This window comes from Bradyrhizobium sp. Kon56 (assembly GCF_055807635.1).
Window position 1 is genome coordinate 57672 of sequence record NZ_JBVVOU010000001.1, and the last position, 57429, is coordinate 115100.

Below are 57429 nucleotides of genomic sequence, written 5' to 3' on the forward strand. Positions count from 1 at the left end.
GGCGATAAGGAGTTATTAACCGAGCGATTGCGGCAAAGCTGCGGTCTCGTCGGTTCCCACGGTGTTACTACGGTGTTCCCGCCGGAAACTCTTTGCTCCGCGAATTTGCGGGGGCGTTGGCGAATGGGGACGAGCGAGATGATGCGGTGGATGCTTGGCGCGGTGATTTCGCTGGCGGCGATCTCTTCGGCGCTTGCGGGCAATCTCGATGCGGCAGCGGTAAACGATGCTGCGCGTCCCGCAAAGCAACCTGCTAGCGACAAGCTCAACGCCGCGATCGTGAAGCTTCAGATTCTGCTCGACCGTGCGCGGTTCTCGCCCGGGGAGATCGACGGCAAGCTCGGAGAGAACGCGCAGAAGGCACTGAAAGCATTCGCCGAGCAGAACGGCGTTGCATCGGATAAAACGATCGCGCCCGAGCTTTGGGACAAGTTGAACGCCGCGAGCGAAGGCGCCGTCCTCGTCGAATACAAGATCACGGACGCGGATGTGAAGGGCCCGTTTCTGAAGGAGCTGCCCGGCAAGCTTGATGACATGAAGCCGCTGAAGGCGCTGAGCTACACCAGCCCGCTCGAAGGGCTTGCCGAGAAATTCCACATGAGCGCCGATCTGCTCAAGGCGCTCAACCCGGCCTTCGACAAGGTGGGAGCGACCATCGTCGTTGCAAACGTTCCGGCGCGGCGAGAGCTTCCGAACATCGCGCGGCTCGACGTCGACAAAAGGAACGGGACGCTGAAAGCATTCGACCAGGGCGCCACCCTGATCGCGTTCTATCCCGCGTCAATCGGAAGTCCGGATCGTCCGACGCCGAGCGGTACGCTCAAGGTCACCAGCACCCACGAGAATCCGGTTTATCACTACAACCCTGACTACAAGTTCAGAAGCGTCAAATCGAAACAGCCGTTCGATGTTCAGCCGGGCCCGAACAATCCGGTGGGAGCATACTGGATCGGCTTGTCCGCACAGGGGTACGGCATCCACGGAACGGCGGAGCCCGACAGGGTCAGCAAGTCCGCGTCGCATGGCTGCGTCAGGTTGACCAATTGGGACGTGCGCGCGCTGGGCGAGCACGTCAAGCGCGGCACACCGGTGGTCTTTCTGGATGCGCCGACGGACTCCTCGTCCGAGCAGCGGCGGAAGTCCGGCGGTAGGCGCGCCTCGAACTAGTCTTTGGGAAAGTCCTTGCGCATCGCGATTTCGGCGGCATCACCGGGCGACAGCACGGTCTGGTCGAACGCTGCTTGCCCTCGTCATGATATCGTAGAGCGAGATGCCCTTGATGGCTTGCCCATGAGCTCGCGGACGCAGTCGGCGAGCGTGCCGTTGTAGACGGGATAGGGCGGACCTCGATCCTTTTGCCTCTGGCCCTTCAGCGACGGTCACTTCTTCAGTTCGGCCGGCGCGTCATAGGCGACCGGCGATATCTCTTTGAACATGCGCTTGGCCCTGAAGGCGCGGGTAGCCCCGAAGCCTGGGGCCGCCCTGTAGACGCTCGTTGAAGAATTAGTTCAAATCAGCCGGCAACAAAGGCGAGCAGGGTGCCGTTCGCCTTGGCCGGCGGCACGCAGATCGCAGGTCCGCTGCGCACGGCTGCCGAACCAAGCGCCTTGTCGGTGGCAGCGAGATCGCCGCTGACAAGCACCAGGGCAGCGCCACCGCGTTCGGAAAGACCCGCGAGCGGCACGCCGGGATAACGTTTGCCGAGCTGCTCCAGCGTCAAGTAAACGAATTCGGCACGATCGCCACCGGAGGGCACGGTCACTGCGCCGTCGGCTTCAGCCTTCGGCTCGCGGTCGATCAGCTGTCCCAGATCCGCGGCTTCCTTCGCGGGCTCGGGCGTCGCGATCAATGTCTGCTTGATCCGCTTGGCCGCATTGGCGTGCTTCATCAGCTCGGGAATCCACACCGTCTCTGGCGTCTTGTGCTGGCAGGCAAAAATGCGCACGCCGCCGGGCGCTTCTGCGGTCGGCCACATGAAGGTGCGGAATTTCGCCGCCGAGATCGTGCCATCAGGCAGCGTCACGGGCCGTTCGAAATCGGTCGGGCCGATCGGCTCCAGGCCACGCGCGCGGATTTCCTCCGCGCCGGCGGTGGAATCGACCGCTGTGAAGGCGATGCGCTCGATGCCTTCGCCGCGCTGGTCGAGGAAGGCACGCGCCGGCGCGTTGTGCTCGGTCGCCGCGAGCACGCCGAGCAGCTCCATATAATCCGGGTCGAACATGATCGTGTAGTTGCCGGTGCCCATATGTGCGCTGTGGGTGCCGCGCGGCGAGATGGTGAAGCCGAGCTGCCGGTAGTTTTCGGCGGCTTTGTCGAGGTCCTGCACCATGACCACGGCGTGGTCGATACCGATGACGTTCTTGAGGGCCACTGTTCTTTCCCCGAGTGCAAACTGACTGGACCGCCGTCGGCGGCCGCAAATCCTGTCTACGCCGGATAGGCGGTCAAGTCATTTTCAAATCGGTGGGACATGCGGAAATTTCATTCCGTGAAGCGCGATATCTGACACTTGATGGCGTCAGCGCGCCTGCTCGATATAGGCGGCGAGGATGGCGCGCTCCTCGCTGGTCATTTCGGTGATGTTGCCCGGCGGCATTGCATTGGACCAGGCGGCGACGCGGCCGATCAGGCGGATGTTGCGATGGATGTGCTCGGGCGCGTCCAGCAATATGCCCTTCGGCGCGGTGACGATGCCGGCCCAGACCGGTTCGGCGGCGTGGCACATGCTGCAGCGGGACATCACGATCTCCTCGACATTGGCAAGCGTCGGCTGCGCCGACAGCGCGCTTGTCTTGACCTCGCGCGGGCCGGCCGCCGAGAGGAACAGGATCGCGATCACGCCGACCGCTGCGACGCCCCACACCCACCACGGCGATTTGCGCCCGGCGTGCCGCTCGTTGAAGAAATGGCGGATCACGGGGCCGAGCGCCAGGATGATTGCGACGATGATCCAGTTGAAGCGGGTGGCATAGAGCAGGGGATAGTGGTTGCTGATCATCAACACGACGACAGGCAGCGTCAGATAGTTGTTGTGGACCGAGCGCTCCTTGCTGGTCTTGCCGAGCTTCGGATCGGGCGCCTGCCCTGCGAGAAGGGCGGCTACGATCTTCTTCTGGTTCGGGATGATCAGCGCGAAGACGTTGGCAACCATGATGGTGCCGATGATCGCCCCGATCTGGTTGAAGGCACCGCGCCCGCTCAGCACGTGGGTGAAAGCATAGGTCAACGCGACCAGGAACAGATAGCCGCCGATCGCGAAGGGCAGCTCGCGCTGCGCCAGCCCGGTACGGCAGGCGCCTTCATAGAGCAGCCACGCCAGCGCGAGGCTGCAGAGGCTGAACAGGCCGGCCTGGAATGGCGTGAGATCGAGGATCGACTTGTCGACCAGGAACAAATCGGCCTCGAGATAATACACCACCACCATCAGCGCGAAGCCGGACAGCCAAGTGGTGTAGGCCTCCCATTTGAACCAGGTCAGCTCGTCCGGCATCTGCGCGGGCGCGACCAGATATTTCATGATCCGGTAGAAGCCGCCGCCATGGACCTGCCAGGCCTCGCCCTGGACGCCCTCCGGCAGCTTGCTGTCAGGCCTGAGGCTGAGGTCGAGGGCGATGAAATAGAAGGAACTGCCGATCCAGGCAATCGCGGCGACCACGTGCAGCCAGCGGAGCAGCAGGCTCGCCCATTCCGATATGATGGATCCCCACATGATCACCCCAACGGATGCGACTCCAATGCCGCAGCTTCATGACCGCTACCGGCGGTGCCGCCCTTACAATGTGTCGCACCGATCAGCCGCATTTTCCAGTACGATGGGCTGCGGCTGATGCACATCGTGCGGGCATGAGCTGACGTGGGATTCGGCAGGCATTTGACCTGTCGCAGAACGTTTGCGCGTCGATCGGCGTTGATGCGCAATACGTGAAGGCCGGGAGGAAACGATTTGAAGAACAGGATTTCATTCGCGGCGATGTCCGCGGGATGGCTGGCCGCGGTCGCGACCTGCGCACAGGCTGAGGCGGTGCTGCAAGGCAAGGACGCCTACGGCGATTGGCAGGCCGACAAGCCCGGCACGGTCAGGTTGATCCGGCCGCAGGATCTGGTCAGGCCCGGCGCCACGCGGTCGGTTGCGAGTTCGTCGCGCGTGGTGCCGCGCCCGTCGGAGGGGGCGCTTCAGGTACCGGCCGGCTTCAAGATCGAGCTGTTCGCCGAGGGCCTGCGCGCCCCGCGCATCGTGCGCGTGGCGCCGAACGGCGATGTCTTCGTCGCCGAGACGCGCGCGGGCAACATCCGCGTGTTGCGCGCCGGCGATGGCGGCAAGGCCGCGACCAACGAGGTCTTCGCTGCCGGAATGAGGCAGCCGTTCGGCATCGCCTTCTTCCCGAACGGCGACAATCCGCAATGGGTCTACGTCGCCAACACCGACAGCGTCGTCCGCTTTCCCTATCAGGCCGGCGATCTCAAGGCGCGCGGCAAGGCGGAGACGATCGTGGCAAGCCTGCCCCATGACGGCGGTCATTCCACCCGCGACATCGTCTTTACGCCCGACAACAAGCGCATGCTGGTGTCGGTCGGCTCGCTCAGCAACGTCGCCGAGGGCATGGGCACGCCGCCAGGTGGCCTGGAAGCCTGGTCGAAGGCGCAACCGCTCGGCGCAGCCTGGGCGAGCGAAACCGAGCGCGCGACCGTGCTCGCCTTTACCCCCGAGGGCAAGGAGCGGAAGATCTACGCCACCGGCATCCGCAACTGTGTCGGTCTTGCGATCCAGCCGCAGACCGGGCTGCCCTGGTGCTCGACCAACGAGCGCGACGGGCTTGGCGACGATCTCGTGCCTGACTATGTGACGAGCGTGAAGGAGGGCGCGTTCTACGGCTGGCCGTGGTTCTATATCGGCGGCAACGAAGACCCGCGTCACGCCGGAGCGCGGCCGGACCTCAAGGACAAGGTGACGGTACCCGATGTGCTGGTGCAGCCGCACTCGGCCTCGCTCGGCATGACCTTCTATCAGGGCGCGCAGTTTCCGTCCGAATACCAGGGCGATGCTTTCGCGGCCGAGCACGGCTCCTGGAACCGGTCGAAGCGCACCGGCTACAAGGTGATCCGCATCCGGATGAAGGACGGCAAGCCGACCGGCGAGTACGAAGATTTCGTCACGGGGTTTGTGGTGAGCGATACCGAGGTGTGGGGGCGGCCGGTCGGAGTTGCCGTGGCGAAGGACGGATCGCTGCTGGTGTCGGAGGACGGCAACGGGACGATCTGGCGGGTGACAAGCGTGCCGCGATGAAGGTGTACCCTCGCCCCTTGCGGGAGAGGGTGGCTCGCCGCGCAGCGGCGGGACGAGTGAGGTTCTATCGGCGAACTCCTCTGCGTGTGCGGAGAGAAACCCCTCATCCGGCGCCTCGCGCCACCTTCTCCCGCAAGGGGAGAAGGAAGAGCAGCGTGCTTAGGATGTCTACCCCCGTCTCACACTCGCTCCGCCATCCACCGGCAACGTCACACCGGTGATGAAATTCGCCTCGTCCGAGGCCAGGAACAGCGCGGCATTCGCGACGTCCCACCCCGTGCCCATCTTCTTGCGCAGCGGCACCTTGCTGTCGCGCTCGGCTTCGACTTCGGCGCGGGTCTTGTGCCATTCGCGGGCCCGGGTGTCGACGGCCATCGGCGTGTTCATCAGGCCCGGCAGGATGACGTTGGCGCGGATGCCGTATTCCGCATTCTGGTAGGCGAGCTGTTCGGTGAAGGCGATCATCGCCGATTTCGTCGCCTTGTAGGCGACGTAAGGGTAGGTGGTGATCGCCGCCATCGAGGAGATGTTGATGATCACGCCGCTTCCTTGCGCGCGCATGATCGGGATCACCTCTTTCGCCGCCAGAATGCAGCTCTTCAGATTGATCGCGACGACGCGGTCGAACGCCTCCTCGGTGATTTGCAGCAGCTCGGCGTCGCCGCCGGACAGGCTGACGCCCACATTGTTGTGCAGCACGTCGATCCGGCCCCAGCGCGCCTGTGCCTCCGCGACCATTGCCTTGATGTCGGCAGACTTTGTGACGTCGGCCCTGAACGCCGCTGCCGTGCCATGCTGCGCGGCGATCATGGCGGCGGTTTCCTGCGCTGATTCCAGATGATGATCGACGCACAACACCTTGGCGCCCTCGCGCGCGAAGGTCAGCGCCGTGGCGCGGCCGTTGCCCATGCCTTCGCCCGGGCTCTGCCCGGCGCCCACAACGACCGCAACCTTGTCCTTCAAGCGCATGTTAGTTCACTCCCGGAATCGGGTACTGCTGGAGTACCTCTTTGTAATATGGCTCGTTGTCGATCTTCATGGTGGCGAGCACGCGCACCACGCCGCAATAGAAGGCGATGGTCAGCACGAGGTCGACCATATGTTCGTCCGAGAGGTGCTGCTTGATCTCTGCAAAGGTCCCGTCCGAGATCGCGAGTTCGCGTACCATCTCGCGGGCACCTTTCAGGATCGCCTTGGCCTGTGGCTCGAGCGTCGAGGGCTTGCTCTCGGTCTCAGCCATCAGGCCGGCGATGTCATCATCGGTGACGCCGAACTCCCTGCCGATCTTCACGTGATGAGTGAACTCGTATTCCGACTTCTCCATCCAGCCGACCTGGAGGATCGCAAGCTCCCGCAGGCGCGGATCGAGCTTGCTCTTGAAGCGGATGTAGCCGCCGATGCCGTTGAAGGCGCGCGCCATATCCGGCGAATTGATCAGCAGCTTGTGCAGATTGGTGTTGCGCTTGAGCATGTCGCGATATTCGGGCGCGACCTGGTCGGCCTCGAGATAGGGCAGGCGAGCCATCCCTGATGTTCCTTTCAGTGTTCTTGTGATTCACGTTCGGGGGCTTGTAGCGTCACGCCGCCGTCGACCACCAGCACCTGGCCGGTGATGTAGCGCGCAAAATTGCTGAGCAGGAATTTGACGGCATGGCCGACGTCCCAGCCGGTGCCTTCCGTTTTCAGCAAGGATGCCTTTTCCCGCTGGACGCGAGCCTGCTCACTCATGCCGCGGGCATAGACCATCGGCGTGTACATCGGCCCGGGACAGATGCAGTTGACGCGGATGTTCTCGCGGCCGTGATCGACCGCCATCGCGCGGGTGAGACCGATGATGGCGGCCTTCGAGGTCGTATAGCTCGTGAGCCCGCGTGGCCGCAGCGCCGAGATCGAGGAGATGTTGACGATCGCACCGCCCTGCGCGGTCCGGATCATCGCAGGGATCGCGTGCTTGGAGAGCAGGAACATGCTCTCGACATTGACCTGCATGACGCGGCGATATTGCTCGGGCGCTTCGTCGACCACGCTGCCGCGGCTCCCGATGCCGACATTGTTGTCGAGGAAATCGAGCCGGCCCCAGCGGTCGAGCGCGGCTTCGACCAGTGTCTTGCAATCGCTCTCCCTGGTGACGTCACCGCCATGCGCCGCGGCCGTGCCGCCTTCGGCTGCGATCATCTCCACGGTGCGTTCGGCGAGCTTGAGATCGCGATCGGCCACCAGCACTTTGGCGCCGGCGCGAGCCAGTAGAATTGCGGCGGCGCGGCCGTTGCCTATGCCGTCGCCCGCAGCGCCCCCGCCGCTGACCAGCGCCACCTTGCCGGCGAGACCGGGATCGTCCTCGGGCCCCTGCATGTCGTTTCATCCCAAATATTTTCGTGCAGTCTAGCAATCGCGCGGAGCGGCGAGAAGGGCCGGCTCCCGCTTTCATGTCATTGACATCGCATGGAATTGCATGCCGCCGCGCGAGAAGGGCGAACGATCGACCCGCGCCGTTAGGAACCGACCTCACGCAATCGCGTTTGTTGCGGAGCCTTTCCCGCGCTAGGCTCTGTCCCGGGGCTTCCCAAACGCCAGTGGCTTGCCGATGAATCTGCTCGATCCACAAGGGCCTGTGGCTGCGGCCAACAGCACCATCCTGGTCGATTCCGTCTTCATCATGCTCGCGATCGTGGTGCCGACCATTTTCGCGATTTTGGCCTTTGCGTTCTGGTTTCGCGCCTCGAATCCCAAAGCAAAGTTTCAGCCCGACTTCGTCTATTCCGGGCGCGTCGAGATGGTGGTGTGGGCGATCCCCGCGCTCACCGTGATCCTGCTCGGCGGCGTCGCCTGGATCGGCTCGCACCAGCTCGATCCCGCGGCACCCGTGCCCGGCACCGGCAGCCCGGTTCGCATCCAGGCCGTCTCGCTCGATTGGAAATGGCTCTTCATCTATCCGGACCAGCGCATCGCCACCGTCAATACGCTGACGGTGCCGGCAGGCGCCGAGCTGAATTTCCAGCTGACGTCCTCGAGCGTGATGAACACCTTCTTCATCCCGCAGCTCGGCAGCATGATCTACACCATGAACGGCATGGTGACGAAGCTGAACCTACGCGCCGACAACGAAGGCAAGCTGCAGGGACTGTCGGCGCATTTTTCCGGCGACGGATTTCCGGACATGATGTTCGACGTCAACGTGGTCTCGCCGCTCGCCTTTCCGGACTGGGTCGCGACCACGGCGAAGAGCGATGCCGTCCTCAATGAGGACAGCTACAAGAAGTTGATGCAGCAGGGCATCGAAAAAGGCAGGCCAAGCTACAGGCTCGACGATCCCCGACTGTTCGACCTGATCGCGACCCAGCACATTCCGCCAGGACCCGGTCCGGAGCTCGCATCCGAAGCAGGCCGGTCGCACAGTGGAGGCCATGATGCTCGGTAAGCTCGATTGGTCGGCCATTCCGTTCGATCAGCCGATACCGCTGATCGCAGGCGCCGTGGTGTTGGTCGGGATTCTCGGCGTGCTGGCCTGGGTCGTGGTGAAGGGGCATCTGCCCTATCTCTGGCACGAGTGGATCACCAGCGTCGACCACAAGCGGATCGGCGTGATGTACATCCTGCTGGCCTCGGTGATGCTGCTGCGCGGCGGCAGCGACGCCATCATGATGCGGATTCAGCAGGCGGTCGCCTACCAGTCGCAAGGCTATCTGCCGCCGGAGCACTACAACCAGATATTCTCCGCGCACGGCACCATCATGATCTTTTTCGTGGCGATGCCGTTCGTGATCGGACTGATGAATCTCATCGTGCCGCTCCAGCTTGGCGTACGAGATGTCGCTTTCCCGACGCTCAATTCGGTCGGCTTCTGGCTGACCGCGACCGGTGCGCTGCTGGTCAATCTCTCGCTCGTGATCGGCGAGTTCGCCCGCACCGGCTGGCTCGCCTTTCCGCCGCTGTCGGAACTGTCCTACTCGCCGGGCGTCGGCGTCGATTATTACGCATGGTCGCTGCAGATCTCCGGCGTCGGCACGTTGGTGGCCGGCATCAATCTCGTGACGACGGTGCTGAAGCTGCGCACCAAAGGCATGAACTATCTGCGCATGCCGATGTTCTGCTGGACCACACTGGCCTCGAACCTCCTGATCGTCGCGGCTTTCCCGATTTTGACCGCCACCCTCGCGATGCTGCTGCTCGACCGCTATCTCGGCTTCCACTTCTTTACCAATGAGGCCGGCGGGAATGTCATGATGTTCATGAACCTGATCTGGGCCTGGGGGCATCCCGAGGTCTACATCCTAGTTCTGCCGGCCTTCGGCATCTTCTCCGAGGTGGTCTCGACCTTCTCCGGCAAGGCGCTGTTTGGCTATCGCTCGATGGTGCTGGCGACCATGGCGATCTGCGTCATCTCCTTCATGGTCTGGCTGCATCACTTCTTCACGATGGGAGCGGGTCCCGACGTCAACGCTATCTTCGGCATTGCCAGCATGATCATCGCGATACCGACGGGAGTGAAGATCTACAACTGGCTGTTCACGATGTATGGCGGACGCATCCGCTTCGAGACGCCGATGCTGTGGTCGATAGGCTTCATGGTCACCTTCATCATCGGCGGATTGACGGGCGTGCTGGTCGCGGTGCCGCCGGCCGATTTCATTCTCCACAACAGCATGTTTCTGGTCGCGCACTTCCACAACGTCATCATCGGCGGCGTGCTGTTCGGCGCCTTCGCCGGCTTCGAGTACTGGTTCCCGAAGGCGTTCGGCTTTCGCCTCAACGACCGCTGGGGCAAGCTCGCATTCTGGTTCACTTTCCTCGGCTTCTACGTCACCTTCATCCCGCTCTACGTCGCCGGCATGCTGGGCATGACGCGGCGCATGCAGCACTATGACGTCGCGGCGTGGCGGCCATGGATGCTGGTTGCAGCGGTCGGCATGGCCGTGCTGACGATCGGCGTGATCTGCCAGATCGTGCAGCTCGTGGTCAGCATCCGCAACCGCGAGGCCCTGCGCGACCGCACTGGCGATCCCTGGGACGGCCGCTCGCTGGAATGGGCGACGTCGTCGCCGCCACCCGTTTTCAACTTCGCTTTCAATCCCGATGTGCGCGGCGAGGATGCCTATTGGGACATGAAGGCTCATGCCAAGCAGCAATCGCTCGATCATGATGCGCCCGAGTATCATGACATCGAGATGCCCAGGAACTCGCCGACCGGGTTCGTCTGCGCGTTCTTCGCCACCGTCATGGGCTTTGCGCTGATCTGGCACATCTGGTGGATGGTGATTTTGGGCGGTATCGGTGCGTTCGCGACATTCGTCGTGTTCGCCTGGCGCGACCATGACGAATACGTCATTCCGGCCGAGGAGGTCGCGGCGATAGACCGCGTCAACCTCGAGGAGCGGCGCAGCCTCGTCAGCATGGCGGGGACAGTCTGATGTCAATGACCGCGACCGCCGGCCGAGCGCACGCCGATCCCCATCACATCGGCCTCGTTATCGAGCATCCCGGGCCGGCGCCGAAGCGCATCGTGACCGCCTATGGCTTCTGGATCTTCCTGCTCTCCGACATCGTGATGTTCTCCTGCTTCTTTGCGGCCTACGCGGTGCTGGCCGACCAGACCGCCGGCGGCCCGAAGGGTTCGGAGATATTCGAGCCGCGAAACGTCGCGATCGAGACGGTCTGCCTGCTGCTGTCAAGCTTCACGTGTGGCATGGCGAGCATCGCGGCCGATGTGCGCAACCGGCTGTGGTTCTATCTCGGGATGGCCGTGACGTGTTTGCTCGGCCTCATCTTTCTGGTCATTGAGTTTCGCGAATTCGCTGATCTCGTTGCCCGCGGCTATGGCCCATCGCGCAGCGCTTTCCTGACCTCGTTCTTCTCCCTCGTCGGCTGCCATGGCCTCCACGTCTCCGCCGGCATATTGTGGCTGCTCACCATGATGGCCCAGGTCTTCGCAAAAGGTTTTCGTGCCGACGTGCTGCGCCGGATGATGTGCTTTGCGCTGTTCTGGCACGCGCTCGACATCGTCTGGGTCGGAGTTTTCTCCGTCGTCTATTTGCTTGGGAGTGGCGTATGAGCGATCAGACGCATATGCCGGCCGGCCATGATCTTGCGCCGGGCGATGAGGAGCAACACAGTGTCGGGACGCGCATCCTCGGCTACGTGGTCGGTCTTGTTCTCGCGTTGCTGCTGACGGCGACGTCGTTCTTCATCGCGGGCACGGATCTGGTCTGGCAGCCTTCGATTCCCGTCGCGCTGATCGTGCTGGCGATCGCGCAAATGGGCGTGCATCTCGTGTTCTTCCTGCACATCACCACCGGCCCCGATAATACCAACAACGTGCTGGCGCTCGCCTTCGGGCTGCTGGTGGTGTTCCTGGTGGTCGGTGGCACCGTCTGGATCATGGCGCATCTGAACGCGAACATGCCGGCCATGGATCAGATCATGCCGATGCGCCGCTAGCGCATTGTGCAAAAAAGAAGAGCCGCTTGTTGTGACAAGCGGCCCAAGTCTAGGGAGGAAACGCCCGAGCAAAGCAATCGGGCCGGAGCCGGATTGCCGCTAAGGAAACGCTCGCGCAAAGCGCTCGCGTACGCTTACAAATGCAGCAACTCCCGATAGAGTTCAATTCCGGATGAATACTGTCTCCGGCTGCCGCTCACGGCTGCGTGATGAGCTTCGCTATTTTGGCCGCCGGCAATTGTAGGCCTTGCGGAAGCCCGCAGCCTGGGCGTCGTCCTCCGAGCAGAACCAGCGGTCCGGCTTGGTGGTCGCGGGGTAGCTCGGGCAGCCCCGTAAATGGTAGATGCCGATATTGCCGGTCACGCGCGCGCGCACCGCAAGCTTGCCCTTGATGCCACAGCTCGGCGGCATCGTCAGATCCTCGGGAAACAACACCGCGCGAATCTCCTTGTCGCGGTCGGCGCGGCAGGCGGCGCCCAGGAGCGCGCCGTCCTTCTTGCCGGTGCGGAATTCTTGCGGTGCAACAAAGCAGCCCTTCCAAATTCCGGCCGAGGTTGATTTCGCATCGGCCGCGGCCGACTTGACGTTCGCCTTGACCGGCTCGCGGGCGATGGCATAGCCCAGCTTGACGAGCTGCTCGTTCAAGCTGGTCTTGTCGCCTTCGGCCGTGCAGATCGCGCGGTGCCGCTTGCCAAAACTCTTTTCCGGTCCGACATCGTCGCAACGCACCGATCGCTTGCCAATCAGCTTGGCGAGCTGGTCGCGGGCCTCGATGCCGCAGGTCCAGGGATCGGCGTGGTCGTCGATGCAGACCTGGTCCAGCTCGGGTGCGTCGATGCCCTCGAGGCGGTAGGTGACGTCGCCGAGCTGAACGGCGTTGCCGTCGCGGACCGTCGCGGTGGCCGTCAACGCGGAGCCGGGGCCGGTGGTGCCCAGAAATCCGGACAGGGCGAGAAAGCAAACGAACGCAAAAGCGCGCGCGCTGGCAAAGGATTTTCGGAAGGACATAAGGTCTCGCTATCGATGGCTCGTGCGCCTTGTTCCTAGCATCCGGATGTGGCGATACCAATGGTCTGCGCCCCGCGAAGTGCGACATTCCGGCCCCGCGGCTTTACTCGGCCGCAGCTCTGATCCTATCGTTCGCCGGCCTCGCGGAGCGGAGGCCGAATCGCCCGGGAAGCGGCGAAGGGAGGAAAAATTTGCGATGAATGACCCCGTGGACGTCCTGATCATCGGCGCCGGCGCTTCAGGCGCGGCGGTGGCGTGGTCGCTGGCCGAGACCAAAATGCATATTCTCTGCCTGGAGCAGGGCGGCTGGATGAACCCGGCGGAATATCCCAGCACGGGCCGGGACTGGGAGGCCAAGTTCTACGGCGAGTGGTCGTCAAGCCCCAACGTCCGCGGCCGGCCCGAGGACTATCCGATCAACGACGACAATTCGCCGATCAAGGTCGTCAACTACAATGCGGTCGGTGGCTCGACGGTGATGTACACCGCGCACTGGCCGCGGTTGCATCCCTCCGATTTCAAGGTGAGGACGCTCGACGGCGTCGCCGAAGACTGGCCGATCGAATACGAGGCGCTGACCCCGTTCTTCGAAGAGAACGACCGGATGATGGGCACGTCCGGCCTGTCGGGCGACCCGCTCTCGCCGCTGACGCATCCGCCGATGCCGCCACAGCCGATGGGATTGTCGGGTGCGATCATCGGCAAGACCATGAACAAGCTTGGCTGGCACTGGTGGCCGTCGGATACGACGGTCGCGACCATGGACTACGAGGGCCGCGCGCGCTGCATCAATCTCGGCCATTGCACGCCGGCCTGCGCGCAAGGCGCCAAATCCTCGACCGACATCACCTATTGGCCGCACGCGGTCCGCGCCGGCGTCGAGCTGCGGACTCACTGCCGTGTGCGCGAGATTACCACCGACGAGAGCGGCATGGCCACCGGCGTGGTCTATTACGACAAGGACGGCGTCGAGCAGTTTCAGCCGGCGCATGTCGTTATCATCGCCTGCAACGGAGTCGGCACGCCGCGGCTGCTGCTGAATTCGGCATCGAACCGCTTTCCGAACGGGCTTGCCAATTCGTCCGGCCTCGTCGGCAAGAACCTGATGTTCCATCCCTATGCGCAGATCTACGGCTATGTGAAGGAGCCGACCGATAGCAACCGCGCGCCGCCGACCTGCCTGTGGAGCAAGGAATGGTATGACACGGACCTGTCGCGCGGCTTCGTGCGCGGTTACGGCGTCCAGTTCGTGCGCGGCGCCGGGCCGGTGTTCGAGGCTGTCGTGAGCGAGCAGAAGGGGATCTTGCCGTGGGGCGCCGATCATCACCACGTCTTCCGCAAGCTCAACGGCCACCGGCTCGGCTTTTCCGCGATTTGCGAGGACCTCCCGGAGGAGCATAACCAGGTTACGCTCGATCCGGTCTTGAAGGACGGTCACGGCATTCCCGCGCCGAAGATCAATTACACGATCAGCGAGAACAGCCGGAAGATGATGGAGCATGCGCTGGCGCGGGGCCGGGAGATTCTCGAAACCGCTGGGGCGAGCGACATCTGCGTCAACTCGCCGATCCCCTGGGGCGGCTGGCACCTGCTCGGCACGGCACGCATGGGCACCGACCCTGAACGCTCCGTAGTCAACGAATGGGGCCGCGCGCACGACGTCAAAAACCTCTTCATCGTCGACGGCAGCATCTTCGTTACCTCGGGCGGGGTCAATCCAACGTCCACCATCCAGGCCCTCGCGCTCTACATCGCCGACCAGATGAAGCAGCGCCTCGCCAATCTCTTCGACTGAGGCCATCATGTCCGCAGACAACCAACTGACACGCGCCCAGCGCGACGACCTCCGAGCCATCGCCGCGATGATCGTTCCCGCCAGCGAAGAGTACAAGGTGCCTGGCGCCGACGATCCCGCGATCCAGGCTGACATGCTGGCGACGTTGGGACGGGACAGCAAACTGGTGGTGGCGGCGCTCGACCATCTGGCGCGGCTTGCTGGCCAACCGTTGGCCGAGCTCGATGCTGCCAGGCGCGATGCGGTGGCGCAGGAGTTTCGCAGGCATGGCGGCCCGGCTGCCGCGACGCTCGTCCGTGTGGTGCTGCAATGCTACTACCGCGACGACCGTGTGCTGGGCTCGCTCGGGATCGAGCCGCGCGCACCTTTTCCCAAGGGCCATGTGCTGCCGGATGGCGACTGGTCGCTGCTCGACCCGGTCAAGGCAAGGGCCGGCACGCTGCGACGGGCGCCCTAGCCACCTGGGCAGTCCAGCCTTGCGCCTTGGACGGGTCCCTTGCGCCTCACGGAGCAGGCCACCATCTGTGTGAGCCCCAAGGACTCCTATCATGTTGGATTTTACTTCTGACGCATCGTCATCGCGAACGCCGGCATCTGTCCCGGTCGATGACCGGGCCGTGCTGGATGCCTATTCCAATGCCGTGATCGACGTGACCGACCGTGTCGGTCCGGCCGTCGTGCGCGTCGAGACCGGACCAAAAGTGCCGAACGGCCGCGAGCGCGGCGGGCTCGGCTCGGGCATCGTGATCTCGCCGGATGGGCTCGTGCTCACCAATAGCCACGTGGTCGGCTCGTCAAAGGAGATCCGGCTGCGCGACGTCGAGGGCCATGTCGGCGACGCCCGGGTGCTCGGCGTCGATCCCGACACTGATCTTGCGCTGCTTCGCGCCAATGGCGTGAGGAACTTGCCCTATGCGGCGCTCGGCAACTCCAAGACCTTGCGGCGGGGCCAGCTCGTGATCGCGATCGGCAATCCGCTCGGCTTTGAATCGACCGTCACCGCCGGCGTGGTCTCGGCGCTCGGGCGTTCGATCCGCTCGGTCAGTGGCCGCACCATCGAGGACGTGATCCAGACCGACGCTGCGCTCAACCCCGGCAATTCCGGTGGCCCGCTGGTATCGTCGAATGCCGAGGTGATCGGCATCAACACCGCCATCATTAACGGCGCGCAAGGCATCTGCTTCGCGGTCGCCAGCAACACCGCGCAATTCGTGCTGTCGGAGATCATCCGCCACGGCTATGTCCGTCGCGCCTATATCGGCGTGGCCGGCCAGACCGCGCCGATCCCGCGGCGGCACGCGTTGCTGGCGGGTGTCGAGAACAAGATGGGCGCGCTGCTGGCGCAGATCGAGCCGGACGGGCCGGCGGCGAAGGCGGGCCTGTTGTCCGGCGATGTCGTCATCGGCCTCGACGGCGTCGAGATCAACGGCGTCGACGATCTGATCCGTGTGCTCGACCGCGACCGGATCGGCCGGCGGCTCGCCATGGACGTCCTGCGGCTCGGCCGTCTGCGGGCGATCGATATCGACCCGGTCGAGCGCAAGCCGGCCCGCTAGCGTGTGGGCGCCTAAGCGGGGTATGACGGTGTCATGCCTCGCTTCGGGAACCCCGCCGCATGATGCCGGCGCATGAGACCTACGATGTCATCGTCGTCGGCGCCGGTGCCGGTGGCATGACGGCCGCGGCCGTCGCCGCCGCCGAAGGCCTGCGCGTGTTGGTGATCGAGAAGACCGCTTTCGTCGGCGGCACCACCGCGTGGTCCGATGGCACGGTCTGGATTCCCGCCAATGCCAAGATGGAAGAGGCGGGGCTCTCCGATAGCGTAACGGACGCCGTGCAATATTTGTCGAGCACAGTGCCGGAGCCCGCCAATGCGGGCCTCCGCGCCGCTTTCCTCGCGCGCGGACCGGAGGCGGTCACCTATCTCGAAGCCAACACGCAAGTGCGGCTCCAGCCGGTGGAAGCGTGTCCGGACTATTATCCGGAGCGATTGGGCGCGACGCCGGGCGGGCGCGTGCTCGAGCCGGTCGTCTTCGACGGCACGCGGCTGGGGGCCGCATTCGCGCGGCTGCGCGCGCCGGTGCCGGAGTTCACGCTGTTCGGCGGGATGATGGTCAACCGCCTCGACATCCCGCATTTGCACCGGGCCGGAAGATCGCTGCGCTCGACTCTTCGCGCGGCGCGGCTGGTTTCGGAGCATGCGTGGCAGCGGCTGCGCGGCCCGCGCGGCACGACGCTGCAGCTTGGCAACGCACTCGCCGCACGGCTGTATGCCTCGCTGCTGGCCCGGCAGGTTGAGATCCTCTTTAGTGCGGACGTCGAAGGCCTGTCCACGCAGGGCGAGCGGGTCGGCGGGGTAATTATCCGTCATGGCTCGCGCGATCGCCTGATCGCCGCGCGGCGCGGTGTGGTGCTGGCGACCGGCGGCTTTTCGCACGACGCAACCTTGCGCAAGCGCTTCTTCCCACCCGCTGCCGGATTCATCTCGGCGACCCACCCGTCCGCCACGGGTGACGGGCTCCGCCTCGCGACTGTAACCGGCGCAGCGCTCAATACGGATGCGACGAGCCCGGCCTATTGGGTGCCGGCCTCGCTGTTCCGGCGTGCCGATGGAAGCCGTGGTGTTTTCCCGCATACAGCGACCGACCGCGCCAAGCCCGGCGTGATCGCGGTCAATGCGGCCGGCCGGCGCTTCGCCAACGAGGCGCTGTCCTACCACGAGTTCGTGCTCGCGATGCTGCGTGACGGTGACGGCGAATCGGACCGGCCGTTCTATCTGATCTGCGACCGTCCGTTCCTGTGGAGTTACGGCCTAGGCCGCATCAAGCCGTTCACCCGCAATATCAGACGCTATGTGGCGAGCGGCGAGTTGGTCGAGGCCGCTGATATCGCGCAGGTCGCAGCGAAGATCGGCATCAAGCCGTCGATACTCGCGGCGACGATCGCAAACTACAATTCCGATGCGAAGGACGGCCGCGATCCCGAGTTCGGTCGCGGCAGCACCATCTCTCAGCGACACCTTGGTGATATCAGCCACAAGCCGAACCCTTGCGTCGCGCCCATCCTCTACGCGCCGTTCTTTGCGATGCGGATTTATCCGGCCGATCTCGGCACGGCGATCGGCATGAAGGTGGATGCCCAGGCGCGCGTATTGCGCGAGGACGGCACGCCGGTTGCGGGCCTCTACGCCTGCGGCAACGACATGGGCTCGATCATGAACGGCAATTGTCCCGGGCCGGGGATCGCGTTGGGACCGGCACTGACGTTCGGGTACATCGCAGGAAGGCATCTGGCGGAGGGGAGTGTGGCCGGGGCGAGTGCGGCCACAGCGTTGGTCTAGCCATTTCCACCGCTGTCATGCCCCGCGACCCGGCTACGCCAAGGCTTCGCCGAGGTCGAAGTCTGGGCGCGCCGAAGCTTTAGCGTAGGCGGCAGGCGGGGCATCCAGTACGCCGCAGCCCATCGGACTAATCACAACCGCCTCGGAGTACTGGATCGCCCGCCTTTGCGGGCGATGACACCGAGAATGTAGCGCCAGTCTTCCGCTACTCCGCAGCCGCAGCAAAGCGGCTGTTCTCCAGTTCTGCTTCCAGCCGCGCCTTCTCCGCCGCCGCCAGTTTGATGTTGGCTTCCTTGACATGCCCGAAGCCGCGGATCGTCTCCGGCAGCCGCGCGAGCCTCGTCAGCAGCGGGATCTGCTCCGCTTTCAGCCCGGCGATGCGCTGATCGATCATGTCGAAATAATCCGCGACCAGCTTCCGCTCGGTGCGGCGCTCCTCGGTGCGGCCGAACGGGTCGAACGCGCCGCCACGCAGGAACTTCAGCCCGGCGAGGAGGCGGAAGGCGTGAATCATCCAGCCGCCGAATTCCTTCTTCTGGAGGTGTCCCGTCGTCTTGTCGCGCTGCGCGAAGATCGGCGGGGCCAGATAGAACTTCAGCTTGAAGTCGCCGTCGAATTTCTCCGAGACTTTCTTGGAGAAGCTGCCATCGGTGTAAAGCCGCGCGACTTCGTATTCGTCCTTATAGGACATCAGCTTGAACAGGTTTTTCGCGACAGCCTCGGTCAGCTCCGTGCTAGCAGGCGAGGTTGCTGCTTCCGCCTTGCGCACCTTGGCGACGGCGGCGAGGTAGCGATCGGCGTAGGCCCTGTCCTGATAGCCGGTCAAAAACTCCGCGCGCGTTGCGATGATGTCGTCGAGCGACTTTGTCGGCGCGGAGGTTCGGCTCCTGAATTGCAGCACGCTCCGCACCCGCGACATGTCGTGGGCGGCGAGGCGTCCCCAGGTGAAGGCGAGCTTGTTCATTTCGATCGCGGCGCCGTTGATCTCGATGGCGCGAAGCAGCGCTTCCAGCGACAGCGGGATTGCGCCCTTCTGGAAGGCGAAGCCGAGCATGAAGGGATTTGTCGCGATCGAATCGCCCATCAGTGCCGAGGCAATGCCGGTGGCATCGATGATGTCGAGGTTCTTGTCGCCGACGGCGTCGCGCAGCACGGTCTGCATCGTCCCCATCTCGAAATCGAGGTCGGGGTTTTGCACGAAGCTCGCGGTCGGCTGCAGGTCGGCGTTGATATACGCTTTCGTCGTTCCGCGCTCGGCGCGACTGAGCGCGGAGGGACCGGCCGAGACGATCATGTCGCAGCCGAGGATGACGTCGGCGCCGCCCGTCGTGATCCGGACCGCGGAGATGTCTTCCGGCTTCGCGGCGATGCGCACATGGCTCATCACCGCGCCGTTCTTCTGCGACAGGCCGGTGAAGTCCAGCGCCGAGCAGCCGCGGCCGTCGACATGGGCGGCCATGCCGAGCAGCGCGCCGATGGTGATGACGCCGGTGCCGCCGATGCCGGTGACGAGGATGTTGTAGGATGCGTCCAGCTCACGCGCGGGTGGCAGCGGCAGGTCGGCAAACAACTGGCCTGAATCCACCGCCGAGGTCTTGATCCGCTTGAGCGTGCCGCCGTGCACGGTGACGAAGCTCGGGCAAAAACCCTCGACGCAGGAGAAGTCCTTGTTGCAGTTCGACTGGTCGATCTGGCGCTTGCGGCCGAACTCGGTCTCCAGCGGCTGCACCGAGACGCAGTTCGACTCTTGCGAGCAATCGCCGCAACCTTCGCAGACGAGCTCGTTGATGAAAGCGCGCTTGGCGGGATCCGGATAGAGCCCGCGCTTGCGGCGGCGGCGCTTTTCCGCGGCGCAGGTCTGGTCGTAGATCACGACCGTAAGACCCTGGATGTCGCGCAGCTCGCGCTGCACGGCGTCGAGCTCGCGGCGATGATGGACGGTCGCGCCTTGCGGGAAGTAGTTGGTGTCAGGGTATTTGGTCGGATCGTCCGAGACGATCGCGAGCCGCTTGACGCCCTCGGCCCAGACCTGATGCGCGATCTGGGCGACGTTGAAGCCGCCCTCGGCCGGCTGGCCGCCGGTCATCGCGACGGCGTCGTTGTAGAGGATCTTGTAGGTGATGCTGATGCCGGCGGCCGATGCCGCGCGAAGGGCGAGCAGCCCGGAATGGGTGTAGGTGCCGTCGCCGAGATTCTGGAAAATGTGCTGCTCGGTCGTGAAGGGCGCTTGTCCTATCCAGTTCACGCCCTCGGCGCCCATATGCGAGATCAGATCGGTGCGGCGCGTCGGCATGCTCAGAGCCATGCCGTGGCAACCGATGCCGGCCATGGCTCGGCTTCCCTCGGGCACGCGCGTGGAGGTGTTGTGCGGGCAACCCGAGCAGAAGAACGGCGTGCGCGCGAGCTTGATTTGCCCGGAGGCCGGAACAGGAGTGTCGAAGGCCTCGAGCCGGGCGAGGCGCTGCTCCAGCACTGGGCTGTGGTGGCCGAGCTTGCGCAGCCGCGCCACCAGTGCGGATGCAACGATGGTCGGCGTCAGCTCGCCCTCGCTCGGCAATAGCGGCGCGCCGCGTTCGTCGCGCTTCCCGGTAACGGTTGGGCGCCTGGACGCATCGATATTGTAGAGGATGCGCATCAGCTGGTCTTCGATGAAACCGCGCTTCTCCTCGACCACCAGCACGTCCTGAAGCCCTTCGGCGAAGCGCTTGGCCCCGCTTTCTTCCAGCGGCCAGGTCATCGCGACCTTGTAGATGCGCAGGCCAAGGTCCTCCGCGTCCTTGTCGGAAATGCCCAGATCGGCCAGCGCCTGCCGCAGATCAAGATAAGCCTTACCGGTCGCGACGATGCCGAGCCGTGCCGGCCTGGAGTCGAGCACGATGCGGTCGAGCTGGTTGGCGCGCGCAAAGGCCTGCACCGCCGCCATCTTCGGGCCGAACAGGCGCCTCTCTGCGTCCAGCGGCGGATCGGGCCAGCGGATGTTGAGGCCGCCGGGCGGCATCTCGAAATCGTCGGGGAGCTTAATCTGGATGCGTTCGGGATCACTGTAGATCGACGCCGAACTCTCCACGGTTTCGCTGATCGCCTTGAAGCCGACCCAGCAGCCGGAGAAGCGCGACAGCGCAAAACCGTAAAGGCCGAGGTCGAGATAATCCTGCAGCGTCGCCGGGTTGATCACGGGGATCAGCGCCGCTGCGAAGACCTGCTCGCTCTGGTGTGCCAGTGTCGAGGATTGGCAGCCATGGTCGTCGCCGGCAAGCGCGAGTACGCCGCCATTCAGCGAGGTGCCGGCGGCATTCGCATGCTTGAGCGCGTCAACCGAGCGATCGACGCCGGGCCCCTTGCCGTACCAGATGCCGAACACGCCATCGACCTTGGCGCCGGGAAACAGGCCGACCTGCTGGCTGCCCCAGACGGCGGTCGCCGCTAGGTCCTCATTAAGGCCGGGGACGAAGGCAATGTCGTGCTGCTGGAGGTATGACTTCGCGCGCCACAGCGCGTGGTCGTACATGCCGAGCGGGGAGCCGCGATAGCCCGAGATGAAGCCGCCGGTGTTGAGGCCCTGAAGTCGATCGCGTTCGCGCTGCAACATGGGCAACCGGACCAGCGCCTGCGTGCCGGACAGGAAGATCCGCTTCGATTCGAGCCGGTATTTGTCGTCCAGCTCGACCTGCATCAGCGTCATTTCGGAAGTCCTCGTCTCTTGGTCGGCTCTTATTCGACTTGGGGTTTGCGCTGCGGGAGGGAGGAGCGGCTGCGCGACGCGAATTGTGACAGTCAAGGGCATGCACAGGCGAAGTCAATATCGCTGGCCGCATCCGTGGCGCTCCTGCTAGTCATGGCTTGCTTGCGGAGGACACCATGACGGCACAAGTGTTCGATACCGAGATCACGGAGACCGACGGCGCTCTGATCGGGCCGTGGCGTCAGCCGCGTCAGATGCTGCAATCCCAAACCTACGACGCGCACGCCTCGATCCACGACGACGCCACCGCGCAGAAGCTCGGCTTCAAGGGCGGCACCATCGAGGGGCCGACCCATTTCAGCCAGTTCGCACCTTTGGGCGCGCGGTTGTGGGGACAGGTCTGGTTCGAGAGCGGCTGTCTCTCCGCCCATTACCGCAGCGTCTGTTACGAAGGCGAGGAGGTGCAGGCGATCCTGTCGAAGCCGCTGCCCGGCACCAGCCAGTGCCAGATCCAGATGGTCAAACGTGACGGCACCGAGGTGCTGCGTGGCACGGCCTCGGTCGGAGAACCGCAGGCCGCAACCGCGCTGGAGGCGCGTCTTGGCGAACTCAAGCCGCTCACTGATCCCGTGATCCTGCGCGACGTGAAGGTGGCGCAGACGAACCGGCGCCAGGCGGTGCGGATGGCGTTCGACCAGATCATGGGCGAGCTCTATCCGTTCTCGCTGCGGCAGAAGCTCGCCGTCATCACCGAGACCTCGCCGTATTATTCAGGCGCCGGCAATCCTTCTGCGAATCCTTGGGGCAGGGCGATCATCCCGATGGAGATGCTGAGCGTGCTGTTCCAGTACCGCTCCAAGGACGATCCTCTCCCGGCCAAGGGCCCGGCCGTCGGCCTGTTCGCCGACCAGGAGATCAGGCTGGCGAAGGGCCCGCTGTTTGTGGACGAGGACTACGAAGTCGAGCGCGAGGTCGTCGCGCTCTCCGGCAGCCGACGCACCGAGAGCGCCTGGGTGAAGACGCGCGTGTTCGACAAGACGAATTCGGTGGTGGCGACCATGCTGCTGAACATGGCGACGCTGAAGGATTCTTACGCGCCGTATGAGGAAGAATATCGACGGCTGTACGGAGATACTGCCCGCTAGAAGCGAGCTTCGTTGTCGCTCATCCTTTGGGCAAATGCACGTCGCAAAAGCCGCCGCACAGCGAATAAGCAGACCCCGGCTTTCCTCATAACATTCTGACGGCGCAGCAAATTTTCCCGCGCTGTCCGCCCGATCGCCATTGTACACAATGGCACGGCGCTTGCAGAACTCCCGGGCAACGAGAGTTCTCGCGGGGGCCTTGAGTCATGTTGAACTCGACCAAGCCGACACTGGGTGTCATCAGCGCCGAACCGGAGCCGGTCAAGCTGGACTGGTCGGCTACCGCGCTCCTCATCATCGACATGCAGCGCGACTTCATGGAGCCTGGCGGCTTCGGCGAGACGCTCGGCAACGACGTCAGCCAGCTCGCGCGCGCGGTGAAGCCGATCGGTGCGGTGCTGAAGGCCGCGCGGGAGACCGGCATGCTGGTGATCCACACGCGCGAGGGCCATCTGCCCGATCTCTCCGACGCGCCGCTGGCGAAGGTCGAGCGCGGCGCGCCATCCCTTCGCATCGGCGACCCTGGTCCGATGGGACGCATTCTCATTCGCGGCGAGGCGGGCCACGACATCATCCCGGAGCTCTATCCGCTCGACAGCGAGATCGTGATCGACAAGCCCGGCAAGGGCGCGTTCTACGCCACCGAGCTCACCGACGTGCTGGAGAAATACGGCATCGAGAATCTGCTAGTGTGCGGCGTCACCACCGAGGTGTGCGTCAACACCACCGTGCGCGAGGCCAACGACCGCGGCTATCGCTGCGTCGTCATCTCGGACGGCTGCGCATCCTACTTTCCCGAATTTCACGAGATGGGCCTGAAGATGATCAAGGCCCAGGGCGGCATCTTCGGCTGGGTTGCAAGCTCAGCCGCGGTTCTGGAGGCGATGAAGATTTCCACATCAGCGTAGGGGCATCACGATGAGCACAGGCACGACAGGGACGGCCGGCACCTCCGAGTTCAAGCCAGCACTATGGACACCGGGCGACTGGAACGCGTTTTTCGGCTTCGGCACCAACATCCTCGTCAACATGCTGGTGCTCACAGGCCTCTTGCGCTTCGTGCTGAAGATGCCCGACTCACTGGTGTTCGGCCGCATCCTTCCCGCACTCGGGTTGATGATGTGCCTTTCCACCTTCTACTACGCGTTCCTCGCCTATCGTCTGGCACAGAAGACCGGCCGCAACGACGTCTGTGCGTTACCGTCAGGCGTCAGCGTACCGCACATGTTCATCGTCACCTTCGTGATCATGCTGCCGATCACGATAAAGACCGGCGATCCGCTCAAGGGCTGGTCGGCGGGCCTGGTCTGGGTGTTCTTCCAGAGCTTCATCCTGATGATCGGCGGCTTCATCGCGCCGTTCATTCGAAAAATCACGCCGCGCGCGGCGCTGCTCGGTACGCTCGCCGGCGTATCCGTCACCTTCATCTCGATGCGGCCGGCGCTCGAAATGTACATGACGCCGCAGATCGGCCTGGTCTGCTTCGCCATCATTCTGGTGAGCTGGTTCGGTGGCGTGAAATATTGGCGCGGCATTCCCGCCGGTCTCGTCGCGATCGCGGTGGGCATGGTCATCGCATGGGGTTCGAACCTGTTCGGCCTCGGTCTCGGTGGACTGAGCGTCAAAGGCGTCGGTGATGCCTTTGCCAATTTCGGCTTCTCGGTGCCGATCCCGGCGGTAGGCTACGTCTTCTCCGGTTTCGAATTCCTCGGAATCATTCTGGTTACCGCCATTCCGTTCGGCATCTATGATCTCGTCGAGGCCATGGACAATGTCGAGAGCGCGGAGGCCGCCGGCGACGAATATCCGACCACGCGCGTGCTCACCGCCGACGGAATCGTCAGCCTGATTGGCTGCCTGATGGGCAATCCCTTCATCAACGCCGTCTATATCGGCCATCCCGGCTGGAAGGCGATGGGCGGCCGCATTGGTTACTCGGCTGCGACCGGCATCATGGTGGTGGTGCTGGCTTGGTTCGGCATCATCTCGGTGCTGCTGGCGCTGGTCCCGGTCGTCGCGATCTCGCCCATCCTGCTCTATATCGGCATGCTGATCGGCGCGCAGGCGTTCCAGACCACGCCGGTCAAGCACGCGCCCGCGATCGTGCTGGCGCTGACGCCGCATCTGGCCGCCTGGGCCAAGCTCCAGATCGACACCATGCTGGGCTCGACCATGAACGCGGCTGCGACCGTCGGCGGAATGGCCGCCGACAAGGCCGACGCGGTCAAGGCTGCGGCGATCGCAGCACTGCCTCAGCAGGGCGTGTTCTATCACGGACTCGAAGTGATGGGCGGCGGCTCCATCCTCGGCGGCCTGATCCTGGGTGCGATCGGTGTCTTCATCATCGAGCGCGACTTCGAGAAGGCCTCGGCGTTTGCGCTGGTTGGTGCGGTCCTGACCTACTTCGGCTTCATGCACGGCGAAGCCGTCGGCATCGGCGGCGGCTTTGGCGTCACGCCCGCGGTCGCGTTCGCCTATGCCGTGATGGCCGCCGGTTTGTTCGCGGCCAGCAGGCTCGGCGCGAGCGAGTCCTACATGCCGCACGCGGACATGCACGCGGCACCGGCGGAGTAGCTACCCGCCCTTGACGGCACCCGCGGTGAGCCCGGCGACGATCTGTCGCTGGGCGAACACCGTGAGCAGCAGCACCGGAAGGGTGACGATCAGCGCGGCGGCCGCGAGCGGCCCCCAGCTCAACTGGTCGAACGAGATCATGTTGTAGACCGCGACTGGCAAGGTGCGTGTCTCGCGTCCGGCCAGCACGATGCCAAAGACAAAGTTGTTCCAGGAGAAGATCACGGCGAGAATGAAAGCGACCGCGATGCCAGGCTTGGCGATCGGCAGCGCGACATGGCGGAAGACCTGCCAGCGCGTGGCGCCGTCGATGAGGGCTGCTTCTTCCAGCTCCATTGGCGTCGTCTCGAAATAGCCGATCATAATCCAGATCACGATCGGCACCGTGACCACGAGGTGGATGATGATCTGCGGCACCAGCGTGCCGAGCAGTCCCAGCCACTGGAACATGAGAAACAGCGGGATCAGATAGGACAGGCCCGGCGTGATGCGGGCGATCAGGATCACGATCGCGGATTTATGCGCGGCCATGCGTGCGATGCCGTAGCCGGCGGGAACGCCGACGAGCAGGGCAAGCAGCGTCGCACTGCCGGTGACGATCAGGCTGTTGATGAAATAGGTCAGAAAGCGGTTGGAGGCGAGTACGTCGGCATAGTTTTTCCAGGCGACATGCTCGGGAAAGAACACCGGCGGGTAGGCGGCGTTGTCGATCTCGAATTTGAGCGACAGCGACAGCATCCAGAGAAAGAACAGGATCGCCGGCGACACGATGAGGAACACCGAGAACCACAGGCCGATCTTGCCGATGATTTGCCTTGGACTCATGTGCCGCTCGCGATCTCGGTCCACAGCATGCGTTGGCGTGCATAAAGCATCACCGCCGCGAGCAGAACGATCAGCAGGAAGAACACGACCGCGATCGCCGAGCCGTAGCCGAGGTCGTAATAGGAGAAGGCGACGCTGTAGAGATAGATGTTGATCGTCTCCGACGCCGATCCCGGACCGCCCTGCGTGATCGCGAAAATGATGTCGAAGCTCTTCACGGCATCGATCATGCGGATCATGCCGGCGATGAACAGGAACGGCATGATCAGCGGCAGGGTGATGAAGCGGAACACCTGCCAGATGCTGGCGCCGTCGATCTGTGCACTTTCGTAAGGCTCGGTCGGGATCGCTGCCAGGCCGCCGAGTACGATCAGCATGACCAGCGGCGTCCATTGCCAGGTCTCGACCAGCACCAGCGAGGGAATGACGGTCGCGGGATGGAATACCCAGAGCTGCGCGGGGATTCCGACCAGTGACAGCAGATAGTTCAGTACGCCGAGCTGCGGGTGGAACATCATGGTCCAGACCAGCGCGATCGCCACCGGCGTCGCCATCATCGGCATGATGAAGACGCCGCGCAGAAAGCCGCGGCCAGGGAATTTCTGGTGAAACACTACGGCCGCAAACGTGCCGAGCACGAGCGGCAGCAGCACGGAGAGTGCGGTGTAGACCAGTGTATGTCCGATGGCCTCAATGAAGCGGGGATCGCTCGTCAACCGCAGATAATTGGACAAGCCAACGAAGGTGGTCGACGAGCCGACCTTCCATTCGTTCAGGCTCATCCAGATCGTGAAGACCCACGGAAAGATGATGATCGCGATCACGACCACCAGCGCCGGGACCACGAACGGCCAGTAGGACGGCGGCCGCAACTCCTTCTCCGGCGCGGCATCAGACTGTGCCGCGCCCGGAGTCGATTGTGTCAACGCACTCACGCCTTCTCGCTACGCTCCAGGATCGGCCGGTACTGATCGTTGGCCTTCTTCAGCTCGGCGGCAGGATCGGCGCCGGACAGGGTCGCGGTGACCGCGGCGCCGACGATGTCGCGGAATTCGGCGACCGGAATCACGACGGGCAGGCCCAGCTTGCTGATCTTGCCGGAATCGATCACCGATTGCAGCCACTCCTTGGTCTTGACGCCCTTCTGGACCTCGGGATCGCCAAGGATCGAGTTGCGGAACGGCACGCCGCCGCCGGCCTGCAGCAGCCGCGCGCCCTGGGTTTTCGAGACCACCCATTGGCAGAGCAGATAGGCGGCTTCCTTGTTCTTGCTCGCAGCGGCAACGCCGATGCCGTCGCCATAGGTCGAGGAATATTGTCCCTTGGGGCCGGCGGGCACGACGGTGTAGCCGACCTTGCCGACGACGCGCGAGGCGGCCGGATCTTCCAGCGGCGGCGCCCAGCCGACGCCGTCGATCCACATCGCGGATCGGCCTTGGGTGAACGAGGCCATCGACTCCATCCAGTTGAAGCCGGCGACGCCTGGGGGTGCCGATTTCGTCAGGAGCGTCTGATACAGCTTGGTCGCCGCAATGGCTTCCGGACCGTCGGTCAGGATGTTGCCCTTGGCGTCGAGGAATTCCCCGCCATAGTTGAGGAAGAAGTTGCTCCACATCGCCATGTTGGCGTTGCGCAAGCCGCGCCCAACAAAGCCGTAGATGCCTTCCTTGGTATCGGTGAGCTTCTCGGCCGCCGCAGCCATCTCGTCGAGGGTCTTGGGAACGGTGACGCCCTTCTTCTCGAACAGCTCCTTGTTGTAGTAGAGGATGAAATAATCGACCGACCACGGCAGCGACAGCATCTGGCCCTTGTCGTTCCTGGCGTATTGCAGGCCGGCTGCCGAGAAGTCGCCCTCGACGAGATCGGGCGCGGTGAGCGCCGGGTCCTTCATGAAGGGCGTCAAGTCGGCGAGCCAGCCGGCCTTCTCGAATTGCCGCTTCTGCACATGGTAGCTGAGATGGACGACGTCGAAGCTCGGCCGTCCCGAGGTGAACTCGATCACCACCTTTTGGCGCTGCTGCTGCTCGGGAATCTGCTCCGCTTCGACCTGGATGCCGGTGAGTTCGGTGAACTCCTTCACGTATTTTTGCAGGTTGTCGCCGCGGGGGCCCTTGGCGAGGATCACCTCGAGCTTGGTCCCCGCGTATTTCTTCCAGTTCACCTCGGCACGCGCCGGCAATCCCGTCAGGCTGAGCGCGCCAGCTGCGGCAGTGCCCGTCAAGAGCGTACGACGCGAGATTTTGTGGTTGACCACTTGAGGTCCCTCCCTGTGACTCAATTTGGGCGGATACTAGCGGCCGTTCTGCTTCTGCCTAGTCCTAATCTGCGGAATTCAGGGCCGCACGGCCGGCGTTTCCATCGGCAAGCCATGCGCTCGCGACATCAGATAGAGTTCGAGCGCGACCAACTCGGGCGCGCCGAAATCATAGGCCTGGGCGCGGACACCCGTCATGCAACTGCGTAGCCGCCGCTCCAGCGATCCCAGCGTCTGCCATTCTAGGCGATAAAGCGGATAGCCGGTCGGCTGTCCCTGCGTGACCGGCGCGCCGGCAAGCCGCTTGTTGAAATTGTCGTCGTGGCAATTGGTGCAGGCAAGATTGAGCTGGCCTTCGCGCTGCATGAAGAGGGCGCGGCCCTGTTCGACGAATGGCTCCAGTTGCGGATCGTCGCCCGCGGTGATCGCGGTGCCGCGCGATTGGTGCGCGACGAAGGCGGACAGGGCCAGCAAATCGCTGCTCTCGTAGGGGAGCGGCCTCGCCTGCTGATGATTGCTGCGGCACAGATTGATGCGCTGGTCGAGCGTGACGGGGCGCGCCAGCGCCTTGTCGAAGGCCGGATAGCGCGCCGCGACGCCTTTCATGCTGCCGCGTGCATCGCCATGGCAATCCACGCAGGCCTTGTCGGCGCTGCCGGTCCTCTTCGTCCATAACGCCTCGCCGTCGAGCACGAACAGCATGCCGGGATTTGAGGTGTCGTCATCCTGCATCGCGCGCGTGTCAGGCCCCATGAACGAATAGCCGGAGCGGCGCGCGTCCGGCGGAATCTCGCCGGCGAGCAGGGCAGGGAGCGTGGCGAGGAGCGCCGCGGCCGATATCGCGCGCCAAAAACTCATTCGACCGTGATCGACGCCGATGCGCTGGACGAATAGCCGTTGTCGCCGATCCACTCGAACTCGAACTTACCGCTCTGCTTCGCGACCGTGAAAAACGACAAATAGGGATTGGCTGCTATCGCCGGAAAGAGATCGGCGCGAAAAATCTCGGTGCCGTTGTAGCGGCACGTGAAACTCGTGATGATGTCGCGCGGCACCAGCGCGCCGTCCGCGGTATGGCGGAAGCCCGTCTCCATGATGTGCGAGGTCAACGTGCGGATCTCGATGATTTCGCCGCGCCTGGCTTTCGCCGGAACGTTGATGAGCGCGGCCATCAATTCATCTCCTCGGTGCAGGCGGCCAGCGTCACCACGATCTCGGCCGTGACCTGCCAGAACGTGTCGTCGGAAAGACGCGCGATCGCCACCACCTTCTGGGTGTCGGCGAGCCGAATCCGGGTCGAGATTTGGGCGCGGCCGGACGAGGGGCCGAGATAGAAATTGCCGATGTTCGGCTGCGGGTTCTTCTCGTTGAAGACGTGGATGCTCTTGACGTAGTCGCCCGCCGTCATCGGGCTCGCGACGCGCACGGTCAGCGGCACCGTGTTGCCGTTCTCGACCAGCGGCGGAATGTCGAGCTTCACCTTGCCGGTGCGGACAGGTGCTTCGCCGACGACGTTGCGGATCGCGGCAGTGAGCATCGCCGGTGTCGCCTCGAGCGGCCGCAGCGTGACCATCGGGATCGCCCCGGCGAACGTCACGCTTCCGGCAAGATTCAGGAATTGGCGTCGCGTGGTTGGCATGAACAGTCCTAGTCCCGAAGCGTTGCGAGAAAAGCCACGAGGTCCTCGATCTCGGCGGCGGACAATATCGGTTTGCCGACGAAATTTCGCCCGACCCGCACGAGGTGGTCGGTGCGATAGTAGGACGGCATGATGGTCTCCGGGTTGAAGCGCGCCGCATCGACGAGTCGAAGCCGCAACTGGCTCACCGTCCAGCGGTTCCCCGCACCCGAGAGGTCAGGCGCGAGGTCGCCCTGGAACCGGGTTTCGGGGAAGGGACCGGAATGGCAGAGGATGCAGGTCGTCGTGCGCGCCAGCACCAGCGCGCGTCCGCGCGCGGCGTCGCCGGGCGCGCCGGTGAGCGATTCCGCGATGCCGTCGCCGGCGACGTTGTAGTGCCGGAGCTCCTCGGCTCCCGCATGGCAGGCGAACGCGCAACTGGCGATGAGCGCTGCGATATGGACCAATGCTCTAGCCAAAGGTGTCCGCCGTGATGGTTTGAAACCAGCGCTCGGCTTCAGCCGCCTCGCGGGCGCGCAATTCGCGCGGCGCATCGGCCGGGCTGGTCGCTCCGCCCTCGACCTCGGCGAAGATGTCGCCCCTGGGCTGGTAATTGCCCGCGAGTGAAAAGCCGTAGCCGGGTGCGACAATGTTGTAGCACACCCCTGTCAGTCGCGGCGTTTCTGGTGCGCGGCCGGCAAGGAGGTTCACGATCGCGGAAGCGCAGGCCTTGCCCTGTGCGCTTGCCGCGGATGCCGATTTGGGAATGCCCCCGCCGAGGCAGGCATCGCCGATGACGTGGATGTTCGGGACAAGTTTCGATTCGAAGGTAACGGGATCGATCGGGCACCAGCCGGTCGCATCCGCCGCGCCCGCGACCTCAGCGATGCGTCCGGCACGCTGCGGCGGGATGACGTTGGCGACGTCGGGGGTGTAATTGCCGAATTCGGTGACGATGGTCCTGGTCGCAGGATCGACCGAGGTCACGCGGCCGCCTTGCGACAGAGCGATGCGTTCGATCATGTTCCCGTAAAGCTCCTTCCACGCCTTCTCGAACAGCCGCTGCTGGGAGAAAGTGTCCTTGGCATCGAGAATCAAGACCTTTGAGCGCGGCTTCGTCGTTTTCAGGTAATGCGCGATCAGGCTGGCTCGCTCGTAAGGCGCCGGCGGACAGCGCGAGGGATTGGCGGGGATGGCAATGGCGACAGTGCCGCCGTCCGGCATGGCCTCCAGCTGCCCACGCAGCAATAGCGTCTGCGCACCGGCCTTCCAGGCATGCGGCATCTTTTCTGATGTGGCGTCGTCGTAGCCGGGCAGAGCCTCGAAATGGAAGTCGATGCCGGGAGAGAGGACGAGACGATCATAGGGCAGCGCAACGCCATCGGCCGTCACGACGCTGCGCAGCTGCGGCTCGATCGTGGTTACGGCTTGGCTGATCACCGTGACGCTTTCGGCGGCGACCTTCTCATAGCCAAACTGCTGCACGTCGATCTCGCGCAGACCCGCGATCACCTCGTTGCTGAACGGGCAGGAAGTGAAGACGGTACTGGGTTCGATCAGGATGACTTGCAAGTTTGCCTGCGCGCGCTTCAGCGCGCGGGCGCACGCCGCACCACCGAAGCCGCCGCCGACCACGACGGCGCGGCCCGCCGATTGCGCGCGCAGGATCGTAGGGGCGGCGAATGATGTGGCCGCAGCGGCGATCCCGAGGACGGCATCCCGCCGTGTCACCGGCGCATTCATGAGTCTTGTCCGGAAAGTGTGCCGCGGCGGCGGTTGCGGCCGCCGCGGCGTTTCTCAGGCGAAGGTGATGTTCTGGTCGCGCAGCGGCACCGAACGGATGCGTTTGCCCGTCGCCGCGAAGTACGCATTGAGCACCGCCGGCGCCGCGACGCCGATGGTCGGCTCGCCGACACCGCCCCAGAACCCGCCGCTCGGCACCATCACCGACTCCACCTTCGGCATCTCGTTGATGCGCATCGAATTGTAGGTGTCGAAGTTGGTCTGCTCGATCTTGCCGTCCTTGACGGTGCAGCCGCCGTAGAACAGCGCGGAGAGGCCATAGACGAAGGACCCCGCGATCTGCCGCTCCACCTGGGCCGGATTGACGACGTAGCCGGGATCGGTGGAGGCGACGATGCGATGCACCTTGATCTTGTTGCCGTCGGTCACCGAGATTTCGGCAGCGCCGGCGACATAGCTGCCATAGCCCATCACCTGCGCGATGCCGCGATAGATGCCCTGTGGCGCCGGAGTGCTCCAGCCGATCTTCTCGGCCACGGCATTGAGCACCGCCAGATGCTTGGGGTGATTGCCCATCAGCTTGCGGCGGAATTCGAGCGGGTCCTGGCCTGCGGCCTGGGCCAGCTCGTCCATGAAGCATTCCATGTAGATCGCGTTGTGATTGACGTTGACGCCGCGCCAGAAGCCCGGCGGAACGTGCGGGTTGCGCATCGCATGCTCGACCAGGAGGTTCGGCACGGAGTAACCGAACGCGGCTTCGCCGGACTGGGCGACGCCCTGGAATGCGGCCGGATCCATGCCGTTCTGCAGCGCTTCGGGGCGGAGCGAGAACAGGATCGATTGCCCGGACAGGCGATAGTGCAGCGCGACCAGATTGTTGTCGGCATCGAACGCGCCGGTCATCTTGCACTGGGTGATCGGGTGATATCTGCCGTGCGCCATGTCCTCTTCGCGCGACCACAACAGCTTGATCGGCGTGCCCGGCATCTCCTTGGCGATCAAGACGGCCTGGCGGACATAGTCGGTCTGGCCGCGCCGGCCGAAGCCGCCGCCCGGCATCACCTTGTGCACGTCGCACTTCTCCGCCGGCAGGCCCGACGCTTCCAACGTGGCCGCGAAGGCTGCCTCGCCATTCTGCGTGCCGCACCAGACCTCGCATTTGTCCGCCGTGTAGAGCGCCGTGGCGTTCATTGGCTCCATGGTGGCGTGGTTCTGGTAGGGATAGCTGTAGACGGCCTCGATTTTCTTGGCGGCACCGGCAATCGCCGCCTTCGCGTCGCCGTTCTTGTTGCCGACATAGGCCGGCTGCCCGTTGTCGAGGCCCTCGGTCAGCCATTTCGCGATCGACTCGCTCGAGACCTGGGCGTTGTCGCCCTCGTCCCAGACGATCGGCAGCGCCTCCAGTGCGGTCTTGGCGTGCCACCAGGTGTCGGCAACGACGGCGACCGCGGTGTCGCCGACCTTGACGACCTTCTTGACTCCTTTCATGCCGGTGATCTTGGCTTCGTCATAGCTTTTCAGCTTGCCGCCGAACACCGGGCAATCCTTGATCGCGGCGTTCAGCATGCCCGGCAGCTTGACGTCGATGCCGTAGACCATGGTGCCGGTGGTCTTCTCGGCGGTGTCCAGCCGCTTCACGCCCTTGCCGATCAGCTTCCAGTCCTTGGGGTCCTTCAGCTTGACCTCGGCCGGCGGCGTCAGCTTGGCCGCGGCCTCGGCGACCTTGCCGTAGGTCGTGGTCTTGCCGGACGGCGTGTGGGTAATGACGCTGTTGGCGGCCGTGCATTCGGACGCCGGCACTTTCCACGCCTCGGCGGCGGCCTGGATCAGCATCACGCGTGCAGTGGCACCGCCCTTGCGGACGTAGTCTTGCGAAGAGCGGATGCCGCGGCTGCCGCCGGTCGAGAAATCGCCCCAGACGCGCTTGCGGGCGACGCTCTGGCCCGGTGTCGGATATTCGGTCGAGACCTTCGACCAGTCGCATTCGAGTTCCTCGGCGACGAGCTGGGCAAGGCCGGTGAGGGAGCCCTGGCCCATTTCGGAGCGGGCGATGCGGATGACGACGGTGTCGTCGGGCCTGACCACGACCCAGGCGCCGATCTCCGGGGAGCCGTCGGCCGCGCGGACCACGGCGGGACCGCCGAAGGGGATATCGAGGCCGATTGCGAGACCTGCGCCGACCGCGGCGGTGCCGATGACGAAGGCACGGCGGTTCATCCTGGGAGAGACATGCTTGTTCATGTGGCGGCTCCTTACGCGCTTGCGATCGTGTGGATCGCTTCGCGCACCTGCTGGAAGGTGCCGCAGCGGCAGATATTGGTGATGGCCTCGTCGATGTCGGCGTCGGTCGGCTTCGGCTTCTCGCTCAGCAGCGCCGCCACCGCCATGATCATGCCGCTCTGGCAATAGCCGCATTGCGGAACGTCCTGGGCAATCCAGGCTTCCTGCACCTTGTGCAGCGCGTTGCCGGAGGCGAGCCCTTCGATGGTCGTGATCTTCTTGCCTGCGGCTTCGCCGACCGAAACCCCGCAGGAGCGGGTGGCGACGCCGTCGATGTGAACGGTGCAGGCGCCGCATTGTGCAATGCCGCAGCCATATTTGGTGCCGGTGAGGCCGGCATTCTCGCGGATCGCCCAGAGCAGGGGCGTATCCGGCTCGACGTCGAGCGTGAAGGTTTTTCCGTTGATTGTTAGGTTTGCCATCGCAGTCCCCTGATTGGCCCAATCCACCGACTGGACTCAGCGGCGCAATGTGTCCGGCAAATTGGAAACGTTCAAATCAATAGTCCGAGGGGTAACCGGCGGGGATTCCTTCCCCGGGCGCCCGCGGCATGGTCTACTGGCTTCCGCGCCGACGCCCCCGGAACCGAGAGCGACAGTTTGTCCCTTTTGGCAGGGTGCAAGTCGAGAATGCTCTGCTACAGTGGAATCAGCCAAAAAGGGGTTCCATGAACGTACCGCAGCCTTGCAAAGTCCTGATGCTCTATCCGCTGTTCTCGGCAGAGTCCTTCTGGAGCTTTGGCGAATCCTGCAAAGTGTTGGGTGTGAAGCGGCCCGCGGCCCCTTTGGGGCTGATCACCGTTGCCGCGATGCTGCCCGAGAGCTGGACGGTCCGGCTGATCGATTGCAACACGGAATCCTTCAGCGACGAGGATCTTTCCTGGGCCGACGTCGTCTTCACCGGCGGAATGATGCCGCAGCAGGCCGACACGCTGCGCCTGATCGAAATTTGCCGTGCCGCGGGCAAGCCGGTGGTCGTGGGCGGTCCCGATCCCACCTCGAGCCCCCATATCTATGAGAGGGCCGACTTCCAGGTGCTCGGAGAGGCCGAAAGCGTTCTCCACGAATTCGTCGCGGCCTGGGACAGTGGCGCACGCTCCGGCGTCTTCATTGCGCCGAAATTCCAGGCCGACGTCACCAAGACGCCGGTGCCGCGCTTCGATCTGCTGAAGTTCGAGGACTACCTTTATCTCGGTGTGCAGTATTCCCGCGGCTGCCCGTTCACCTGCGAGTTCTGCGATATCATCGAGCTCTATGGCCGGGTGCCGCGAACCAAGACGAACGAGCAAATGCTGGTCGAGCTCGACAGGCTCTATGCCATGGGCTACCGCGGCCATCTCGACTTTGTCGACGACAATTTCATCGGCAACAAGAAGTCGTTGCGGCTGTTCCTGCCCCAGCTGGCCGAATGGCAACGTGCTCACGGCTATCCCTTTGAATTGTCAACTGAGGCCTCGGTCAATCTGGCCGACGATCCCGAGCTCCTGAACCTGATGGGCCAGGCGAACTTCTTCGCCATCTTCGTCGGTATCGAAAGTCCGGATCCGGCGACGCTGGTCGCCATGCGGAAGAAGCAGAACACGCGGCGCAACATCGCCGAGAGCATCCACAAGATCTACGCCGCGGGCATGCTCGTCACCGCGGGTTTCATCGTCGGCTTCGACAATGAGAAGCTCTCGATGGCGGATGCCATGATCGACTTCATCGAAGAGGCAGCGATCCCGGTCAGCATGGTCGGCCTGCTCTATGCCTTGCCGAACACGCAGCTGACGCGCCGCCTCGAGCGCGAGGGCCGGTTGCATCCGGGCCACGACCTGGCGCCGACCATCGGCGCGGATCAGTGCACCGCCGGGATCAACTTCGATCCGGTGCGTCCATTGCGCGACATTCTGACGGACTACAAGCGCGTGCTGGAGCACATCTACAGCCCGGCCGCCTATGCAAGGCGTATCGACCGACTGATGACGCTGCTCGACCGCTCTCGCCAGCGCCAGGAGCTCGCGGAAGGCGATATCCGTGCCCGGATCGGCGCGATGGAAACGGTGCACAAGGTGGTCACAGCCCTTCCCGAGGCGCGCGGGCCGCTGTGGCAGACCTTCATGAACTGCGCCAAGCGCGACACAACATCGGCGCGGATCGCCGTGCAGATGATCGCTGCCTATGCGCATCTCGGGCCGTTCTCGCGCAAGGTCATCGCTGCCATCGATGAGCGCCTCGCTGCGCTCGACGAGGAGACTGTCATTCCGGCCGCGACAGTCGAGGTGACGGCGGCCCGACATCTGGCTTGACCGTCTACTCCACCGCCAGCCGCAAAAAGCTCATCACGCTGCCGAGTACGGCGAAGCCGGCGCCGAGTGCCAATGCCACGACTGCGCCGTCGTGACCGGCCAGCGAGAAGCAGAGCGCGGCCAGCGCCGCCCCTGTCGTTTGCCCTGTCAGGCGCGCGGTGGCGACGATGCCGGAGGCGCTGCCGCTGCGATGTGGCGGCGCGCTCGACATCACCGCTTTCATGTTCGGCGCCTGGAAGAAGCCGAATCCCATGCCACAGATCACCATCCGCCAGATGATGTCGGGAATCGCAGGATTGGCAGGCAGCATCGCCAGCAGCGCCGTGCCGAGGCCGAGCAGCACGAGCCCGATGCCGCCGAGCAGTCCGACCGCGTGCCGGTCGGAGAGGCGCCCGGCGATCGGCGCCATGATGCCGACCACCAGCGGCCATGGGGTCATGAAGAAGCCGGTCTCGACCTGCGAACGCCCCAGCACGTCCTCGAAATAGAACGGCAGCGAGACGAAGGCGAGGCCCTGCACTGCGAACGAGCACACCGCGGTCGCCGCCGACAGCGCGAACATCGGCCGGCTGAACAGGTCGATCGGCAGCATCGGCGCCGGATGGTCGGCGTGGCGGCGCGTCAGGATGAAGCCGAGCGCGAGGGCAGTGACCAGCTCGATGCCCACGACCATCGGTGAGAGATTGTGCGCGGCACTGCCGATGCCCGTGATGAACAGCCCGAGACAGGCCGACGCCAGGGCCGCGCCGAGAAAATCGAAGCCGTGATCGGCGCGCGGCGTCTTCGGCAGCATCGCAAAGCCGATGCCGATCGCGACCAGGCCGAACGGGATGTTGACGGCGAACAGCCATGGCCACGGGCCGAGCGCGAGGATAGCGGAAGCGATCGAGGGACCAAAGGTGAAGGCGGTCGCGACCACCAGCGCGTTGTGGCCGAAGCCGCGGCCGAGCATCCGGCCGGGATAGACGAAGCGCACCAGCGCCGTGTTGACGCTCATGATGCCGCTCGCACCTAACCCTTGCAGCGTGCGCGCAACCAGCAGGCTCTCCAGCGACCAGGCCACCGCGCAGAACAGCGAGGCGATGGTGAACAGGATCAGGCCGCCGAGATAGATGCGCTGGTGCCCGACGATCTCGCCGAGTGCTCCCAACGGCAGCAACGTCGCCACCAGCGCGATCTGGTAGACGTTGACCACCCAGACCGATTGCTCCGGGCTCACATGCAGGTCGCCGGCAATGGCGGGCAGCGCGATGTTGGCGATCGCGGTGTCGAGCGACGCCATCGCCAGCGCGGTGAAGATCGCGGCAATGGCCCAGCGCCGCTGTGCGGCTGGAAGGCCTTCGGAAATGGTGTGGTCGGGCTCGCGCGCGCCGGCGGGTAACGTGATTGTCATTGCGTTAGCGCGTTGCTCCGGCGGCCGGCTCCAGGGGACTCGGCATGTACTACGGCGCGGCCGCCTTCCACAGGCATATGCTTGCATGCTGTGTATGCGCGAAGGCTGGGCGATGAACCTGCGCGCCGGCGTATGATCGCGCGAACTGCTGCAATGTCAGGGGACCGCCATGCACATCGTCGTTTTGCCCGGTGACGGCATCGGGCCCGAGATCACGGCCGCAACATCAGGCGTGTTGCGCGCGGCCTCCGAACGCTTCCAGCTCAATCTGCAGCTGGAGGAGCACGCGGTCGGGCATGCGAGCCTCAAACAATTTGGCACGACGGTGCGCCCCGAGCTGCTCGACATCGTCCGCGCCGCCGACGGCCTGATCCTCGGGCCGACCGCGACCTTCGACTTCAAGGACGAGGCCCATGGCGAGATCAACCCGTCGCGATATTTTCGCAAGAACCTCGACCTCTACGCCAATGTCAGGCCGGCACGCACCTATGCGGGGCTGTCCGGCCGGGTCGGCGATTTCGACCTCGTCGTGGTGCGCGAAAATACGGAAGGGTTTTACGCCGACCGCAACATGGAGCAGGGCAACGGCGAGATGCTGGTCACATCGGACGTCGTGATCTCGCTGCGCCGGATCACGCGCCTGTGCTGCGAGCGCATCGCGCATGCGGCGTGCCGGCTGGCGATGAAGCGGCGCAAGCATCTCACCATCGTGCACAAGGCCAATGTGCTCAAGCTCGGTGACGGCATGTTCCTCGAGATCTGCCGCGAGGCGGCGAAGGCCTATCCCGGCCTTGAGGTCGACGACATCCTCGTCGACGCCATGATGGCGCATGTGGTGCGCAACCCCGACCGCTTCGACGTCATCGTCGCCACCAACATGTTTGGCGACATCCTGTCCGATCTCACCGCCGAACTCTCCGGCAGCCTCGGTCTCGGCGGCTCGCTCAATGTCGGCGACAGCTTCGCCATGGCGCAGGCCGCGCATGGCTCGGCGCCTGACATAGCCGGACAGGATGTTGCCAATCCAGTCTCGCTGATCCTGTCCACGGCCCTGCTGCTCGGATGGCACGGCGAGAATAGCGGCGCGGTGCGCTACGAGGAAGCCGCACGTGCGATCGAGGCGGCGGTGGCAAAAGCGATCGGCGAGGGCAGGGCAACGCGCGATGTCGGCGGAAAGCTCGGCACGATCGCCGCGGGGGCGGCGATTGCGGAAATCCTGCAGGCCGGGTGAGTGGTTATGCGGGGCCTTGTTTTTTTTAAGGGCTCAAAACAAAAAAGCGCGAAAACAACCCCATGCACAGTAGAAGGCCCCTTGATTAATAAGGGATTTCCGAACCGCGCAGCGGCGGCATTCGCCGCTGCCATGACGTTGACCCGTCGGGCAAAACACTGGCAAAATGCGATCGTGGCGGAGATCGCGGCGTGAATGCATCGGTGGTGGCTGCGGGCAATTTCAGTGAGCTGACCTATGAAGTCTGAGAGGGGTGGCATCAATCTCGCGGCCAAACCAAGCGGAACGGGGTGCGTGGAATGCTCGGCTGCGGGCGGGTGGTGGTTTCACCTTCGCAGATGTGTCGAATGCGGTCACATCGGCTGCTGTGATGCGTCACCAAATCAGCACGCAACGAAACACAGCGCGGCGACAGGTCATCCGATCATCACGAGCTTCGAGCCGGGCGAACGATGGTTTTACGACTATCGCACGGGAGAGGCTTTCGCCGGCCCGAAGCTTCAAGGTCCTCACGCGCATCCGTTGGATCAGCCGGTGCCCGGACCGGACGGCGCGGTGCCTCCGGACTGGCAAACGCTGCTGCATGAGTAAGGCGGTAGGCCGTAGGATGGGTAGAGCACTTGCGAAACCCATCAGGTTCACGTCGTATGCTGTCGATGGGTTTCGCTGCGCTCTAACCATCCTACGAAGTCCAATCGGTTCTAGAACTGATACCTCCGCAACCCCCCATCCACCGGGATCACCGTGCCCGTGATGTAGCGCGCCACGGGTGATGCCAGGAACACCGCGAGCGCGGCGAGGTCTTCCGGCTCGCCCCAATAGCCGACCGGGATCTCTTCTTCCGCGAAGCGCTCGCGATAATCAGGCGCGTAGTTGCGGCGGATCTGTTCGCTCATGATGCGGCCGGGCGGGATGCAGTTGATGGTGATGCCGTGCTCGCCGATCTCGCGCGACAGGCCTTTGGCCCAGGCGTGCACGGCGGCTTTGGCGGCAAACGCGGCGTTGAGGCCTTCCGGCTCGGACTTGCCGGTGATGTTGACGATGCGGCCCCATTTGCGCTCGATCATCTGCGGCAGCAGCGCATGCGCGATGCGGCGGTAGCTGGTGAAATTCAGCGCGATCGCCTCGTCCCATTGGCTGTCAGGCGCATCGACGGGGAGGGGGCGGCTTCCGCCGGCATTGTTGATCAGGATGTCGACATGGCCGAGCTCTTTGAGCGCGAACGCCGAAATCTTCTCGGCCGCGTCCTTGGCCATCACGTCCTGCTCGAATGGCGTGATCAGACCGGAGCCGACTTCCGTTACCAGCTCGGCGAGCAGGTCGGTGCGCCGTGCCACGCCGACGACGCGCACGCCTTCGGCAGCCAAGCCCTTGGCGATGGCACGGCCGATGCCGACGCTCGCTCCGGTGACGACGGCGGTTTTCGATTTGAGCCCGAGATCCATGGTGACACGCCCTCTTGTTCGCTTTTCTGCTTGTCGCTGGGCTGTTCGTTCTTCTGTTCGTTTTCCTGCCCTGTCCCCGTCAGCCTGATTTGCCCGACCGGGAGGAGCAGTGGTAACCAAGAGCCGCGTTGAAGGGAACACGAAAAAGAAAAGGCGCCGAGCGATGGTCTGGGATCCGCAGCAATATCTGAAATTCTCCGGCCACCGGCTCCGGCCCGCCGTCGACCTCTTGATGCGGATCCCGGATTCTGGTCCGCGTGCGATTGCCGATCTCGGCGCCGGCGCCGGCAACGTCACCAAGCTGATCAAGGAGCGTTGGCCGGACGCGACGGTGACCGGTGTCGAGGGTTCGGCCGAGATGGTCGCCGCCGGCCGCAAGGCGGCGCCGGACGTGGAATGGTCACACGAGGATCTCGGCCACTGGCGTCCGACGAAGCAATATGACGTCGTCTACTCCAATGCCGCGCTGCACTGGCTGCCCAATCATGCGGCCCTGTTTCCGTCGATCATGGAGAAGGTGACGCCCGGCGGAATGCTCGCTGTGCAGATGCCGCGCAACTTTCTGGCGCCCTCGCATGTGCTGATCGGCGAGACCGCGCTGAACGGTCCCTGGCGGTCCAAGGTCGAGCATCTCGTCACGCCGCCGCCGGTCGAAGCGCCGGCCGATTATCACGGTCTTCTTGCTCCGATGTCGGCCAATATCGACATCTGGGAGACCGAATATCTGCAGGTGCTGGAAGGCGAGAATCCCGTGAAGGAGTGGACCAAGGGGACCTGGCTGACGCGCTATCTCGACATCTTGCAGGGCGACGAGAAGGCCGCGTTCGAAGCCGCCTATGGGATGCGGGTCGCGAAAGCCTATCCGAAGAACGCCGCGGGACAGACGCTGTTTCCGTTCCGGCGTCTGTTCATGGTCGCCCAGCGCAACGGCTGATCGCACTGCCGCAATGCGACATAAGCGCTCGTTTCCGGGAGCGGCAGCAGGTGCCGGGTTGCGCATTCAGCAGCGGCCAAGATAGCTTGAAGGTTGCTTGGCTGCGGCAAATTGGGCTTAGGTCTAGTTGTTCGGGTGGCGGATTGCTGTCAGTACTGAAATCGGAAAACAAAAAAGACCCGGTTTTAGAGGTTGTTGGGAGGTTCGTTCATGCGCAAGCTGCTTCTTGCGGTCGCCGCCGCAGCTGTTCTCGTGGGGCCCGCCGTTGCCGAGGCCCAGAGCCCGATCGTCATCAAATTCAGCCACGTCGTCGCCAACGATACTCCCAAGGGCAAGGGCGCCCTGAAGTTCAAGGAACTTGCGGAGAAGTACACCGACGGCAAGGTCAAGGTCGAAATCTACCCGAACTCCACGCTGTACAAGGACAAGGAGGAGATCGAGGCGCTGCAGCTCGGCTCGGTGCACATGCTCGCCCCCTCGACCGCGAAGTTCGCACCGCTCGGTATCAAGGAGTTCGAGGCGCTCGACCTGCCTTGGTTGTTCAAGGACGATCAAACCTATTCCAACGCGATGAAGGGCACGATCGGCAAGTGGCTGTTCGATAAGCTCGAGACCAAGGGCATCACCGGGCTCGCTTATTGGGACAACGGCTTCCACATGCTCTCCGCCAACCGTGCCCTGATAAAGCCGACCGATTTCCAGGGTCTCAAATTCCGCATCTCCGGATCGAAGGTCGCCGACCAATATCTCCGTATCATGGGTTCGATCCCTCAGATCATGGCGTTTTCCGAAGTCTACCAGGCTTTGCAGACGGGCGTGGTCGACGGCTGCGAGAATACCGCGTCCAATTACCTGACTCAGAAGTTCTACGAGGTGCAGAAGGACATCACGGTGTCCTATCACGCGCACCTGCAATATGCCGTCATCGTCAATTCGAAATTCTGGTCCGGCCTGCCGCCCGATATCCGCGCCCAGCTCGAGAAGGCGATGAACGAGGCGACCGACTACACCAATTCGATCGCGCGTCAGGAAAACGAGGATGCGCTGGCCGAGATCAAGAAGACGGGCAAGACCACGCTGCATTATCTGACTGACGCCGATCGCAAGGCGTGGCAGGAGGCGATGCAGCCGACCTACAAATGGGCAAAGGGGCGGGTCGGGCAGGAGGTGCTCGATCTCCTCGCCAAGGAACTCGACGTCAAGATGAACTGACGCCGGCGCGCTGGAAGAACAACCATGAACGGTCGGGGGTGATCGCACTCCCGGCCGTTGCTCTTGAATGATGAGCCAAGCTGAGGGGACCAAGTTGCTGCGTGCATTGAATCGTGTGCTCGATCATCTCGAGGAATGGCTGATCGCGACGATGATCGCGGCCGCGACATTGCTCATCTTCGTTGCCGTGCTGCACCGATATGGCGCCGGGCTGTCGATCGACATCGCCAAATGGGCGGAGGCGCGCAACCTGTCCTTGCTGGCCGCGCCCGCGCGAGCGGCGTTCGTCTGGCTTGCCGCTCTCGACTTGTCCTGGGCGCAGGAACTCTGCATCTACATGTTCATCTGGATGGCGAAGTTCGGTGCGGCCTACGGGGTGCGCACCGGCATCCATGTAGGCGTCGACGTCCTGGTCAATGTCCTTCCCGGCGGATCGCGCCGCCGCGTCATCACGTTCGGCCTGATGTGCGGCGCCCTTTTCACTGCCATCGTGTGCTATTTCGGGGCCGCGTTCGTCGGCCAGATGTGGCAGACCGGCCAGCAATCCAACGACTTGGAAGCACCGATGTGGCTGGTGTATCTCACCATCCCGCTCGGCTCCGGGCTGATGTGCTTCCGCTTCCTGCAGGTCGCCTGGTCGTTCTATCGCACCGGCGAACTGCCGCATCACGACATGGCAGGCGTCGAGGGCGTCGAAATAGACCCGGTCCATCCGGCCCCGGTCACGCGCAGTCAGGTCGTCCGCGACGAACGCAGCCCGCTCGGCTGGGTCCTGATGTTGTTGCCGGTCCTGATCGTCGCCGTGTGCTTCGCCCATTCGGCGCACGTGATCACGATGCCGCAGGGCCTGCGTGTCGCCGTGGTTTTCGGCCTTCTGCTGTCGTTGATGCTCACGGGCATGCCGATCTCCATCGCGCTCGGCCTGACCGTGCTCAGCTTCATGTTCACGTTGACCGACGTACGGACGGAATCGGTGGCGCTGAAGCTGTTTACCGGCATCGAGAGCTTCGAGATCATGGCGATCCCGTTCTTCATCCTTGCCGGCAACTTCCTGACCCATGGCGGCGTGGCGCGCCGGATGATCACGTTCGCGACTTCGCTGGTCGGCCATTGGTACGGAGGCCTTGCGCTCTCGGGCGTGGTCGCCTGCGCGCTGTTCGCCGCGATTTCCGGCTCGTCGCCGGCCACCGTGGTGGCGATCGGATCGGTGATCCTGCCCGCGATGGTCGCGCAGGGATTTCCCAAGAAGTTCGGGGCGGGCGTGATCACGACCTCCGGCTCGCTGGGAATTCTCATTCCACCGTCGATTCCAATGGTGCTGTTTGCCGTCTCCACCAACACCTCCGTCGGCAAGCTGTTCATCGCCGGCATCGTGCCGGGAATGGTGCTCGCCATGCTGCTTGGCGCCACGACGTTCTACCGGGCCTGGCGTAACGACTATCCGAGGATGCCGAAAGCAACCCTCTACGAACGCTTCGATGCGTTCCGCAAGTCGATCTGGGGTATCCTGCTGATCGTGATCGTGATCGGTGGCATCTACAGCGGCCTGTTCACACCGACCGAAGCTGCCGCCGTCAGCGCGGTGTACGCCTTCATCGTCGCAGTGTTCATCTACAAGGATCTGAAGCTGCGAGACGTGCCGCGGGTGCTGCTGTCGTCGGCAAATCTTTCAGCGATGCTGCTCTACATCATCACCAACGCCGTCTTGTTCTCGTTCCTGATGACTTACGAGAACGTGCCGCAAGCGCTCGCGCAATGGATGATCGACCAGGGCCTCGGCTGGATCGGCTTCCTCCTCGTCGTCAATCTCCTGCTGCTATTAGCCGGCAACGTGATGGAGCCATCCTCGATCATCCTGATCATGGCGCCGATCCTGTTTCCGGTTGCGATCAAGCTCGGCATCGATCCGATCCATTTCGGCATCCTGATGACGGTCAACATGGAGGTCGGGCTGTGCCATCCGCCGGTCGGCCTCAATCTCTACGTGGCCTCAGGCATCGCCAAGATGGGTATCACCGAGCTCACGGTCGCGGTGTGGCCATGGCTGCTGACGATGTTGGGATTCCTGGTGGTCGTGACCTATTGGCCCGGCCTGTCGCTGTGGCTGCCGAGGCTGTTGGGCATGTAGCCCGCGAACACGCTGCTTCTCTCCACCTGTGGGCGCGGGGCTACGCATTGCTGCGCCCTCCCGTCATGGCAATCGGCCGCGGGATGCGGTTAGATGCCGCGCAACAGGCGGGGAGGAGATCGAGATGACGGACACGTCCAGCAACGAGCCGAAGGGCGCAACGCCGTCCGTCATCGCGCAGCAAACGGCGATGCTGAATGCACTGCCGTTTTCCGACACGCGCGATTTCGACGACGCCGCGCGCGGCTTCCTCGGCACGATCGAGAACGCGGAGATCACCAATCCGCAAGGGCGGACGGTCTGGAGCCTCGAGCCGTACGCCTTTCTTGCCGCCGAGCAGGCGCCGACCACGGTCAATCCGAGCCTGTGGCGGCAGTCGCGGCTCAACATGCAGCACGGCCTTTTCGAGGTCGTGCCCGGCGTGTACCAGGTGCGGGGCTCGACATTGCCAACACGACGCTGATCGAAGGCCACAGCGGCGTCATCGTCGTCGACACCCTGACCTCGATCGAGGGCGCGCGCGCCGCGCTCGATCTCTACTACAGGCATCGTGGCCAGCGGCCGGTCGCGGCCGTGATCTTCACCCATACCCACACCGACCATTGGGGTGGTGCGCGCGGCGTGCTGGAGGAGGATGCACTCGCGAGCGGCCGCGTGCCGATCATCGCGCCGAACTTGTTCATGGAGCATGCCGTCTCCGAGAACATCATCGCGGGACCTGCGATGCTGCGCCGGGCGCAGCACCAGTTCGGGCCGCTCCTCGCCAAGGGCGCGCGCGGGCAGGTCGATTGCGGCCTCGGCAAGTCGATGGCGGCAGGTTCGGTGGCGCTGCTGCGACCGACTGACCTGATCATGGCGACCGGCGACCGGCGCGTAATCGACGGCGTTGAATTCGAATTCCAGATGGCGCCGAACAGCGAAGCGCCGGCGGAGATGCATTTCTTCATCCCGCGCTACAAGCTGTTGAACCTCGCCGAGAACTGCACCCACAATTTCCACAATCTGCTGCCGTTCCGCGGCGCCGATGTGCGCGACGCGCTGGCCTGGTCGAAATATCTGGGCGAGGCCTTGCAGCTCTGGGATGGCAAGGCGGAGGCGATGTGCGGCCAGCATCACTGGCCGGTGTGGGGACACGAACGCATCGGCACGATGATCCGGCAGCAGCGCGACCTCTACAAATTCGCGCATGACCAGACCATCCGCCTGATGAACCACGGCCTCACCGCGGCCGAGATCGCTGAAACGATCCAGCTGCCCAAGAGCCTGGAGGGCGCCTGGCACGGCCGCGGCTATTACGGCCACATCCGGCACAATGTGAAGGCGATCTATCAAAAATATCTGGGCTGGTACGACGCCAATCCGGTCAATCTCGATCCCTTGCCCCCGGTTGAGTCGGGCAAGAAATACGTCGAGTACATGGGCGGCGCCGACGCCATCCTCGCGCGGGCGCGTGCCGATTTCGACAAGGGCGAATTCCGCTTCGTGGCGCAGGCGCTCGGCCATCTCGTCTTTGCCCAGCCGGACAACGCGGCGGCGCGTGCATTGCTGGCGGATACGCTGGAGCAGCTCGGCTACGCTGCTGAAAGCGCGACCTGGCGCAATGCCTATCTGTTCGGCGCGCAGGAATTGCGCCAGGGCATGCCGAAGGTGCCGGCGCGCCCGCCGATGCCGCGCGAGACGCTGGCGGCGCTGCGCACCTCACAGCTCTGGGACGTGCTCGGCATCCGCCTGAACGGACCAAAGGCGGAAGGAAAGCACATCGTGCTGAACTGGAGCTTCTCCGACACCGGCGAGACCTTCGTGCTCAATCTGGAGAACTGCGCGCTGACTTACACAGAGGGCATGCAGGCGCACAATGCCGATGCCAGCTTCACGCTGGCGCGGTCGACGCTCGACGAGGTGATCGCAAAACTGACCAGCTTCCCGGAGGCCGTGGCCGCCGGCAAGGTCAAATTCGCCGGCAACCCGATGCGCCTCGCCGAGCTGATGGGCCTGATGGACGAATTCCCGCGCATGTTCGAGATCGTCGAGCCGAAGCGGGCCGTGGTGAGGTAGGGCAGCCGTCACCGCGTTCCTACTGTCATCGTCCGGCTTGACCGGACGATCCAGTACTCCGCGGCGGGAGTTGCGTGAGCAAACTGCTGCCGCGGGGTTCTGGATGCCCCGCCTATGCGGGGCATGACAGTGGCTACTCCGCGCTGCTCACCAGCTTGATCCGCGGCGCCTGTTCCTCGCCGAGGCTGCGATAGGCCGCGAGATAATCCAGCGCCATGCGACGCGCCGTGAAACGCGTCTCGAACTGCTTGCGAATGACGGAGCGGTCGAGTTGCTGCAGGCGGCCGACGACGCCGGCCGCGCTGAGGACGTCCTCGACGACGAAGCCGGTGAGGCCCTCGTCGATGATCTCCGGCACTGAGCCGCGGTTGAAGGCGATGACCGGCGTTCCGCAAGCCATGGCCTCGATCATCACCAGGCCAAACGGCTCCGGCCAGTCGATCGGGAGCAATAAGCCCAGCGCGCCGCTCAAAAAGTCCGACTTCTCGTGATCGCTGATCTCGCCGATGAATTCCACCAGCGGATTGTTCTCGATCATCGGCCGGATCAGCTCGTCATAGTAATCCTGGTCGGCACGATCAACCTTGGCGGCGATCTTGAGCGGAATGCCACAATGCGTCGCGATCTTGATGGCGCGGTCGACGCCCTTTTCCGGTGCGATGCGGCCAAGCACGGCGAGGTATTCCTGTTTCGCCGGCTTCGGCGTCAGCAGGTTCTCCGGCAGGCCGTGGTGGATCGTCCTCACCCAGTTCGCCTGCGGCACCGGCCGGCGCTGCGCGTTCGAGATCGAGATGACGGGGACCTTCGAGAAGGTGTTGAAGACCGGTTGATGCTCCGGCAGGTCGAGCCGGCCGTGCAGCGTGGTCAGGAACGGTGTCGGCTGCCGGTAGAACAGCGACCACGGATAATAATCGAGATGGAAGTGGAGGAAGTCGAACTCCTCGTCGTCACATTTCTGCCGCACCCGCTCCAGCATCACCATGTGCAGCGCATTGGGATCGCGCACGGAACCGTCGAGGCGGAGCGCCCGGGGCCATAACGCGTCCAGCTTCGCCGAGGTCTGCGAGTCGCCGCTGGCGAACAGCGTTACGTCGTGCCCAAGGGCCACCAGCTCTTCCGTCAACCAATGCACCACCCGCTCGGTGCCGCCATACAGCTTGGGTGGAACAGCCTCCGTCAACGGAGCTACCTGCGCGATGCGCATCTCACCATCTCCTCTGTGCGATCATGATTGTAGAAAGCCCCCGCCTGTTCAGCACCGGCACGCCAGACAAGGGAACGTTCCCGCACTTGCGAAGTTCCTCCTTCCGAACGTTACTTATTCGACACGTCGGACGCCTGTTTCGACACGTCGGACGCCTGTCGCGATGCTGCCATCACATCTTCGCAGAACGCCCGCATCCGCATGTCGTGATGGCGTTGCCCGGGAACCGAGGCGAAGTGGTCGATGTTCAGTCGGCTAACAACAAAAGTTTGAATCATCACGACGGGGTCAATAGTCACATGGATCATCTTTCTGGGTATGCGCACCGGCCGTTTGCCTTTGTTTTGCGCTATCTTCGGCGTCGGCTCGCGTCGCATCTCGTGATCCTGACCGCTGTGGTGGCGGCCGTTGCCTGCTCAGTAGGCACTCAGTATGGCGTCAAATCCCTGGTCGACAGCTTGTCGGCCGGCGCTTCGCATGGTGGGAGCGTATGGCTGGCATTCATTTTCCTCATGACGTTGATCGCCGCCGATAATTTCCTTTGGCGGATCGCGAGCTGGACCGCCAGCTTCACCTTCGTCCGTGTCACGGGTGATTTACGCCGTGACATATTTCGTCATCTGACCGGCCACGCGCCGAGCTACTTCTCCGACCGGATGCCCGGCATGCTGACGAGCCGCATCACGGCGACGTCCAATGCGGTGTTCACGGTCGAAAACATGTTCGTCTGGAATGTGTTGCCGCCGTGCATCGCAACAGTTGCGGCCATCGCGCTGATTGGAACCGTCAGCCCTTACATGGCACTCGGCCTGATGGTGATTGCCGGCGGCATGGTGCTTGCGATGTTCCGCCTTGCGGCCGCAGGGAAACCTCTGCATGACGACTTCGCCGACAAAGCCGCCGTCGTCGACGGCGAGATGATCGACGTCATCAGCAACATGCCGCTGGTGCGCGCCTTCTGCGGCATCGGGCACGAGCATGAGCGGTTCGACGCGACCGTGAACCGGGAGCTCACCGCGCGCGGCCGCAGCCTGCGCTATCTGGAGAAGCTGCGGCTTATCCATGCCGGCGTCACAGTCGTGCTCACGATCGCCCTGATGGCCTGGGCGATCATGCTCTGGCAGGACGGCAGGGCAACGACCGGCGACGTCGTGCTGGTCTGCACCCTCGGTCTCTCCATACTGAACGCGACGCGCGATCTCGCGGTGGCGCTGGTCGACGTCACCCAGCACGTTGCGCGGCTGACCGAGGCGATCGCCACACTGCTGGTGCCGCATGAATTGCGCGACCACCCCGAGGCCGAGCCGCTGGTGAAGAGCGGCGCCGCGATCGCGTTCAACAATGTCACCTTCGGCTATCCCGGCGGCGAAAAGATCTTCGAGCGCTTCAGCCTGCGGCTGCAACCCGGCCAGCGCGTCGGCCTGGTCGGCCAGTCCGGCGGCGGCAAGTCGACGCTGTTCACGCTGCTCCAGCGCTTCTACGATACCGACGAGGGAAGTATCACCATCGACGGCCAGGACATTTCCAAGGTGACGCAGCTGAGCCTGCGCGAGGCCATCTCGGTCGTGCCGCAGGACATTTCCTTGTTCCACCGCTCGATTCGCGAGAATATCCGCTATGGTCGCCCGAACGCGACCGACGACGAGGTGCTGCGTGCGGCCATTGCGGCGCGCTGCGATTTCGTCGAGAGTCTGCCTGGTGGTCTCGACACCATGGTCGGCGACCGCGGCGTCAAGATGTCCGGCGGCCAGCGCCAGCGCATCGCAATCGCGCGCGCCTTCCTGAAGGACGCGCCGATCCTGCTGCTGGACGAGGCGACCGCCGCGCTCGACAGCGAATCCGAGGAGGCGATCCGCGAGGCGTTGTCGCGGCTGATGCGCGGCCGGACGGTCATCGCGATCGCGCATCGCCTCGCGACCCTGCGCAATTTCGATCGCGTGGTCGTGTTGAGGGGTGGTAAGATCATCGAGGACGGGTCGCCCGAGCGTCTGATGCAGGGCCACGGGCCCTATCGTGAGCTGGTCACGCAGGAAATGAGCCGGCTCGCCCAAGCCGCCGCGTAAACCAATAGTCGCGTTCGAGTCGGTTGCGTGTCGAAACAAGCGCAGGGGAGCTGCTGATGTCGGCTGAAGCCGTTACCCAATTCGTCTCCGTGACGCGGACCGTGGACCAGGTCGCGGAGCAGCCTTTCTATATTCCGATGACGGGACCGTCAGCGCGGCCGCGGCGTTCGCTCAAGCACGACGACACCTTTATCGTGCTCGACAGCCATGGTGACATCGGCGCTTCGGCCGGCGGGCCCGATGGCCTGTTTCATCACGACACGCGCTACCTTGCGAGGCTCGAGCTCGTGCTCGACGATCTCCAGCCGTTACTGCTGGGCTCGAACCTGCGCGACGACAACTCAGCCCTGACCGTCGATCTCACCAATCCGGACATCTACCGGCAGGGCAGCCTCGTGCTGCAAAAGGACCTGCTGCACATCGTGCGCACGATCTTCCTGTGGCGCGGCACCGCGTATCAGCGCATCGGCGTGCAGAACCACGGCGACCGCCCAGCCGGCTTTGCGCTGACGCTGCTGTTCGACAACGATTTCGCCGATCTGTTCGAGGTCCGCGGCGAACGGCGCCCGCGCCGCGGCATCGGCTCGAGCCGGCTGTTGGGACCGACCGACGTGCTGTTCGATTACCGCGGTCTCGATGACGCCGAGCGCACCACGGGCCTGCATTTCGACCCGCGCCCAACCAAGTTGTCGGTGAATGCTGCGACCTGGCAGCTCGAACTCGACCCGCATGAGTCGAAATCCTTGTTCGTGGCCGTGTCCTGCAATCGGCCGGTCGCGGAGAAGCCTGCGCGCTTTTTCAGAAGCCTGCTCGCCCATCGCCGCGAGATGCGGCAATCGACGATGGGGGCGGCCAGCATCGAGACCTCCAACAACATCTTCAACGAGGTGCTGTGCCAGGCCATGGCCGACCTCAACATGCTGATGACGGAGACGCCGCAGGGCCGCTATCCCTATGCGGGAATTCCCTGGTACTCGACGACGTTCGGCCGTGACGGGCTGATCACCGCGTTGCAGATGCTGTGGGTCGATCCGCGAATCGCCAAGGGCGTGCTGCGGCGGCTCGCCCATTTCCAAGCCAAGGCGGTCGATCCGCTCGCCGATGCCGCGCCAGGCAAGATCCTGCATGAGATGCGCGGCGGCGAGATGGCGGCGCTGCGGGAGGTACCGTTCGCGCAATATTACGGCAGCGTCGATTCCACGGCCTTGTTCGTCCTGCTGGCGGGAAGCTATTTCGAGCGCACCGGCGACCAGACGACGTTGACCGAGCTGTGGCCGGCGATCGAGGCGGGGCTGGCCTGGATCGACGGTCCGGGGGACCCCGACAAGGACGGCTTCGTCGAATATCAGCGCGCCACGGAAAAGGGCCTCGCCAACCAGGGCTGGAAGGATTCCTACGACGCGATCTTCCATGCTGATGGCCAGCTCGCGGAAGGCAATCTCGCGCTGGCCGAGGTGCAAGGTTACGTCTTTGCGGCCAAGCGGCTCGCCGCGCGCTGCGCGCTTCGGCTGGGCAAGCCTGATCTCGCCAAGAAGCTCGAGGCCGAGGCCAAGACGCTGGCCGAGCGTTTCGAGGCCGCGTTCTGGTGCGAGGAGCTCGGTACCTATGCGCTTGCGCTCGACGGCAAGAAGCGGCCCTGCAAGGTGCGGACCTCCAACGCCGGCCAGGTCCTGTTCAGCGGCATGATCCGCGAGGACCGCGCGCGCCTCGTCGCCGCCGATTTGATGCGGCCGCATTTCTTCTCGGGCTGGGGCATCCGCACCGTCGCGCAAGGCGAGGTGCGTTACAATCCGATGTCCTATCATGACGGGTCGATCTGGCCGCACGACAATGCGCTGATCGCGCTCGGGCTCGCGCGTTATGGGCTCAAGCATTCGGTCGCGCATGTCTTCAAGGGATTGTTCGACGCCGCGACCTACATGGACCTGCGCCGGTTGCCCGAATTATTCTGCGGTTTCCGGCGCGAAAAGCGGCGCGGCCCGACGCTCTATCCGGTCGCCTGCGCGCCGCAGGCCTGGGCCAGCGCAACGGCGTTCACGCTATTGGAGGCGGCGCTGGGCATCGAGTTCGACGTGGCGCGCGGCGAGATCCGGCTGCGCAATCCGCATCTGCCGGCGTTCCTGCACGAGGTGATCTTGCGCGATCTGCGTCTGGGCGAGTCCAGCGTGGACCTGCGCGTCAGCCGCCATGGCGAGGACGTGGCGCTGGAGGTGTTGCGCACGCGTGGCCAGATTCAGGTCTCGATCGTGCTGGCGCGCTAGCGGCGCGCCGGAAGGAGGGTGCATGCGTACCGCCGGATGGTTGGCTCTGGGCGTCGTGATCGTCTGCGGAACGACTCTCGCCGTGTCACGCGCCGCGGAGGAGTCGCCCGCTCCCTCGACGGAAGCGAATGCACCGCCGACGGCGCAGCCGCCGGCGTCATCGGTCCCCGTCACGCCAAAGAATGCCGCGCCACCGCCGTCGGTCACGATCATCGGCGCGAGCGATGCGCACGGTGTGCTTGGCCGTGACGTGCTCAGCGCGGCGAACGAAGACATGGGCCGCATCGTCGACGTCATCGTCGATCGGAGCGGGCACGTGCGCGCCGCCGTGATCGATTTCGGCGGCTTCCTCGGCGTCGGCAGCCGCAAGATCGTGGTGGACTGGAACGCGCTCCGATTCGGCAAGATCACCAACAAGAAGGACAGCATCACGCTGGAATTGACCAAGGCACAGGTCGCAGCCGCGCCGGAATACAAGGAGGACACGCCGATGGTGGTACTCGGCGCGTCCGGCAGCCTGCAGCCGCTGCAAGCTGTTCAGTGAGGCGCGGGGAGGGATGGCCGCCGGTGCTGTTGTCGAGGAAGCCGAATGATGCAGACCGCGAGGGCCGCGTTGAGCAGGATAAATTCTCGGCGCCGTCGCCTGCCGGCATTCCGGCTCCGTCGCGCCAGAGCCTGCGTGGCCTCGACTGGTTCATCTTCTTCCTCGCCGACGTGCAGACCGGATTCGGGCCGTTCATCGCAGTTTATCTGACGACCCAGAAATGGACCCAGGTCGAGATCGGCCTCGTGCTGTCGATCGGCGGCATCGTTGCCCTGATCGGTCAGATGCCGGGCGGCGCCATCATCGATGCCGCGAAATCCGAGCGGCTGGTCGCCGGCCTCGCGATCGGCACGATCGGCTGCTGCGCGCTCGCCTATGCGGCGATGCCGATCTTCCCCGTGGTGGTGGCTGCGGCCACCTTGCACGCGGCAGCGAGCTGCGTGCTCGGACCGGCGATCGCGGCGATCAGCCTCGGTCTGGTCGGCCCGCTCGCGATCGGCGAGCGTCTCGGCCGCAACGCGCGCTTTGCTTCGCTCGGCAACGGCGTTGCGGCCGCCGTGATGGGTACTGCCGGCTATCTGCTGTCGAGCCGGTCGGTGTTCCTGGTCACCTTCCTGCTCGCAATTCCCACCTTGATCGCACTCTCTCGCATCCGCGAGCACGAAGTCGACATCGCGCGCTGTCACGGCGAGATGCCGCGCGAGGCGGAGGATCGCGGCGACACCAATATCTGGCATCTGATCCGGCAGCGGCCGCTCATTGTCTTTGCACTCAGCGTGCTCCTGTTGCAGCTCGCGAACGCCTCGATGATGCCGCTGATGGCAAGCGCGGTGACAGCGCGATCGAGCGAGTGGGCGACGGTGCTCGTCGCTTTTTGCATCGTCGTGCCGCAGGCGATCGTGGCGCTGCTGTCGCCGAGCGTCGGGCGCAAGGCGCAAGTATGGGGCCGCAGGCCGCTGCTGCTGATCGGATTCGCGGCGCTGACGATTCGCGGTCTGCTGTTCGCGACAGTGCGCGATCCGTATCTGCTGGTGCTGGTGCAGGTGTTCGACGGCCTCACCGCGGCGGTGTTCGCGGTGATGATCCCGCTGATCGTGGCCGACGTCGCCTTCGGCAGCGGCCATTTCAACCTCGCGCAGGGCATTGTCGGCACGGCAATGGGCATCGGCGCGTCGCTGAGCACCGCGCTTGGCGGCTATGTCAGCGATAAATTCGGCAATGCCATGGCGTTCACCGGACTGTCCGGCGTCGCGGCGACGGGACTTCTGCTTATTCTGCTTGTCATGCCGGAGACGCGGCGCAAGGGCATGATCGCAGCAAAAGAAATGGCCGGCTGAATCAATCAGCCGGCCATGAGGGGGTGGGAGAGGGGAGATCAGGCGTCGAGATTGTGCAGGCGTGCGCGGTTGCGCAGCACGATATGGCGGGCGCCGGAGAAGCCGAGAATGCCCTGGGCGTGAAGCTGCGACAGCGCGCGCGAGACGGTCTCGAGCGTGAGACCGAGATAGTCGCCGATGTCGCGGCGGCACATCGGCAGCGCCATCATGCCTGCAACCGCGAGGCGGCGGTCCATTTCGAGCAGGAAGGTTGCGACGCGCTCCATCGCGGTCTTGCGGCCCAGCAGCAGCATGTGGTCCTCGGCGTGGCGAAGCTCACCGGCGGTCATCGCCCAAAGCTTGCGGGCGACCTGGACGTCGGTGGCTGCGGCCTTCTCGAGGCTCGCGCGCTTCACGAGGCGCACAGTGGTGTCGATGATAGCTTCAGCAGCAAGGCGGTGGGTGGTGCCGGATTCGAGGCCGAACACGTCGCCGGGAAGGTGGAAGGAGCCGATCTGGCGGCGGCCGTCGGAGAGAAGCTTGTAGCTGCGCACGGCGCCGGTGACGACCTGATAGACATACTCGGCCGACTCGTCCTCGCCATAGATTTCCTCCTCCTTGCGGTAGGAGAACTCGGTGGCAACGAGGCCGACATGGCCGGCGATCGCACCGAACTGGTCAGAGACGGGATGGGCGGGTGCGATCTTGCCGCCGATCTGGGTCTTGATCGCCGGGGCGTTGAAGGTCTGGGTCAGCATCTGCGCCATCTCCGTTGTGATGACGCTTAGGTACGCGGTATCGGGTGCCTCGAAAATTTCGCGAGATATCTTAAGGAGATTGCCTTACGTAGAATCCCGTAGGTAGCTATGGACCCGGTTCTGGATGGCGTGGCGAATGCGTTTGACCAGGTTTTCGTCCAGAAGCGGCTTCAGAATCACTTCATTCACGCCTGCGGCCGCCGCCCGGGCCGAGATATTCGAGTCGGGATAGCCGGTGATCAGGATCACGGGGGTATCGCCCTCGGACTGGCGCAGTCGCCCGGCCAGCTCGATGCCGTTGATGTCAGGCATTTTGTAGTCGATCACGTAACAGTCTGCACCGGACGGGCGCGCCGCATTGAGCAGCGCCGTGGCGTTCCTGAAGGTCCGTACGGCAAAACCGTCGGTTTCCAGCAAAAACCTCAGCGAGCCAAGCACAGCGGCATCGTCGTCGACCACATAGACAGTTGGCTTTGCGGGTGACGACATCTGGAGCCGCTCGGGATGGGAGCTGATCGCAATCATTCCGATCTGGTAGCACAGGGCGAGCGGAGGGTTTTGACTTGCCTCAACTCCTGTTGACTTCAATCATTGAGCATTCCGGCGCGCATCGCTAGCCGGACCAGCTCCGACAGGCTGTTGGCCTGCATCTTGGTCATTACGTTGGCCCGGTAGACCTCGATGGTGCGCGGGCTGATGTCGTACTCGCGAGCGATCAGCTTGTTGGAGAGGCCCGCGATCAGCCCCTCCATGACCTGTCGTTCTCTGGGGCTCAGGGACGCGACGCGAGCGGCGACGTCCTGGCCCATGGCCTCGTTCCTGGCGGCCGGCTCGCCCTCGCGGATCGCGGATTCGATCATGGCGACGAGGCGGTCATCCTCGAACGGCTTTTCCAGGAAATCCATCGCACCGAGCTTCATCGCCTCGACCGCGAGCGGCACGTCGCCATGACCGGTCATGATCAGGATCGGAAACCGGCTGCGCTGCGCCTTCAGGCGCTTCAGAAGCTCGATCCCATCGATGCCGGGCATCCGCACGTCGGAGACGACGCAGCCGAAGGCGAGGCCGGGCAGGGCATCGAGAAAACTCTGCGCGTTGTCGAACAGTGTGACGCCGAAGCCGGCTGAATCCAGCAGGAAGTTCAGCGAATCCCGCATCGCCTCGTCGTCGTCAATGACGTAGATGGTTCCCTTGGTCGTCATGGATCAGTTCTCGTCGGCTGCCGGCAAGGTGAAGCGGAATGTCGCCCCACCCGATGCGTTGCTCTCGGCCCACATCCGGCCGCCGTGAGCCTCGATGATCGAGCGGCTGATGGAAAGTCCCACGCCCATGCCGGTGTCTTTGGTGGTGAAGAAAGTCTGAAACAGGTTTGGCATGACGTCGTCCTGGAAGCCGGAGCCGGAGTCGGAGACCTCGATCTCGATCATGTCGTCGGCGGCGCGGGTGTTGGTGACGACGAGCTCGCGCCGTGGCGACTTCGCCATCGCTTCCAGCGCGTTGCGGAAGAGGTTGACCAGCACCTGCTGGATTTGCACCCGGTCGGCGAGCACGAGATCGGCATTTGGATTGAGGCTGAACCGAAGCTGCACGTCCTGCTCGCGCGCGCCGGCGAGCCCGAGCGCGCCGGCCTCCTCGATCAGCTTGGACAGGCTCTCGACCCTTTTCTCCGATTCGCCGCGGGAGACGAAGTCGCGCAAGCGGCGGATGATCTGGCCGGCGCGCAGCGCCTGCTCGGCGGCGCGGTCCAGCGCGCTCTCGATCTTCGGCGTATTCGGATCCTGGCTTCCGGCGAGGAGCCGCCGCGACCCCTTCATGTAGTTGCTGATCGCTGCCAGCGGCTGGTTGAGCTCGTGAGCGAGCGCGGACGCCATTTCGCCCATCGCGCTCAGCCGCGAGACGTGGACAAGTTCGGACTGCAGTTCCTGGAGCCGCGCCTGGGTTTTCTGATGCTCGGTCAGATCGCGGACGAAACCGGTGAAATAGGGCTCGCCGCCCGACTGCATCTCGCCGATCGACAGGTGCATCGGAAAGGTCGTGCCGTCGCGGCGCTTGCCGGTCACGATGCGGCCGATGCCGATGATGTGTGGGTCGCTGGTGGTCCGGTAGCGCGCGATGTAGCCGTCGTGACGTGAGCTGTCGGGCTCCGGCATCAGGATGCGGACGTTCTGGCCGATCGCCTCCGACTCGACCCAGCCGAACAGGCGCTCGGCCGCCGCGCTGAAGAGCTGGATGACGCCGTGGCCGTCGATGACGATCATGGCGTCTGGAATCGTCTGGAGGATCGAGCGGAGGTGACTCTCGCGCGTGCGCAGGGTTTCCTCGACCTGCTTCTCTTCATCGACGTCAAGAAAGATGCCGCTGAGATGTCGGGCGGCGCCGGCGTCGTCCCGAATCAGCCCCGCGCGCGCACGGATCCACTGCGCTCTGCCCAACGCCCCCGCGACCCTGAACGACACGTCGAAGCTGCCGCCCCGTTCGGAGACGTGTCGGATCGCACTCTCGATCCGCTCGCGGTCGTTCGGCTCCAGCCGGGACAGGAACAGCGCGTAACTCACCGATTGGCCAGATTCGATTCCGAACAGGATCCTGGCCGTCTCCGACCACTCCAACTCCAG

At 64.2% G+C, this 57429-nt stretch carries 48 protein-coding genes and 2 pseudogenes (1 of these 50 cut by a window edge); 25 read left to right on the forward strand and 25 right to left on the reverse strand.

Annotation, left to right across the window (positions count from 1 at the left end):
• The first annotated feature begins 138 nt into the window (after positions 1-138).
• Positions 139-1167, forward strand: a complete 1029-nt coding sequence (locus AC0L3B_RS00260) for a L,D-transpeptidase family protein (RefSeq protein WP_247404629.1) — start codon at positions 139-141, stop codon at positions 1165-1167.
• A 346-nt stretch (positions 1168-1513) separates the two neighbouring features.
• On the opposite strand, the gene AC0L3B_RS00265 is transcribed toward AC0L3B_RS00260, so the two are convergent.
• Both AC0L3B_RS00265 and AC0L3B_RS00270 read right to left on the reverse strand, forming a co-directional pair.
• The gene (locus AC0L3B_RS00265) at positions 1514-2371 is read right to left on the reverse strand and encodes a VOC family protein (RefSeq protein WP_085362223.1); all 858 of its coding nucleotides are present in this window, start codon (positions 2369-2371) and stop codon (positions 1514-1516) included.
• 147 nt (positions 2372-2518) lie between these two features.
• A complete protein-coding gene (locus tag AC0L3B_RS00270; protein ID WP_085362224.1) occupies positions 2519-3709 on the reverse strand; it encodes a urate hydroxylase PuuD in 1191 nt (396 codons plus the stop codon).
• 234 nt (positions 3710-3943) lie between these two features.
• Here AC0L3B_RS00270 and AC0L3B_RS00275 point away from each other — a divergent pair, with 234 nt between their 5' ends.
• Positions 3944-5284, forward strand: coding sequence for a PQQ-dependent sugar dehydrogenase (locus AC0L3B_RS00275; protein WP_247296324.1), 1341 nt, complete (start codon positions 3944-3946; stop codon positions 5282-5284).
• 168 nt (positions 5285-5452) lie between these two features.
• Here the strand turns inward: AC0L3B_RS00275 and AC0L3B_RS00280 are convergent, their stop codons facing one another.
• Genes AC0L3B_RS00280 through AC0L3B_RS00290 form a run of 3 tightly spaced genes read right to left on the reverse strand, consistent with a single transcriptional unit; the run spans position 5453 to position 7636 of the window.
• Positions 5453-6253: an SDR family NAD(P)-dependent oxidoreductase gene (locus AC0L3B_RS00280; protein ID WP_085352069.1), complete on the reverse strand. Its 801-nt coding sequence runs from the start codon at positions 6251-6253 to the stop codon at positions 5453-5455.
• A 1-nt stretch (position 6254) separates the two neighbouring features.
• Positions 6255-6809: a carboxymuconolactone decarboxylase family protein gene (locus AC0L3B_RS00285; protein ID WP_085352070.1), complete on the reverse strand. Its 555-nt coding sequence runs from the start codon at positions 6807-6809 to the stop codon at positions 6255-6257.
• 14 nt (positions 6810-6823) lie between these two features.
• Complete coding sequence (locus AC0L3B_RS00290; RefSeq protein WP_085352071.1) at positions 6824-7636, reverse strand: SDR family NAD(P)-dependent oxidoreductase; 813 nt, start codon at positions 7634-7636, stop codon at positions 6824-6826.
• A gap of 232 nt (positions 7637-7868) precedes the next feature.
• On the opposite strand from AC0L3B_RS00290, the gene AC0L3B_RS00295 reads away from it, so the two are divergent.
• From AC0L3B_RS00295 to cyoD, 4 genes are read left to right on the forward strand one after another with little or no spacing between them, the layout of a single operon-like run.
• Positions 7869-8702, forward strand: coding sequence for a cytochrome ubiquinol oxidase subunit II family protein (locus tag AC0L3B_RS00295; protein ID WP_247296325.1), 834 nt, complete (start codon positions 7869-7871; stop codon positions 8700-8702).
• Positions 8692-10692, forward strand: a complete 2001-nt coding sequence (cyoB, locus tag AC0L3B_RS00300; RefSeq protein ID WP_085362444.1) for a cytochrome o ubiquinol oxidase subunit I — start codon at positions 8692-8694, stop codon at positions 10690-10692. Before AC0L3B_RS00295 ends, cyoB begins: the two co-directional genes overlap by 11 nt.
• Positions 10692-11333, forward strand: a complete 642-nt coding sequence (locus AC0L3B_RS00305) for a cytochrome (ubi)quinol oxidase subunit III (RefSeq protein WP_018457173.1) — start codon at positions 10692-10694, stop codon at positions 11331-11333. The genes cyoB and AC0L3B_RS00305 overlap by 1 nt, the downstream gene beginning before the upstream one ends.
• Positions 11330-11719, forward strand: a complete 390-nt coding sequence (cyoD, locus tag AC0L3B_RS00310; RefSeq protein ID WP_018457172.1) for a cytochrome o ubiquinol oxidase subunit IV — start codon at positions 11330-11332, stop codon at positions 11717-11719. Before AC0L3B_RS00305 ends, cyoD begins: the two co-directional genes overlap by 4 nt.
• Before the next feature lie 219 nt (positions 11720-11938).
• On the opposite strand, the gene AC0L3B_RS00315 is transcribed toward cyoD, so the two are convergent.
• Positions 11939-12727 carry a thermonuclease family protein gene (locus AC0L3B_RS00315; RefSeq protein WP_247410246.1) on the reverse strand — a complete coding sequence of 263 codons (789 nt, stop codon included), beginning with the start codon at positions 12725-12727 and terminating at the stop codon, positions 11939-11941.
• A 196-nt stretch (positions 12728-12923) separates the two neighbouring features.
• Between AC0L3B_RS00315 and AC0L3B_RS00320 the strand changes: the two genes are divergently transcribed.
• The 4 genes from AC0L3B_RS00320 to AC0L3B_RS00335 all read left to right on the forward strand — a co-directional run bounded on the left by AC0L3B_RS00320 (position 12924) and on the right by AC0L3B_RS00335 (position 17862).
• Positions 12924-14522 (forward strand): GMC family oxidoreductase, encoded by a 1599-nt coding sequence (locus AC0L3B_RS00320; protein ID WP_247296330.1) that lies wholly within the window; start codon positions 12924-12926, stop codon positions 14520-14522.
• 7 nt (positions 14523-14529) lie between these two features.
• Positions 14530-14979: a hypothetical protein gene (locus AC0L3B_RS00325; protein ID WP_018457169.1), complete on the forward strand. Its 450-nt coding sequence runs from the start codon at positions 14530-14532 to the stop codon at positions 14977-14979.
• Between the two features lie 91 nt (positions 14980-15070).
• Positions 15071-16078: a S1C family serine protease gene (locus tag AC0L3B_RS00330; protein WP_247296333.1), complete on the forward strand. Its 1008-nt coding sequence runs from the start codon at positions 15071-15073 to the stop codon at positions 16076-16078.
• A gap of 59 nt (positions 16079-16137) precedes the next feature.
• On the forward strand, positions 16138-17862 hold the full coding sequence (locus AC0L3B_RS00335) for an FAD-dependent oxidoreductase (RefSeq protein WP_085362228.1): 1725 nt from the start codon (positions 16138-16140) through the stop codon (positions 17860-17862).
• Positions 17863-18067: 205 nt separating this feature from the next.
• Here AC0L3B_RS00335 and AC0L3B_RS00340 read toward each other — a convergent pair whose 3' ends face one another.
• Positions 18068-21544: an indolepyruvate ferredoxin oxidoreductase family protein gene (locus AC0L3B_RS00340; protein ID WP_247296336.1), complete on the reverse strand. Its 3477-nt coding sequence runs from the start codon at positions 21542-21544 to the stop codon at positions 18068-18070.
• 176 nt (positions 21545-21720) lie between these two features.
• Between AC0L3B_RS00340 and AC0L3B_RS00345 the strand changes: the two genes are divergently transcribed.
• The 3 genes from AC0L3B_RS00345 (at position 21721) to AC0L3B_RS00355 (ending at position 25263) form a co-directional block, all read left to right on the forward strand.
• Entirely contained in the window at positions 21721-22689 is a 969-nt protein-coding gene (locus AC0L3B_RS00345; RefSeq protein ID WP_473379886.1) for a hypothetical protein, read from the forward strand.
• Positions 22690-22895: 206 nt separating this feature from the next.
• Positions 22896-23597 carry a cysteine hydrolase family protein gene (locus AC0L3B_RS00350; protein WP_473379887.1) on the forward strand — a complete coding sequence of 234 codons (702 nt, stop codon included), beginning with the start codon at positions 22896-22898 and terminating at the stop codon, positions 23595-23597.
• A 10-nt stretch (positions 23598-23607) separates the two neighbouring features.
• Positions 23608-25263 (forward strand): regulator, encoded by a 1656-nt coding sequence (locus AC0L3B_RS00355; protein WP_247296347.1) that lies wholly within the window; start codon positions 23608-23610, stop codon positions 25261-25263.
• Here AC0L3B_RS00355 and AC0L3B_RS00360 read toward each other — a convergent pair whose 3' ends face one another.
• The 10 genes from AC0L3B_RS00360 to AC0L3B_RS00405 form a co-directional block, all read right to left on the reverse strand.
• A complete protein-coding gene (locus AC0L3B_RS00360; protein ID WP_204510551.1) occupies positions 25264-26088 on the reverse strand; it encodes a carbohydrate ABC transporter permease in 825 nt (274 codons plus the stop codon). It lies immediately after the preceding gene.
• Positions 26085-27023, reverse strand: a complete 939-nt coding sequence (locus tag AC0L3B_RS00365) for a carbohydrate ABC transporter permease (protein ID WP_018457161.1) — start codon at positions 27021-27023, stop codon at positions 26085-26087. The genes AC0L3B_RS00360 and AC0L3B_RS00365 overlap by 4 nt, the downstream gene beginning before the upstream one ends.
• Positions 27020-28342, reverse strand: coding sequence for an ABC transporter substrate-binding protein (locus AC0L3B_RS00370; RefSeq protein ID WP_247296350.1), 1323 nt, complete (start codon positions 28340-28342; stop codon positions 27020-27022). Before AC0L3B_RS00370 ends, AC0L3B_RS00365 begins: the two co-directional genes overlap by 4 nt.
• A 78-nt stretch (positions 28343-28420) precedes the next feature.
• Positions 28421-29200, reverse strand: a complete 780-nt coding sequence (gene soxA, locus AC0L3B_RS00375) for a sulfur oxidation c-type cytochrome SoxA (protein ID WP_473379888.1) — start codon at positions 29198-29200, stop codon at positions 28421-28423.
• Positions 29197-29514: a thiosulfate oxidation carrier complex protein SoxZ gene (gene soxZ, locus AC0L3B_RS00380; RefSeq protein WP_247300309.1), complete on the reverse strand. Its 318-nt coding sequence runs from the start codon at positions 29512-29514 to the stop codon at positions 29197-29199. Before soxZ ends, soxA begins: the two co-directional genes overlap by 4 nt.
• Entirely contained in the window at positions 29514-29981 is a 468-nt protein-coding gene (locus AC0L3B_RS00385) for a SoxY-related AACIE arm protein (RefSeq protein WP_085352083.1), read from the reverse strand. Before AC0L3B_RS00385 ends, soxZ begins: the two co-directional genes overlap by 1 nt.
• Positions 29982-29989: 8 nt before the next feature.
• Positions 29990-30439, reverse strand: a complete 450-nt coding sequence (gene soxX, locus AC0L3B_RS00390) for a sulfur oxidation c-type cytochrome SoxX (RefSeq protein ID WP_247300306.1) — start codon at positions 30437-30439, stop codon at positions 29990-29992.
• The gene (locus tag AC0L3B_RS00395) at positions 30432-31703 is read right to left on the reverse strand and encodes an NAD(P)/FAD-dependent oxidoreductase (RefSeq protein ID WP_247300304.1); all 1272 of its coding nucleotides are present in this window, start codon (positions 31701-31703) and stop codon (positions 30432-30434) included. The genes soxX and AC0L3B_RS00395 overlap by 8 nt, the downstream gene beginning before the upstream one ends.
• A 54-nt stretch (positions 31704-31757) precedes the next feature.
• On the reverse strand, positions 31758-33944 hold the full coding sequence (locus tag AC0L3B_RS00400; RefSeq protein ID WP_473379889.1) for a xanthine dehydrogenase family protein molybdopterin-binding subunit: 2187 nt from the start codon (positions 33942-33944) through the stop codon (positions 31758-31760).
• 11 nt (positions 33945-33955) lie between these two features.
• A complete protein-coding gene (locus AC0L3B_RS00405; protein WP_007594050.1) occupies positions 33956-34405 on the reverse strand; it encodes a (2Fe-2S)-binding protein in 450 nt (149 codons plus the stop codon).
• Between the two features lie 245 nt (positions 34406-34650).
• On the opposite strand from AC0L3B_RS00405, the gene AC0L3B_RS00410 reads away from it, so the two are divergent.
• Positions 34651-36270, forward strand: coding sequence for a B12-binding domain-containing radical SAM protein (locus AC0L3B_RS00410; RefSeq protein WP_018457153.1), 1620 nt, complete (start codon positions 34651-34653; stop codon positions 36268-36270).
• Positions 36271-36274: 4 nt separating this feature from the next.
• Here the strand turns inward: AC0L3B_RS00410 and AC0L3B_RS00415 are convergent, their stop codons facing one another.
• Positions 36275-37663 carry an MFS transporter gene (locus AC0L3B_RS00415; RefSeq protein WP_473379890.1) on the reverse strand — a complete coding sequence of 463 codons (1389 nt, stop codon included), beginning with the start codon at positions 37661-37663 and terminating at the stop codon, positions 36275-36277.
• 169 nt (positions 37664-37832) lie between these two features.
• Between AC0L3B_RS00415 and AC0L3B_RS00420 the strand changes: the two genes are divergently transcribed.
• The gene (locus AC0L3B_RS00420) at positions 37833-38894 is read left to right on the forward strand and encodes an isocitrate/isopropylmalate dehydrogenase family protein (protein WP_247300302.1); all 1062 of its coding nucleotides are present in this window, start codon (positions 37833-37835) and stop codon (positions 38892-38894) included.
• A gap of 237 nt (positions 38895-39131) precedes the next feature.
• Positions 39132-39485 carry a UBP-type zinc finger domain-containing protein gene (locus AC0L3B_RS00425; RefSeq protein ID WP_081747934.1) on the forward strand — a complete coding sequence of 118 codons (354 nt, stop codon included), beginning with the start codon at positions 39132-39134 and terminating at the stop codon, positions 39483-39485.
• A 110-nt stretch (positions 39486-39595) separates the two neighbouring features.
• Here the strand turns inward: AC0L3B_RS00425 and AC0L3B_RS00430 are convergent, their stop codons facing one another.
• Positions 39596-40339 (reverse strand): SDR family NAD(P)-dependent oxidoreductase, encoded by a 744-nt coding sequence (locus AC0L3B_RS00430; protein ID WP_085352088.1) that lies wholly within the window; start codon positions 40337-40339, stop codon positions 39596-39598.
• Positions 40340-40502: 163 nt separating this feature from the next.
• Here AC0L3B_RS00430 and AC0L3B_RS00435 point away from each other — a divergent pair, with 163 nt between their 5' ends.
• The 5 genes and pseudogenes from AC0L3B_RS00435 (at position 40503) to AC0L3B_RS00455 (ending at position 46668) form a co-directional block, all read left to right on the forward strand.
• Positions 40503-41273, forward strand: a complete 771-nt coding sequence (locus AC0L3B_RS00435; RefSeq protein WP_473379891.1) for a methyltransferase domain-containing protein — start codon at positions 40503-40505, stop codon at positions 41271-41273.
• Positions 41274-41483: 210 nt separating this feature from the next.
• Positions 41484-42485: a DctP family TRAP transporter solute-binding subunit gene (locus tag AC0L3B_RS00440; protein WP_018457148.1), complete on the forward strand. Its 1002-nt coding sequence runs from the start codon at positions 41484-41486 to the stop codon at positions 42483-42485.
• A gap of 151 nt (positions 42486-42636) precedes the next feature.
• Positions 42637-43116, forward strand: a pseudogene (locus AC0L3B_RS00445) (TRAP transporter small permease); the annotation flags it as partial.
• 204 nt (positions 43117-43320) lie between these two features.
• A complete protein-coding gene (locus AC0L3B_RS00450) occupies positions 43321-44613 on the forward strand; it encodes a TRAP transporter large permease (protein ID WP_039799985.1) in 1293 nt (430 codons plus the stop codon).
• A 124-nt stretch (positions 44614-44737) separates the two neighbouring features.
• Positions 44738-46668: pseudogene (locus AC0L3B_RS00455) on the forward strand (alkyl/aryl-sulfatase).
• 133 nt (positions 46669-46801) lie between these two features.
• On the opposite strand, the gene AC0L3B_RS00460 reads toward AC0L3B_RS00455, so the two are convergent.
• Together AC0L3B_RS00460 and AC0L3B_RS00465 are read right to left on the reverse strand one after the other, a co-directional pair.
• Positions 46802-47872, reverse strand: coding sequence for a glycosyltransferase family 4 protein (locus AC0L3B_RS00460; RefSeq protein ID WP_018457145.1), 1071 nt, complete (start codon positions 47870-47872; stop codon positions 46802-46804).
• A gap of 110 nt (positions 47873-47982) precedes the next feature.
• A complete protein-coding gene (locus tag AC0L3B_RS00465) occupies positions 47983-48249 on the reverse strand; it encodes a hypothetical protein (RefSeq protein WP_247300332.1) in 267 nt (88 codons plus the stop codon).
• Between AC0L3B_RS00465 and AC0L3B_RS00470 the strand changes: the two genes are divergently transcribed.
• The 4 genes from AC0L3B_RS00470 to AC0L3B_RS00485 are packed head-to-tail and all read left to right on the forward strand — an operon-like array spanning position 48172 to position 54077.
• Complete coding sequence (locus tag AC0L3B_RS00470) at positions 48172-49935, forward strand: ABC transporter ATP-binding protein (RefSeq protein WP_026233312.1); 1764 nt, start codon at positions 48172-48174, stop codon at positions 49933-49935. The two genes, AC0L3B_RS00465 and AC0L3B_RS00470, sit on opposite strands and share 78 nt — an antisense overlap.
• 56 nt (positions 49936-49991) lie before the next feature.
• Positions 49992-52196, forward strand: a complete 2205-nt coding sequence (locus AC0L3B_RS00475; RefSeq protein ID WP_473379892.1) for an amylo-alpha-1,6-glucosidase — start codon at positions 49992-49994, stop codon at positions 52194-52196.
• A gap of 22 nt (positions 52197-52218) precedes the next feature.
• Positions 52219-52740 carry a PRC-barrel domain-containing protein gene (locus tag AC0L3B_RS00480; protein WP_026233310.1) on the forward strand — a complete coding sequence of 174 codons (522 nt, stop codon included), beginning with the start codon at positions 52219-52221 and terminating at the stop codon, positions 52738-52740.
• Positions 52741-52763: 23 nt separating this feature from the next.
• Positions 52764-54077 carry an MFS transporter gene (locus AC0L3B_RS00485; protein ID WP_204510563.1) on the forward strand — a complete coding sequence of 438 codons (1314 nt, stop codon included), beginning with the start codon at positions 52764-52766 and terminating at the stop codon, positions 54075-54077.
• A gap of 38 nt (positions 54078-54115) precedes the next feature.
• On the opposite strand, the gene AC0L3B_RS00490 is transcribed toward AC0L3B_RS00485, so the two are convergent.
• From AC0L3B_RS00490 to fixL, 4 genes are all read right to left on the reverse strand, one after another.
• Positions 54116-54814: a helix-turn-helix domain-containing protein gene (locus AC0L3B_RS00490; protein WP_026233309.1), complete on the reverse strand. Its 699-nt coding sequence runs from the start codon at positions 54812-54814 to the stop codon at positions 54116-54118.
• Positions 54815-54898: 84 nt separating this feature from the next.
• On the reverse strand, positions 54899-55339 hold the full coding sequence (locus AC0L3B_RS00495) for a response regulator (protein WP_473379893.1): 441 nt from the start codon (positions 55337-55339) through the stop codon (positions 54899-54901).
• Between the two features lie 59 nt (positions 55340-55398).
• A complete protein-coding gene (gene fixJ / locus AC0L3B_RS00500) occupies positions 55399-56016 on the reverse strand; it encodes a response regulator FixJ (RefSeq protein WP_018457137.1) in 618 nt (205 codons plus the stop codon).
• A 3-nt stretch (positions 56017-56019) separates the two neighbouring features.
• Positions 56020-57429, reverse strand: partial view of a sensor protein FixL gene (gene fixL, locus AC0L3B_RS00505; protein WP_085362240.1) — the 3' portion only. The gene runs 108 nt beyond the window's last position; 1410 of the gene's 1518 nt are visible here — the last part of the coding sequence; its start codon lies off the right edge, out of view — the gene reads right to left on this strand; it ends in the stop codon at positions 56020-56022.

Bases quoted from the DNA above. Each gene is read 5' to 3' on its own strand.
- AC0L3B_RS00260 (WP_247404629.1), top strand. From the start codon at position 139: ATGATGCGGTGGATGCTTGGCGCGGTGATTTCGCTGGCGGCGATCTCT.
- AC0L3B_RS00270 (WP_085362224.1), bottom strand. From the start codon at position 3,709: ATGTGGGGATCCATCATATCGGAATGGGCGAGCCTGCTGCTCCGCTGG.
- AC0L3B_RS00280 (WP_085352069.1), bottom strand. From the start codon at position 6,253: ATGCGCTTGAAGGACAAGGTTGCGGTCGTTGTGGGCGCCGGGCAGAGC.
- AC0L3B_RS00285 (WP_085352070.1), bottom strand. From the start codon at position 6,809: ATGGCTCGCCTGCCCTATCTCGAGGCCGACCAGGTCGCGCCCGAATAT.
- AC0L3B_RS00290 (WP_085352071.1), bottom strand. From the start codon at position 7,636: ATGCAGGGGCCCGAGGACGATCCCGGTCTCGCCGGCAAGGTGGCGCTG.
- AC0L3B_RS00295 (WP_247296325.1), top strand. From the start codon at position 7,869: ATGAATCTGCTCGATCCACAAGGGCCTGTGGCTGCGGCCAACAGCACC.
- cyoB (WP_085362444.1), top strand. From the start codon at position 8,692: ATGCTCGGTAAGCTCGATTGGTCGGCCATTCCGTTCGATCAGCCGATA.
- AC0L3B_RS00305 (WP_018457173.1), top strand. From the start codon at position 10,692: ATGTCAATGACCGCGACCGCCGGCCGAGCGCACGCCGATCCCCATCAC.
- cyoD (WP_018457172.1), top strand. From the start codon at position 11,330: ATGAGCGATCAGACGCATATGCCGGCCGGCCATGATCTTGCGCCGGGC.
- AC0L3B_RS00315 (WP_247410246.1), bottom strand. From the start codon at position 12,727: ATGTCCTTCCGAAAATCCTTTGCCAGCGCGCGCGCTTTTGCGTTCGTT.
- AC0L3B_RS00320 (WP_247296330.1), top strand. From the start codon at position 12,924: ATGAATGACCCCGTGGACGTCCTGATCATCGGCGCCGGCGCTTCAGGC.
- AC0L3B_RS00325 (WP_018457169.1), top strand. From the start codon at position 14,530: ATGTCCGCAGACAACCAACTGACACGCGCCCAGCGCGACGACCTCCGA.
- AC0L3B_RS00330 (WP_247296333.1), top strand. From the start codon at position 15,071: ATGTTGGATTTTACTTCTGACGCATCGTCATCGCGAACGCCGGCATCT.
- AC0L3B_RS00335 (WP_085362228.1), top strand. From the start codon at position 16,138: ATGATGCCGGCGCATGAGACCTACGATGTCATCGTCGTCGGCGCCGGT.
- AC0L3B_RS00340 (WP_247296336.1), bottom strand. From the start codon at position 21,544: ATGACGCTGATGCAGGTCGAGCTGGACGACAAATACCGGCTCGAATCG.
- AC0L3B_RS00345 (WP_473379886.1), top strand. From the start codon at position 21,721: ATGACGGCACAAGTGTTCGATACCGAGATCACGGAGACCGACGGCGCT.
- AC0L3B_RS00350 (WP_473379887.1), top strand. From the start codon at position 22,896: ATGTTGAACTCGACCAAGCCGACACTGGGTGTCATCAGCGCCGAACCG.
- AC0L3B_RS00355 (WP_247296347.1), top strand. From the start codon at position 23,608: ATGAGCACAGGCACGACAGGGACGGCCGGCACCTCCGAGTTCAAGCCA.
- AC0L3B_RS00360 (WP_204510551.1), bottom strand. From the start codon at position 26,088: ATGAGTCCAAGGCAAATCATCGGCAAGATCGGCCTGTGGTTCTCGGTG.
- soxA (WP_473379888.1), bottom strand. From the start codon at position 29,200: ATGAGTTTTTGGCGCGCGATATCGGCCGCGGCGCTCCTCGCCACGCTC.
- soxZ (WP_247300309.1), bottom strand. From the start codon at position 29,514: ATGGCCGCGCTCATCAACGTTCCGGCGAAAGCCAGGCGCGGCGAAATC.
- AC0L3B_RS00385 (WP_085352083.1), bottom strand. From the start codon at position 29,981: ATGCCAACCACGCGACGCCAATTCCTGAATCTTGCCGGAAGCGTGACG.
- AC0L3B_RS00395 (WP_247300304.1), bottom strand. From the start codon at position 31,703: ATGAATGCGCCGGTGACACGGCGGGATGCCGTCCTCGGGATCGCCGCT.
- AC0L3B_RS00400 (WP_473379889.1), bottom strand. From the start codon at position 33,944: ATGAACAAGCATGTCTCTCCCAGGATGAACCGCCGTGCCTTCGTCATC.
- AC0L3B_RS00405 (WP_007594050.1), bottom strand. From the start codon at position 34,405: ATGGCAAACCTAACAATCAACGGAAAAACCTTCACGCTCGACGTCGAG.
- AC0L3B_RS00410 (WP_018457153.1), top strand. From the start codon at position 34,651: ATGAACGTACCGCAGCCTTGCAAAGTCCTGATGCTCTATCCGCTGTTC.
- AC0L3B_RS00415 (WP_473379890.1), bottom strand. From the start codon at position 37,663: ATGACAATCACGTTACCCGCCGGCGCGCGCGAGCCCGACCACACCATT.
- AC0L3B_RS00420 (WP_247300302.1), top strand. From the start codon at position 37,833: ATGCACATCGTCGTTTTGCCCGGTGACGGCATCGGGCCCGAGATCACG.
- AC0L3B_RS00425 (WP_081747934.1), top strand. From the start codon at position 39,132: ATGAAGTCTGAGAGGGGTGGCATCAATCTCGCGGCCAAACCAAGCGGA.
- AC0L3B_RS00430 (WP_085352088.1), bottom strand. From the start codon at position 40,339: ATGGATCTCGGGCTCAAATCGAAAACCGCCGTCGTCACCGGAGCGAGC.
- AC0L3B_RS00435 (WP_473379891.1), top strand. From the start codon at position 40,503: ATGGTCTGGGATCCGCAGCAATATCTGAAATTCTCCGGCCACCGGCTC.
- AC0L3B_RS00440 (WP_018457148.1), top strand. From the start codon at position 41,484: ATGCGCAAGCTGCTTCTTGCGGTCGCCGCCGCAGCTGTTCTCGTGGGG.
- AC0L3B_RS00450 (WP_039799985.1), top strand. From the start codon at position 43,321: ATGCCGCAGGGCCTGCGTGTCGCCGTGGTTTTCGGCCTTCTGCTGTCG.
- AC0L3B_RS00460 (WP_018457145.1), bottom strand. From the start codon at position 47,872: ATGCGCATCGCGCAGGTAGCTCCGTTGACGGAGGCTGTTCCACCCAAG.
- AC0L3B_RS00470 (WP_026233312.1), top strand. From the start codon at position 48,172: ATGGATCATCTTTCTGGGTATGCGCACCGGCCGTTTGCCTTTGTTTTG.
- AC0L3B_RS00465 (WP_247300332.1), bottom strand. From the start codon at position 48,249: ATGCGACGCGAGCCGACGCCGAAGATAGCGCAAAACAAAGGCAAACGG.
- AC0L3B_RS00475 (WP_473379892.1), top strand. From the start codon at position 49,992: ATGTCGGCTGAAGCCGTTACCCAATTCGTCTCCGTGACGCGGACCGTG.
- AC0L3B_RS00480 (WP_026233310.1), top strand. From the start codon at position 52,219: ATGCGTACCGCCGGATGGTTGGCTCTGGGCGTCGTGATCGTCTGCGGA.
- AC0L3B_RS00490 (WP_026233309.1), bottom strand. From the start codon at position 54,814: ATGCTGACCCAGACCTTCAACGCCCCGGCGATCAAGACCCAGATCGGC.
- AC0L3B_RS00495 (WP_473379893.1), bottom strand. From the start codon at position 55,339: ATGATTGCGATCAGCTCCCATCCCGAGCGGCTCCAGATGTCGTCACCC.
- fixJ (WP_018457137.1), bottom strand. From the start codon at position 56,016: ATGACGACCAAGGGAACCATCTACGTCATTGACGACGACGAGGCGATG.